The sequence below is a fragment of the Candidatus Pelagibacter sp. HIMB1483 genome, assembly GCF_052048135.1.
In the GTDB taxonomy this organism is placed as follows: domain Bacteria; phylum Pseudomonadota; class Alphaproteobacteria; order Pelagibacterales; family Pelagibacteraceae; genus Pelagibacter.
Map to the genome: position 1 here is coordinate 1 of NZ_JBNAIM010000001.1, position 56,868 is coordinate 56,868.

Below are 56,868 nucleotides of genomic sequence, written 5' to 3' on the forward strand. Positions count from 1 at the left end.
AATTAATTTTTTATTGTCAGCTAAAGTATAATTGTAGTTTCCAATCTTATAAAATCTTTTTTTATAAAAAATTTTTTTATTCATTAGTTTTTCAAATAATTTTATAATTGTATCCAAATAGATCAATTTTTTATTTCCAACATTCATTGCATGTAGACCTCTTATTTTTATCTTAGTCATTTTTAAGATAATATTTAAAAAATCTTGAATATGAACAAAATCTCTTGCAGGGTAAATCAATTTATTTTTTTTCTTAACTAAATTTATTTTTAGTGAAATTTTTTTTCTGGAAGCTTCAGTTATGATAGGCATAATTCGTCTAAATTTATTTTTAAATTCATAAAAATTATTTTTATCTTTATTAGTATAGCCTGCTATATTGAATAATCTTAAAATATAACAACTTGTAAATTTTTTTCTTAAATACTTTTCAATAACAAATTTTGTTTTTCCATAATAATTTTCAGGTTTTAATTTTTGAGTTTCTTTCGCTGGCTTAACTATCTTTTTATTAAAATTATAAACATTAGAACTCGATAAAAATATAAATTTTTTAATTTTTGCTATATAACAATTTTTTATAAATTTTTTTGTTTTATAAATATTATTTTTTAAATAAATTTTTCTATTATTTTCAGATTCCGGTGGAAAAGAAAAGGCTGCAGCATGAATAACAGTATGGATTTTTTTTGATTTTAGTATGATAGGAATTTTATTTGACTCAATATCAACTTTTAAGAATTTTTTTTTATTTATAATATTTTTGTGTCGAGATCTAGATAAGTTGTCGATACCAAAATATGGAATTTTTTTTGTTTCCAACATCTCGCAAATATGAAAACCTATATATCCAGTACATCCAGTAACAAGTATCATTTTGTTTTTAAAATTTTTTTTAATATAGTGATTATTATGTTTTTTTTAAAATTTAAATATTTACTTTATTATTATAAATCTAAAGTATTAAAAAAAAAATGCAAAAAAGACTATAAAGATGAAAAAATTCAATTTGAACAAAAAATAAATAAAAAAAACTTTTCTAACAAATGGTTTTTGAATAATTTTTCTATTTTTAATTATTTTTTACCAAAAGATAAAAATGCTAAATTTGATTATTTAGAAATTGGTTGCTTTGAAGGTTTATCATCATTTTATGTTTTGTCTAAATATAATGCTGTAAATGCATTTCTTATAGATGTATGGGATATGCCTAACTCGAATAGCAAAACTCTATCAAACGATTTTGATAAAGTAGAGAAAGCATTTGATGATAATTTATCTGAATATACTTTTACTAAAATAAAAGATGACTCAGTGGTATCAATGAGAAAATTATTAAAACAGGATAAGTCATTTGATTTTATTTATATTGATGGATCACATAATGGAGAAGATATCCTTTCTGATGCTATTGAAGCATTTAAGATACTTAAAAAAGATGGTTTGATTTTTTTTGATGATTTTCTACAATATGATAAAAACAGAGATTTACAGTCTTATGAAGGAATTGAAAAATTTTTAACACTGTATTCAAATTTTCTAAAAATTGAATATTTTCAAAATAATTTAGTGGTAAGAAAAAGGTAAAGCTTAATTGGAGAGATGGCCGAGTGGTTTAAGGCGCACGCTTGGAAAGTGTGTAAAGAGGTAACTCTTTCATGGGTTCGAATCCCATTCTCTCCGCCATAAATAACTGTTGTTTTATGCGGTGTATTTAACAATATTTAGTTCTTTGTTTAATTATAAAAAGAGCAATTTTATTTAAAAATGATATAATTAACTTTTCCAAAAAATAAAAATGACAAGCAATAATAAATATCAAGCAGACTCAATTAAAGTTCTAAAAGGTCTAGAAGCTGTAAGAAAAAGACCTGGAATGTATATCGGTGATACAGATGATGGAACTGGTTTACATCATATGGTTTATGAAGTTGTAGACAACTCTATAGATGAGGCATTAGCAGGATATTGTAAAAATATTGATGTTAAAATGAACAGCGATGGAACAGTAACTGTCAAAGATGATGGTAGAGGTATTCCAACAGACATCCATAAAGGTGAAAAAAAATCTGCAGCTGAAGTTATCATGACTCAACTACATGCTGGTGGTAAGTTTGATCATGACTCATATAAAGTTTCAGGTGGTTTGCATGGTGTTGGAGTGTCAGTTGTTAATGCGTTGTCAGAAAAGTTAAAATTAGAAATTTTTAGAGATGGTCAAAAATATTTTATTGAGTTTTTGAATGGTGATGCAAAAACTCCATTAAAAAAAATTGGTAAATCTAAAGAAAGAGGAACACAAATTACTTTTCTTCCCTCAAAAGAAATTTTTTCCTCAATAAAATTTAACCCAAGTATTCTTATAAAAAGGATGAGAGAACTAGCCTTTTTGAATAAAGGCATAAAGGTTTCATTTACTGACTTAACAGGAAAAAAAGAAAAAACGAATATTTTTAAATTTGATGGTGGTGTCTTAGAATTTGTAGAATTTTTAGACGAAAAAAGAGAAAAATTGCTCAACAAAAATGGAGGTAACTTATTTAAAAGACCAATTTATATTGAGGGAAAAAAAGATCAAATTGAACTAGAATGTTCCTTAATATGGAATGCTGGCTATTCAGAGGATATTTTCCCATACACTAATAATATTCATCAAAAAGATGGTGGAACGCATCTATTAGGTTTTAGAAGTGCTTTAACAAGAGTCATTAATAAATATGCAAATGAAAATAATCTTTTAAAAAAAAATAAACTTACAATTTCTGGAGATGATATAAAAGAAGGCCTTACTTGTGTATTATCAACTAAAATTCCAGATCCTAAATTCTCTTCTCAAACAAAAGATAAATTAGTTTCATCAGAAGTTAGAATGATAGTTGAGAATATAATAAATGAAAAGTTATCTATTTGGTTTGATCAAAATCCCTCTATAGCAAAAATAGTTTTAGCAAAAATAATTCAAGCAGCGTTGGCTAGGGATGTAGCAAGGAAAGCAAGAGAAAATGTAAGAAGAAAGGGCGCATTAGAATTAAGTGGCTTACCAGGAAAGCTTGCCGATTGTCAAATTGGAAAACAAGAAGGAACTGAATTATTTATAGTTGAGGGAGACTCAGCAGGTGGATCTGCAAAACAAGGTAGAAATAGATTAAATCAAGCCGTTTTACCTTTAAGAGGTAAAATACTAAATACATATGTAGATGGTGTTAATACAAATAAAAATGGAAATGGTTCTGATCAAAGAACAAAAGCCCTATCTAAAATGATATCTTCAAATGAGATATTAACTCTTATCAATGCGCTCGGACTTGATCCTAAGGCACAAGAAATAGATCTTAAGGATTTAAGATATGGAAAGATAATAATAATGACAGATGCTGATGTTGATGGATCACACATTAGAGCTTTATTGTTAACATTTTTTAATAACAAACCATTTAATAAGCTCATAGAGAACGGCCATGTTTATTTGGCTCAGCCACCATTATTTAAAATTAATAAAGGATCAAAGGGAATTTACATAAAAGACGAGAAAGAGTTAGAGCATCACATTGTAGCGAGTAATAAAGACTTAAGAAAAATTAAAAAGGGATCTAAGGATTATATTAAATTACTAGAAGCCGAAAAATCAAAAATGAACATACAAAGATTTAAAGGCTTAGGTGAAATGAACCCAGAAGAGTTATGGAGCACAACATTAAATCCAGAGACAAGAAATCTATTGCAAGTACAATATTCAAAAGATTTCAAAAAAGATCAAATTTTAATTCATACTTTAATGGGAAGTGATGTGAGCTTAAGAAAAGATTTTATCGTTTCAAATGCAATTAATGTTCAAAACTTAGATGTTTAAAAATGAAGTTTTTTGAAACTTCAAAACAATATTCATTAAAGAAATCAATATACATTAATCTAAGATGGATAGGCATTTTTGGTCAATTAATCTCTTTATATTTAGTATATTTTTATTTTAATTTTGATTTTGATTTTATTTTTTCTAATATTTTTATATCACTTGGGATAGTTAGTAATTTTTATCTAATTTTTGTTTATAAAAAAACTCAATTAACAGATAGATCTGCCTTTATTCATTTACTAATTGATATTATACAATTAAGTGGATTAATTTATTTAACAGGAGGAATTAAAAATCCATTTATAATTTTCTTAATTATTCCTAGTGTGTTTGCTTCATCAAATTTAGGTTTTAGAACAAATTCAGTGCTTGTTTTGACTACTACTTTATCAATCTTATTTTTGACCTTTTTTTCAAAAGACTTACCTGGGTCAATAGGTGAACATTTTCATGTAAATGCATATTATTTTTATTCAATTCCATTAGCTTTAATAATAGCATTATTTTTTCTAAATTATTTTGCGATAATATTCAATGTAGAATCCAAATTAAGAAAAGATGCACTTAATAAAATGGAAGAAATAATGGCTAAAGAACATGAAATGTTATCTCTTGGTGGACAAGCTGCAGCAGCAGCTCATTCTTTAGGCACTCCATTGTCAACAATAAAAATTATAACACAAGAACTTTCCAAACAGCTTAAAAATCAAAAAGATGTAAGTCAGGACATTGAACTGTTATCAAGTCAAGTTGAAAGATGTAATCAAATATTAAAAAGATTGACATTAAACCCTATTGAAGAGGATGAATTTATTGATGAAGACCTGTATATGAAAGACTTACTTAAAGAAATTATCTTATCTTTTAAAGAAACAAGTAAAAAGGATTTTATTTTAAACTTTAATAATGACTTGAATCCAAAAAAAATTTCAAAATCTATTGAAATTGTTTATGGATTAAGAAATTTTATTGGAAATGCAAATAAGTTCTGTAAAAATAAAGTTTATATTATTTTAAAAAGCAATAATGTTTCAACTGAAGTTACAATTGAGGATGATGGTGATGGATATCCTAATGACATATTATCCAAGATAGGTGAACCATATTTGAGATCTGTAAAATCTTTCGATAAAGATAAAATAGGATTAGGTCTTGGATTATTTATTGGTAAAACTTTGTTAGAAAAAAACTTTGCAGTTGTAAATTGTTGGAATTCTCAAACTAGAAGTGGTGCAGAAGTTACTATCAAATGGAAAAATAAAGATTTATTTAATCTTTAATGGAAACTTTTTTTATTTTCAAATAATTTACTAAGTTGTGAAACCATCACATCACCTAATTCATTTACATCGGTAATTTTAATAGCTCTACTGTAATATCTTGACACATCATGACCAATACCAATAGCTAATATTTCTGTTTCAGTTTTTTCTTCAATAAATTTGACCATTTTTTTAAGATGTTTTTCAAGAAAATCGCCAGAATTTACTGATAGTGTTGAATCATCTACTGGAGCACCATCTGAAATAACCATAAGTATTTTTCTTTCTTCTTTTCTTTTTTTGAGTCTATTAAATGCCCATGATATTGCTTCTCCATCAATATTTTCTTTTAGAAGTCCTTCTTTAAGCATTAAACCAAGATTATTTTTGCATTGTCTCCAATGTGTATCAGCTCCTTTATAAATTATATGTCTTAAATCATTTAATCTTCCAGGTGTTTTTGGTTTACCATTTTTATTCCAAAATTCTCTGCTTTTGCCACCTTTCCAATTTTTGGTTGTAAAACCAAGTATTTCAACTTTTACTGAACATCTTTCTAGTGTTCTTGATAAAATATCAGCACAAATTGCTGCAATTGTTATAGGTCTACCTCTCATAGATCCAGAATTATCAATTAAAAGTGTTACGACAGTATCCTTGAAATCTAAATCTTTTTCTTTTTTAAATGATAAAGAATTGTAAGGATCCATTATTATTCTTGGTAATTTTGAACTATCTAATAATCCTTCCTCTAAATCAAACTCCCAAGCTCTATTTTGCTTTGCTAATAATTGCCTTTGAAGTTTGTTAGCAAGTTTTGTAATGAGATCTTGAAACCCTATTAACTGTTGATCTAAAGTTTTTCTTAATTTTATGGCATCTTCTGAATTTTCTATATTTTCAGCTTTTGTTATTTCATCAAATTGATTTGTGAAAATTTTGTATTCTAAATTAACTTCATTAATATTTTTTTTTTGAATAACATGTTCTTTGCTTTGTTGATCTGAGTCAGTATCTACAAGTTGCTCATCAAGTTTATACTCATCAATATCATAATCAGAATCTAAATTTGCTTCTGTTTCTTCTTCCTTATTTTGTTCCTTTTTGTCCTCATTGTCATTCTCTTGATCATCATTCGAGGGATTATTTTGACCATCGTCATGATTTTCCTCTTTTGATTCCTCATTTTCCTCATTTTGAAAAATATCCATTTCTTGTAATATTTCAGAAAACTTTGAAGAATATTTATCTTGAGATTCAAGATTTTCTTTTAAAAAATCAATATGATTTTCAAGAGCTTTATCAAAATCCTTTTCCCAAAAATTCAACATATTGCTTGTTAATAAATTTAGTTTAATTCCATGAAATTTTTTTAACATATACAGCTCAAAGGCTTCAATCACAGTTACATCTTCTTTTGTTTTTAATTGATCTTTTCTTTTTAACCCAATCATTTGATTGTAATTATCACAAAGGTTTTTTTTTATACCTTTTAGCATTTGGAAGCCTAAAGATTCATATCTTATTTTTTCAGCAATAGAATAAAGAGTTTTACAAGATGAATTAGAAGGTAAATTTTTTTTATAGATCTTATCATTAGAAAATTTTTTTTTTAATGCCGAAGAATCAAACTCAGCTCTTGCCTTTATAAAATCATTTTTTGAATTTAAATTTTCTAAATTAAAGAAATCAAATTTTTTTGAGCTTTTGTTATCAATTTTTTCCTCATTGATAACTAAATCATCAGAAATTACTCTAGCAGTAGATGTTAGTGCTTGTTTAAGTTTTTCTTTGAGATTTTCTATTTTGTTATTATTTTTCATCTAAATCTGAATATTTGCAAGTGATTCTGGGAGTTCTTCCCCAAAACATCTTTGATAATATTCAGCAATAGTATTTTTTTCTAACTCATCACATTTGTTTAAAAATGTAACTCTAAATGCATAACCTACATCTTTAAAGATTTCCGAGTTTTCTGCCCAATGCAAAACCGTCCTTGGACTCATTACAGTTGAAATATCGCCTGCAATAAAACCTTTACGTGTTAAAGAGGCTACTTTAATCATATTTGAAACCTTTTCTTTCCCTTTTGGATTATTAAGAGATTTATTTTTCGCCAAAACAATGTCCATTTCTTTATCTAGATTTAGATAATTTAAAGTTGTTACAATATTCCACCTATCCATTTGACCTTGGTTTATTTGTTGTGTTCCATGGTAAAGACCTGTTGTATCACCCAAACCAACAGTATTTGATGTAGCAAATAATCTAAAAAATTTATTCTGTTTAATTACTTTGTTTTTATCTAATAATGTGAAATTTCCCTCAGCTTCCAGAACTCTTTGTATAACAAACATTACATCTGGTCTGCCTGCATCATATTCATCAAAAACTAAAGCAACTGGATTTTGAATAGACCATGGTAAAATTCCTTCATTAAATTGTGTTATTTGCTTTCCTTCTTTTAAAACAATAGCATCTTTACCAATAAGGTCGATTCTACTAACATGACTATCTAAATTTACTCTAATACAAGGCCAATTTAATCTTGCAGAAATTTGTTCTATGTGAGTTGATTTACCCGTACCATGATAGCCTTGCACCAAAACTCTTTTGTTATATGCAAACCCTGAAATAATAGCCAGTGTGGTGTCTCTATCAAATTTATAATTTTTATCAATTTCTGGCACATACTCACTTTTTTCTGAGAAAGCATTTACTTCCATATCTGAATCAATCCCAAAAGACTGTTTTAAAGAAACTTTTATATCTGGTTGAATATTTAAATTAGGTGTCAATTTTTTTCCTATATGTGTTTTTTAGCTGTGTGTAAGCTAAAGTTATTAATTTTAATTTTTCTTCATATTTTTTATTTCCAGAATTCATATCAGGGTGAAATTTTTTGACAAGTATTTTGAATTTTTCTTGAACTTTTTTCCATCTAAGACCCACAGAAATACCTAAAATACTAAAGGCTTTAATATCCTTATGATCAAATTTAAATTGACGCATATGATTAAAATCGCTCTTAAATTTATCATTGTCTAGTTCATCTTTTAAAGTGTTACTCCATAAAACTTTAAAAAAATTATCTGAGGAATTAAAGCTTTGAGTTGGCTTATGCCAAATCATGTCTGATTTTAAAAAATCAATTACTTGTTTATCATCCATTCCTGAAAAATAATTCCAATTTTTATTAAATTCTTTTACATGTTCCAAACATAACATTCTGAATTTTTTACTGTTATCTTTTTCAACTGGAGCTTTATATTCTCCAATTTCCTTACAATTATTCCAGTCACAAATATTTTTCATGATATATAGTAAATAATATTTATGAATATAAATGAGTTAATTGCAATCGTAAAAAAAAAATTACAAAGCCAAATTTTAATTGAAGATATAAAAATTGAAGATAAGTCATTTCTTCATAAAAATCATACTAGCAATCAACCTGATAAATATCATTTGAAAATCTCGATTAAGTCAAATCAATTGAAAAATATGAAAAGAATTGACAGTAATAAGAAAGTTTTTAAGATTTTAGATAAAGAAATAAAAAAATTTATACACTCTATACAAATTTTAATTCATTAGTTCATTTTTCAAGAAAAAACTTAAAATATTTTTTTTATATTTTTTATCTATTATTGGTTTCCCAATTTTCTTTAACAAAATTAAGTTTATTTTCTTAGAATTATTTTTTTTATCTATAAGCATAAAACTTAATATCTTGTTCAGATCTTTTAATGAAAAATATTTTTTTAAGTTGGAGGGTAGTCCAGATTTTTTAATATGATTTTCTAAAAAATTAAAGTCTTTTAAATTTAAAATGTTATTATTATAACTAAATCTAAGCGCTGTTTTAATTCCTAAAATAACTGCTTCGCCATGATTTAGTTTTTTTGAATAACCTAAAGAAGCTTCAAAAGCATGAGCGAAAGTATGACCAAAATTCAAAATTTTTCTTAGACCGGTTTCTTTTTCATCTTTCTCGACTACGATTTTTTTTATTTTACAACTTTCAAATATAGATTTTTCAATAAATGGAGATTTAAGCTCAATAATTCTTGAGAAATTTTTATTTAAATATTTACAAAATTTAACATTTGCAATTATAGCATGTTTTAATATTTCTCCATATCCAGAAATAATTTCTCTCTTATTAAGAGTTTTTAAAAAATTTATATCACTAATTACTAATTTAGGTTGATAAAAACTTCCAATAAGATTTTTGCCATGACTAGTATTAATTCCTGTTTTTCCACCAATAGATGAGTCAATTTGTGAAAGAAGTGTTGTAGGAATATTAATAAACTGAAGTCCTCTTTTGAAAGTGCTCGCTGCATATCCACTTACATCACCAGTTATACCACCTCCAACGGCGAATAAACAATCTTCTCTAGAAAAATTATTATTCAACAAAATTTTGAATATTTTGTTTATAGTATTTTGATTTTTATTTTTTTCACTTGCATTAAAAGTATATAGATAAATTTTTTTATTTTTTAAAGATTTTTTGATCTGAAAAATTAAATTTTTGGGAACATTTTTATCTACTACGAGTAAACATTTTTTAAATTTTATAGAATTGTTTTTGATTATTTTTGATATTTTTGAAACTAGCTTGTGACCAATATATATTGGATATTTTTGCTCTTTAGTTTTAATTATTAATTTTATAGTTTTCATAAATATTAAGAATTTTATTAATTATTTCCTCTTTTTTTTGTTTTCCACAATTAATTTTAAATAATGCTTTTGAGTAATATTTAGAGCGAATTTTATTCATTTTTTTTAAATCATTAACCGAAGTATTAAGAGTTAGTGGTCTTTTAACACTATTTTTGATTCGATTTAATAAAATATTGCTGTCCACTTTTAACCAGAAAGATAGGTGATTCTCTAAAACTTCTTTTCTTATATTTTTATTTATAAAAGCACCACCTCCTAGCGATATAACACCCTTTCGTTTTTTAAGAATATTTAAAGTTATTTTTTCTTCTTCTTTTCTAAAAAAAACTTCACCTTTATTTTTGAATATTTCTGAAATTTTCATATCTAGTTTTTTTTCAATATGATCATCAATATCATAAAAATCTAATTTAAGTTTTTTAGAAACTAAAAAACCAATAGAGGATTTTCCTGATCCCATCATTCCTAAAAAAACTATATTTTTACCTGATTCCATAAATTTTCTTTATTGAAAAAACACAATTATGTCTTATTTTGAAATTAACTAAATTTATATGCAATTTATTAAAAAAACAAGTTCAAGCAGAAGTATTGTCGGAATAATAACGAAACTAGCTTTTATTTCAGTTATTATTTTTTTAATTATCTTCTTATTAAATAAGATTGATTTCCCTGCACCAAAAAAAGAGATAGAAAAAATAATTTCGAATGAAAATTTTAGAATTGTTAAATAAAAAATATTTTTTAATTATTTTTTTTTTATTAATTGGATTATCTGTTCATGCAGAAGAACAACCTGCTGATATTTGGAATATTGAAAAAAAAAAAATTGAAGAAAAAATCTTAGAAAAAAAAATAGAGACATCCGAAAATAATAATAAAATTAAAAAAAACTTTGATTCAAGTGTTTATAATTTGCAGGCACAAGAACAAATTTCTACTATTAGTTTTGAAAATAATTTAGAAGCTCAAGAAATAAAAATTATTGGACTGTACGATCCTGAAGATTATGATCTTGATATAAATATGTGGACCAATTCAGATGGAGATCAATTAAAAACTTTAATTAAAAAATTAAACAAAATGAATCTTTCTAAAGATGCAATCGAAATTGTTAATATATCACTTTTGACAAATGCTTATTTGCCACAAAAAAATATTTCAGAAAAAGAATTTTTAAAATTCAAATCAGATTGGTTGATTAAAAATTCTAACCTAAGCTTAATTGAAGAATATTTAATACAGAATCAAGCTATTAACTTACATCCAGAATTAACTAGATATATTGTTGATGAGTATCTTTCAAACACTAACATTGATAAAGCTTGTGAAATTTTTATTAAAAACACAGAGATGCTTGATGACGAATATCTGTCAAAATTTAATATTTATTGTTTGATTAAAAATAATAAAAGAGAAGAAGCTCAACTAATTTTAGATTTAAAAAAAGAGTTAGGTTTTAAGGATGAATATTTTGAAAAAAAAATAGATTATTTGTTGGAATATTCTACAAAAATAGATGACACTGTTTCAGAAAAATCTATATTAGATTTTTACTTAGCCCATCAGACAAACCCTAATTTTAATTTTGAGCCAAATGACAAAACAAAAAAAATAATTTGGAAATATCTTTCATCGGCAAATTTATTAAATTCCTTTCAAGAAATCGATATTTCTGAAATAGAAAAAATATCAACTATCGAAAAAGCCGTACATAATAAAAACTATCCAGAGAAAGATTTATTTAATTTATACAAAAGATTTCAATTTAATTTTAATCAACTTTTAAATGCAAAAGAAGTATACAAAACATTGCCTAATATTGAAGGAAGAGCGTTAATTTATCAAAAAATTTTACTAGAATCTGAAATGGTTGAGAAACTAAAATTATTAAAAATATTAAAAACTTCCTTTGAAAATGAGGAATTAGATGAGGCTTTTGATGTTGAACTGAAAACTTTTTTAGAAAAAATCAATCCAACAGATATACCTGATAACTTAACTAGTTTTTATTATACGAATATTAAAATTCAAAAAGAAGAGGAAAAAAAAATAAAATTTAATAATGATATAATTCACCAATCTAAATTAATAAATTATTTTAACGGAGATTATGCAAAATCTAAAATATCCAAAGATACAAATAATTTATTAAAAAAGATTAAAAAAGATAAGAAATATTTTTTATCAAAAAAAGATATAATTTTTTTAGAGTCATTAAAGTATGATGGTGTTGAAATTTCGGAAAAATATAATGAATTGTATAAAACTAATGATGATGAAATTCCAACTGACATACAAATAATGATAAATAATAGTGAAACCGGTTTAGTTCTTTTAAGAATTGCTGAAGTTATTGGACAAGATAAAATTGAAAGAATTGACGATGATACTATTTATTTTATTATTACCGCCCTCAATAAATTAAATATTGATTGGATAAGAAATAAAATATTACTAAAAGTTCTACCTTTAAAAGTATAAAAAATATATTAAGATAACTATCTTATGGCAATTAAAACTATACTAACAGAACCTAATAAATTACTAAGACAGATTTCTCAACCAGTTGATAAAGTTGGTAAAGAAGAGCAGCAATTAATGGATGATATGTTGGAAACTATGTATGCTGCAAATGGTATAGGACTAGCTGCAATCCAAATCGGTATTCCAAAAAGAATTATTGTTATGGATATAAGTAAAGAGGAAAATAAAAGAGAACCAAGATATTTTGTAAATCCAATAATAATTAATAAAGATGAATTAAAATCAACTTACGAAGAGGGCTGTCTATCAGTGCCAAATCAATTTGCTGAAATCGATAGACCAAAAAATTGTGATGTTGAGTATCTCAATTATTATGGTGAAAAAAAATTATTAAAAGCAGAAGGTCTTTTGGCTACGTGCATTCAACATGAGATGGATCATTTAGAAGGTATACTTTTTATAGATTATTTATCAAAATTAAAAAAATCAATGATAATTAAAAAACTATCTAAAAATAAATCCAACAGGATAGTTGTTTGATTAATGTCAAAAAAAATAATTTTTATGGGTACACCTTTGTTTGCTGTACCTATTTTAAAATCATTATATCAAAATGGATACCCAATTTCTGTAGTGTATACTCAACCTCCACAAAAATCTAATAGGGGTCAAAAAATTAATAAATCTCCAGTACAAGGTATTTCTGAAACTCTTAATATAGATTATAGATGTCCAAGAACTTTGAAAGATAACGAGGAGGAATATAAATTTTTAAAAGAGTTGAATGCTGATCTTGCAATTGTTGTTGCGTACGGACAAATTATTCCAAAAAATTATCTAACTTTAACAAAAAAAGGTTTCATTAATATTCACGGATCAATACTTCCAAAATGGAGAGGAGCAGCACCAATCCAAAGGTCTATAATGAATTTAGATCCGAATGTAGGTATAAGCATCATGAGGATAGTTGAAGAGTTGGATAGTGGACCTGTAAGTAATATTTATAAAATAAAATTAGATCGTAATAATAATGCTCAAGAGATATCAGAAAAATTATCTTTGTTGGCTGCAGAAAAAATTTTAGATGATATTGATGATATTTTAGAGGATAAAATAAAATTTATTGAACAAGATCATTCCCAAGCCACCTATGCAAAAAAAATCAACAAAATAGAAGGACAACTTAACTGGAATGATAATGCTTCAAAAATTATTGGAAAAATAAATGGTTTGTTTCCTTCTCCTGGAGCTTTTTTCAATTTTAGAGGAGAGAGATATAAAATTCTTAAAGCAGAAATTGGGAACGGCCTAGGTAAACCAGGTGAAATATTGTCAGATAAATTAGAAATAGCTTGTAATGACAATCAATCAATCAAAGTTCTTGAAATTCAGAGACAAGGAAAAAAATCACAAAAAATTAGTGAATTTTTGCTTGGTTCTCATATTAAAAAAGGTTTAATTTTATCTAATGTTTAGATATCAAATACTAATTGAGTATATAGGTACTAATTTTAGAGGTTGGCAGGTACAAAAAAGAGGTAAAACTATTCAAGGTCTTATTCAAGATAAAATATCAAATCTTTTAAGAGAAAAAATAATTTTATTAGGATCAGGTAGAACAGATACAGGTGTTCACGCAATTGAACAATCTGCACATTTTGACAGTAAAAATCAAATTAAACATTCAGATAAATTCTTAAAATCTATGAATTTTTTTTTGAACAAAGATGGTGTTACAATTCTTAAAATAAAAAGAAGAAGTAAAAATTTTCATGCGAGATACTCAGCAAAAATGAGAGTTTATAAGTATATAATTTTAAACCGACTTGGTGAGCCAGTTCTAGAAAAAAATAAATGTTGGCATATTATGAAAGAACTTGATTTAGTTGCAATGAAAAGAGGTGCAAAAAAATTAGTTGGAACTAAGGATTTTTCAACTTTTAGAGCCTCTAGTTGTAGAGCAAAAAGTCCAGTTAAAACTATGAAACTAGTAAAGATCAAATCTTCAAGAAATAAAATAGAAATAGAGTTTAGATCTCAATCCTTTTTACAACAACAAGTTAGGTCAATGGTTGGTTGTTTGAAGTATCTTGGAGAAAAGAAATGGTCATTAGATAAATTTGAGAGTGTAATTAATTCCAAAAAAAGAACTTTATGTGCTCCACCTGCGCCACCAGAGGGACTTTTTTTAGCTAGAGTTTTTTATTAATTTTTTTTTATTAGCCATTGAGTATTTTTTGTTGATACGCCACCTAGACTCAGCTCTAACAATATAGCCACAACAATTTTTTGCTCTACATTTACAAGGAAATTGTTTATAATCCTCATCATATCCAAAACCGTAATCGCATGTAAATTCTTCACCCTTCTTTATATCTTTTATTGCGGTAACCCAAATTTTAAGACCTTTTCCTTCATAGTCACAATTGTTGTCACATGAATGATTTATCAAACCTGCTGTATTCCATGGAAAATCTCCATCTAATGTATATTTCTTATTTAATGTAAATAAATATATTGGTTTTTTATTATCAAATTTATCTGAGTCATCTACTTCTTTGTTGGTTATAATCTTTCCTACATAATCAATTATCTTAGTGCCAGACTTTATATCTTTTGCTGCATATAAGCCACGACCTTTATTATCAATTCTAGATTTTTTTATTTTATATAGTTTCATGGTGAGGTGTTTGTTTATAATGAATAAGATATATATCAATTGAATTCTAATAATGCATCAACATGTCTCTTAGTGCTATCCTGAAGTGCTTGCAAATCATATCCACCCTCAAGAATAGAAACAATTTTTCCATTACAAAATTTTTTTGAGATTTCTAATATTCTTTTTGTTATTTCATAATAATCTTCAGTAGTAAGCTTAAATTGTGCAAGAGGGTCTGCAACATGTCCATCAAATCCAGCACTAATAAGAATAAATTCAGGTTTAAATTCTTTCAGTTTATTTAAGGCAAACTCGAAAGCATTTAAATACTCTTCAGAGTTTGTGCCTGCAGGGAGTGGAATATTAAAAATATTATTAAATTTGCCTTTTTCTTTCTCTGAACCTGTTCCAGGATAATAAGGATATTGGTGAGTAGATATAAACAAAATATTTTGATTGTTGTAGAAGATATCTTGGGTACCGTTACCATGATGAACATCAAAGTCTATAATAGCAATACGTTTATATTTGTACTTATTGATTAAGTATTTTGCACCTATTGCTACATTATTAAGGATGCAAAATCCTGCAGCTTTATTTTGATTACAATGATGACCTGGAGGTCGGACAATACAAAATGCATTTTGAAATTCTTTCTTTTGAACACCATCTATTGCAGCAATAATAGATCCTGCTGCATCAAAAGTAGCTTGCTTGCTTCCAGGTGAGATAATAGTGTCACCGTCTAATGATGAAAAACCTTTAGTAGGAAAAGAATTTTTAACTAATTCTAAGTACTGGGCATCATGAACATCTTTGATAATGTCATCGGTGACAATTGATGGATTTTTCCATAAAATATTTTTATTGTTAAATTTTTTTAGGTTATCAATAATAACAGATACCCTCGCTATTTGTTCTGGATGACCAGGTCCTGTATCATGGTTTTGAAAAGTATTGGAAGTAATTAAACCAGTTTTCACTTAAAGTAATTTTGTAAAATATATTGATAAATTTTAGTTAAATTTTTTAGATCTTTTAAAGATACTGCTTCGTCAACTTTGTGCATAGTTTTTCCAACTAATCCAAATTCTAAACCAGGTGATATTTTTCTTATGAATCTTAAGTCTGAGGTTCCACCTGTGGTAGACAGTTTTGGTTTTATGTTTGTAACTTTTTTTATAATATCTTGAATCATAAAAGTTGTTTGATTTGGTTTCGTTAAAAAAGCCTCACCAGAAACTTTATAATCAATTTTAAATTTAGATTTATTTTTTTTACATATTCTATTAAAAATTCTATTAAGTTTTTTTTTTATAGAATTTGATGAATGTTTGTTGTTGAATCTTATATTAAAAGTTGCTTCAGCAATTGCAGGAATAATATTATCTGCTGTATTATCAATATTAATTTTTGTTACTTCCAAGTTAGTAGGTTGAAAGTTCACTGTACCTTTATCGAATTTAATTTCTTTTATTTCCTTTAGGATTTTAACTATTATTGTTGAGGGGTTATTAGCTCTCTGAGGATATGCCACATGTCCCTGTGAACCTAGTATTTTTAATTTTCCAGTTAAGCTTCCTCTACGACCAATTTTAATCATTTCACCTAATTTATTAGGATTAGTTGGTTCACCAACTAGGCAAAAATCTATATTTTCCTTCTTCTTTTTTAGATAATCTACAACTTTTTTTGTCCCATTAACTGCATCACCTTCCTCATCTCCTGTAATTAATAGACTGATTGATCCATTAAATTTTTTATTTTTTGATAAAAAAAAGCTAACTGCAGAAACAAAAGCTGCAATAGAACTTTTCATATCATTTGCACCTCTACCTATTAAATAACCTTTTTTAATTGATGCTTTGAAAGGATTCACAGTCCAATCTTTTAGATTTCCAGGTGGAACAACATCCAAATGTCCTGCGTAACAAAAGTTAGGGCTTTTTGATCCTAATCTTGCATATAAGTTTTTAACAGGCTTAAAGTTTTTTTCTTTAAATTCTAAAATTTTTGTTTTGAAACCTAACTTCTTTAATTTTTTTTCTAAAAATCTCATTATGCCAGCGTCTACTGGAGTAATAGAAGGAAATTTGATTAGCTCCTTAGCTAATTTTATTTCATTTAAATCTTTCATTTTTAATCTCTTAAAAGATCATTTATTGATGTTTTAGATCTAGTTTTTTCATCAACTTGTTTAATTATTACCGCACAATACAATGATGGTGCTGAAGGATTATTCTTATCTGGTAAAGAACCTGGAACAACAACCGAGTAGGGTGGAATCTTTCCAAAAGTAATTTTTCCAGTTTTTCGATCTACTATTTTTGTTGATTGGCCAATATACATACCCATACTTAAAACTGAACCTTCTCCTACAATTACACCTTCAACTACCTCTGACATAGCTCCTAAAAAAACATTGTCCTCAATTATTGTTGGTAAAGCTTGTGCTGGTTCTAAAACTCCTCCTACTCCTGATCCTGCAGAAATATGGCAATTTTTTCCTATTTGACAACAGCTACCCGCTCTAGCAAAAGTATCTATCATTGTTCCTTCATCAATGTATGCACCAATGTTTACATAACACGGCATTAAAACGGCATTTTTTCCAACAAATGATCCTTTTCTTACTGGTGAATTGGGAACCATTCTAAAACCAGCTTTTTCATGATCTTCTTTATTCCATCCTGCGGTTTTACCTTTTAATAAGTGAGCTTTGTCATACCAACTGCTATATGGGCCATTTAAATTTTCCATCGGATAAATTCTAAAACTTAGCATGATAGCTTTTTTGAGATGTTGATGTGTTACCCATTCTCCGCTAATTTTTTCAGCAACTCTTGACTTACCGCTATCTAAATCACTTATTACTTGATTGATAGCATCTTTGAGTCTTTGATCAGAATTTTGATTTACTTGATTTTTGTTTTCCCAAGCTTCATTGATAATTTTTTCTATAGACATAATTTATTTACTTTTTAATAGCCTTATTTCTTTTAGAAATAAAGACAGATTTTCAATTTTGTGAGAAATATAATCTTTATTTGAGTCCATCTTTCCAAAATGTTCATCATTTTTTAACCAAACAGTTGTACACCCACGTTTATGGCCAATACTTAAATTTTTAGCAATATCTTCGATATAAATAGTCTCTTTTGGATTAATATTAAATTTTTTGACCATTAAATCGAAGGTTTCTGCTTCAGGTTTGGGTTTGTATCCAGCATCTTTAATATCAAAAACTTTATCTCTTCCAAAAAGATCATATAGACCAAGGTGTGTTAAAATATTCTCTGCATGTTCAGCACTTCCATTAGTAAAAATAAATTTTTTCATATCTAATTTTTTTAATTCATCTCTCATAACTTTGTCTTCTTTCATAAAAGAAATATCTATATCATGTACAAATTTTAAAAATTCATCCCCGATGACATTATGATGTAACATAAGACCATTCAAAGATGTATTGTATTTGTAAAAATAATTAGTTTGAAGTTCTTTTGCTTCTTTTTCACTTACATTAAGTTTTTTTTGAATAAAAAGTGTCATTCGTTTTGAAACCATTCCAAACACTTTTTCCAAAGGATATCCGTTATGTGACCCATAACACACTCCATCTAAATCTAATAATAGATATTTTTTGTCTTTCAGACTCATTTTCTTATTAAAGTACCTGATCCTTTATCAGAAAATATTTCAAATAATATTGAATGTGGTTTTCTTCCATCAATTATTCCAACTGCGGTTACCCCATTTTTAACCGCATCTAAGCAAGTATTTATTTTAGGTATCATGCCTTCAGTTATTATCTCATCTTTAATCATCTTTATAACTTCTTGTGATGAAATTTCCTCAACTAATTTTTTCTCTTTATTCAATAAACCTTCTACATTAGTCATTAAAAGCAGTCTTCTTGATTTTAAAGATTTTGCTATAGCTCCAGCAGCTGTATCTCCGTTAATGTTGTATACTTGATTGTTATCATCCAAACCTAATGGTGAGACGATAGGAATTTTTTTTTGTTTTATTATATCTTTTAAAATATCCGTGTTAATTTTTTTTGGTATTCCTACAAATCCAAGTTCTTTAACTTCTGGAATTACATTAATAATATTATTTTTTTTTGTATTTATTGAAATTGCTTTTGTTTCTTTTTTTTTTAATGAGTCTACAATATCATTGTTGAAGTCAATTAAAACTGTCTCAACAATATTTATAATTTTTTCATCAGTTACTCTTAGACCTCTAATAAACTTTGATTGGATATTTGATTTCTCTAGCTCTTTTTTAATTCTTGGACCTCCACCATGAACAACTACAATCGATAAACCTAGTTTATTTAGTAAACTTATATCAGATATAAAATTATTGAATATTTCTCTATCAATAAAGACATTTCCACCATATTTTATGACAATTAATTCATTTCTATATTTTTCAATATATTTTGAAACTTCATTAATTGGTGGCCCGTTTTTAGGTAAAATTTTTTTTAAATCCATCAATTTTTTAAATTATACTTAATATTAGGTTGTAGTTTTAATAGTCGTTCTTTTCATGATGAATACTTGTTGTGCCATTGTTAAAATATTATTTACTGTCCAATAGATTACTAAGCCACTTGGAAAAGGTGCAAGTATTACTGTTAGAAATAGAGGAAAGAATGCAAAAATTTTAGCCTGCATTGCATCTGTCGGTGCTGGATTAAGTTTTTGTTGTATCCACATAGATACCCCCATTGCTACCGGCCAAGCACCTATAACTAAGAATGAGGGTACGTCATAAGGCAGTAAACCAAATAAATTAAACAAACTTGTTGGGTCACGTTCACTTAAATCATGTATCCATCCATAAAATGGCATCTGTCTCATTTCAATGGTTACAAATAAAACTTTATATAATGCAAAGAAAACTGGAATTTGAACAAGTATTGGTAAACACCCTGACATTGGGTTTACTTTTTCTTTTTTGTAAAGTGCCATCATTTCTTGTTGTAGTTTCATTTTATCGTTTTTATGAAGTTCTTTTAGTCTAACCATTTCAGGTTGAAGAGCTTTCATTTTAGCCATACTTCTAAAGGAAAAATTTGCTAATGGAAAAAAAGCTAATCTTATACAAATTGTTATAGCTATTATTGCTAAACCATAATTCCCAAGAAGTTTAAAGAAATAATCGATTCCAAAAAAAAGTGGTTTAGTAATAAAGTATAAAAAACCCCAGTCGATTACTAAATCAAATTTTTCAATATTTAATTCTTTTGCATAACCATCGATTACATCAACTCTTTTAGCAGCAACGATTATTTGCAATTTATCTTCAATTGAACCATTTTCATTTAATGTTAGCGGTTCAGTCATTATAAAATTTGCTCTAAATTTATTTTTATAATCAAAAGTTGTTTTGAATTCTTTATTTCTAGGGGGAATTAATGATGTTATCCAATACTTATCTCCAACTCCTAACCATCCTTTTTGAGCAACCTTTGTAAACTTTTTATCTTGTATGTCATCATAATCCTCTTCAATCAATTCATCATCTAAAGTTGCAACCAAACCTTCGTGAAGAATATAAAAATCAGTTATATCTGGTATCTGATTTCTAATAATCTGCCCATAAGAATAAAAATCATATCTTTTATTAGTTTTATTGATTATTTTTTGTTTAATTGTAAATAAATATTTATCATCTAAAGAAATTTGTTTTTCAAACGTAATTCCCTGAGCATTTGTCCAAGATAATTTAATAGGAGTTTGGTCTGTTAATTTATTATTTCCAATTAATGACCAGACTGTATCTGAGTTAGGAATATCAATATTTTTATCAGTGGTAACAAATCCACTCTCTACCAAATAACCTTCATTTATATTTCTTGGTCCAAGTAAAGTTACTTTTTTTTCATTCTTTAAATCAACTTTATAATTCTTAAAAGTTAAATCATCTATTGAAGCTCCTTTGAGTGAAATTGATCCAATAACGTTGTTATTTTCAAACTCAACTCTCTCACTTTTACTCAACGCTTCCTCCCTTGAAATTGTAACCAAAGTTGCTTTCTCTTCTAAACTTGGAGTATCACTATTTCGTTCTATTTTTTCTTTCTCAACTAAATTTTGATTTTTAGGATCTTGCTCTGGTATGAAAAATAAAGAATATAAAACAATAACTGCTGATGATAAGGCTATGGCTGCTATGACATTTTTTGAGTCCATTATTTTTTAACTTTCATAACTTTTTTAACTGGATCGTGTCCACCACTTCCCCATGGATGACATGATGCAATTCTTTTTAAACTGTAAAATAAGCCTTTAAAAAAACCATGTGTTTTTAACGCCTCAATACTATATTCAGAACAAGTTGGTAAATAACGACAAGAGTTACCAAGTAATGGACTTATAAAAAATTTGTAAATTTTAATTAATTTAATCAAAAGATATGTAAAAAAATTCATTATTTAATTCTTTCAAATATTTTAAATAGATTTTCTTTTATATTATTAAATTCATTGTTTAACATAGTTGGCTTAGCAATAACAAGATATGAATATTGAAGTTTTATTGATATTTTTTTAATGGCATCATTCATAATATTTCTAAGACGTCTTTTAATTTTATTTCTTTTAACAGCATTCCCAATTTTTCTTTTTACTACAAATGAGATATTCAAATTTTCACTATTTTTATTATCTAAAATGCCAAAAAAAATTGTAACATATTTGTTGGATATTTTTTTCTTTTTAAGAAGTCTTTTAAATTCTTCATTTTTTGAGAGAGAAACTATTTTGCTTCTCATTAATTTAACCAGAAACAGTTAATGACTTTCTTCCTCTTGCTCTTCTTCTTGCCAAAAGCTTTCTACCGCCCTTAGTTTTCATTTTTGATCTAAAACCATGTTTTCTTGCTCTTTTGATTTTAGATGGTTGATATGTTCTTTTCATAAATGTGGTAAAATTTATATAAAATTTCGCTCTTTATAGTAATTAAATATATAAATAGCAAATAGAAGATTTTATTAATATTTTAAACTATTATGGAAAAAGCTAAAAAAACTAAATTATTCATAGGTTTATCTTACTTACTATTAATTAGTATATTTTTATTTTTATTTTTTTCAAAATTTAGTCTTACAGAAATAACATCTTATGATTTCATAAAGGAAAATAGATCATATTTTGTAGATCTTAAGGATTCTAATTTATTATTAATCTTTATTATTTTCTTAATCTTCACAATTTTATGGGTATTTCCATTTCTTGGATTTGGATCTCCAATAGCATTAATAGGTGGATTTATTTTTGGCAAATGGATTGGTACGCTTGTTGTAGTTTTAGGTTTAAGTATTGGTGCAACTTTTTTATATATGTTTGGCAATTATTTTTTGAAAGATTTGATTAGAACAAAGTTTTTAGATAAATACAAAAATCTTGAAATTAAATTTAAAAAATCAGAGTTTTTTTATTTATTAATCTATCGATTTATTGGAGGTATACCATGGCAACTTAGTTGTATCTTGCCGACTATTTTTAATGTGAGAGTAATTAATTTTTTCTTTGCATCATTTATAGGTATTATTCCTCAAATCTTTTTAGCTGTTTCTATTGGAAGTGGTTTAGAAAAAGTAATAGAGCAAAATTCTGAAATTCCTAAAATAACTGACATAATTTTTTTACCAGAAGTTTATTTTCCAATTTTAGGTTTTTTTACTCTAGTTTTAATAACAATTTTTTTAAGAAGATTATTTTATAAAGATTAATGGTGCTCCTACCAAGAATCGAACTTGAAATTTATCCTTACCATGGACACGTTATACCATTTAACTATAGGAGCAATTGGATCAAATCTATTTTTATTGATAATAAAGCATTTTTTTCAAATTATTGCCTTAATTTTTTGGTCAATATGATTTATATCTTACCAAGGAAATTTTATGGGCATTCATTACGATTATAAGTCAACTAAAAGTGCTAAACTAATGGAAAAGCAGGCCAAGAGAGAAAGAAAGCTTGCTGAAAAAAAAGCAAAAAGATTAGCAAAAGAGGGTCATAAAAAAGATGAGAAAAAAGAAAAAGTTTTAGATGCGTCAAAACCGATAACTTTAGATTTTCTTACAAATCCAAATAAAGAATGAGCAAGAAAGATAAAAATGAGCGTTTAAGTTTGGCTCTTAGAAAAAATTTAAAGAAAAGAAAAATTTTTCAAAAAAAAAATAAAAAAAAAGATAAATAAACAAAATTATGTCTATTCAACCTGATTCTTGGATTAAAAAAATGTGTAAGGAACATAAAATGATAGATCCATTTTTAGACCATCAAGTATCGGAAGGGAAAATTTCTTATGGATTAAGTAGCATGGGCTATGATGTCAGAATATCTGATGAGTATAGAATATTTACCAATGTTAATAGCTCCTTAGTAGATCCAAAAAATTTTTCTGAAGACAACTTTATTGAAAGAAAAGGTCCTCATTGTATAATTCCGCCTAATTCTTTTGTCTTAGCGAAAACTGTTGAATATTTTAGAATACCCAAAGATGTTCTCTGCATATGTGTTGGAAAAAGTACTTATGCAAGAACAGGTATTATTTGTAATGTAACTCCAATAGAAAACGAATTTGAAGGTAATATTGTTATTGAATTAAGTAATACTACGCCTAACCCCGCTAAGGTTTATTCAAATGAAGGTATAGCGCAATTTTTGTTTTTTAAATCTGATGTAGAACCAGAAACAACATATAAATCTAAGAACGGCAAATATCAGGGACAAACTACTATTCAAGTTGCCAAAATTAAAAAGTGATTTATGGATAAATTTTTGATTGATGGTCCTTGTCGAGTCAAGGGCAAGGTTTTAATTTCTGGTTCAAAAAATGCTTCACTGCCAATATTGGCTGCAACTTTATTATTTGATCAACCAGTAATAATTAAAAACTTACCTAGAGTAAGAGATATAAATACCATGTTCAATTTGATTAAATCTCTTGGTTCGAAAGTCATATTATCCAAAGATAAAAAAACAGCAAAAATTATTAATAGTAAGAATATGAAAACTTTTGCGAGTTACTCCTTAGTAAAAACAATGAGAGGCTCTATTTTGGTTTTAGGACCTTTGGTTGCAAAATATTTTAAGTCCAAAACTTCTTTACCTGGAGGATGTTTGATAGGTGCGAGACCAGTAAATTATCATTTAGAAGCTTTAAAAAAATTAGGTATGAATTATGAGATAAAAGATGGATACATTATTGCAAAATCAAAAGGGAGACTTGACGGTAAAATTATAAAATTTCCAAAAATCAGTGTGGGAGCAACAGAAAATTCTATTATTGCGGGATGTATTGCAAAAGGGACTACAATTTTAAAAAATTGTGCAATTGAACCTGAAATCAAAGATCTTTCAAATTTTTTAAATTCTGCTGGTGCAAAAATAAAATGGTCTGGAAGAACATGTACAATAAAAGGTGTAAATTCATTAAATCAAACTGAATATTCAGTGATGCCAGATAGAATAGAAGCTGGTACTTTTTGTGTAGCTGCAACATTAGCTAGAGGAAATCTAGAAATTCAAAATCTTAATCCTAAAATAATTAAAACAGAATTAAATTTATTAAAAAAAGTTGGCGCTAAAATTAGAATTGAAAAAAATAAAATTTTTATTAAAGGACCAGACAAAATAAAATCTATTAAAAATATAAATACAAAAGCATTTCCTGGAATTCCCACAGATCTTCAAGCTCAATTGATGGTTTTAATGTGCAAAGCTGTTGGAAAAAGCTCTATAACTGAGAGCATTTTTGAAAATAGGTTTATGCATGTTGCAGAACTTCAAAGACTTGGAGCAAAAATAAAAATTAAAAATAATAGAGCTACAATTGAGGGAAATACAAAATTTATTGGCGCAGAATTAATGTCTAGTGATTTAAGAGCTTCTGTGGCTTTAGTTTTAGCAGCAATTGTTTCACATGGTAAATCTTATATTAATAGAATTTATCATTTAGACAGAGGATATGAGATGATAGAAAATAAGTTAAAAAAAATTGGTGTTAAAATAAAAAGATTAAAATAATGAGCAAATATCTTGCCAAAATAATTGCTAGTGATCAAGATGGATTACAAATGATTTCAGCCTGCACCTCAGGAGCAAAAGTTAAAGTTTCTAATATTAAATATCTTAAATCTAATAAAGTTTTTTTATTATCAATTGAAAGAACTAAAATTGAAACTAATCAGGAGGATAAAAAGGTTAATAGTATTTGTAGGTTTGATTTTGTTGATAGAGTGAAATCTAAGAATATCAATCAATCAAATAAAGAAGAGATTTTAGAGTTAATAGGAATAGATTATTTGAAAAATAGTGATGATTATGAAATAAATCTTATTTTTAATAATAACATCCATATCGTTTTGAATGTAGAGGCATTAGAAATTAGATTAGAAGATCAAAGTGAGATAAAGTAATTATGAATATATTAGATGGTCAAAAAAATACGTTTGAGAACAGATTAATTTTTTTACTTTCAGAAAGAAAAAAAAAAATTAGATCAAATTCAGCTTCTGTCACAAATATCATTAAAGATGTAAAAAAAAATGGTGATAAAGCAATAATAAAGTATGAGAAAAAATTTAATAAGAATAAAACAATTATTCCGAGTTCAAGCAAAATTAAAAAGTTAATAAAATCATTAAACCCAAAGGTTAAGCAAGCTATTGATATTGCTTATGATAGAATTTATAAATTTCATTCGCTACAAAAATTTAAGAATATTTCTTACACAGATAAATTAAAAAATAAGATAGAATATAGATATCTGCCATTAGAATCGGTTGCAATTTATGTTCCTGGTTCAACAGCTTCTTATCCATCTAGTGTTTTAATGAATGCTATCCCGGCAGTTATTGCTGGTGTAAAAAGAATAATTATGATTAATCCAGGTTATAAAGGATTACAAAATCCAGCAGTCCTTTACGCAGCAAAAAAATGTAAAATAAATGAAATTTATTCAATTGGTGGACCATCAGCAATTGCAGCTGTTGCTTATGGAACAAAAAAAATTCAAAAAGTAAATAAAATTGTTGGACCTGGTAATTCTTATGTTGCTGCTGCTAAAAAAGAAGTTTTTGGAGATGTTGGTATTGAAAGTATGACAGCAGGCCCTTCTGAAGTAACAATAGTTTGTGATAAATTTTCAAATCCAGAGTGGGTTGCAAGTGATCTTATTGGTCAAGCAGAACATGATTATCTTGCGCAATGCATACTTATTTCAAAAGATAAAAAATTCATTGAAAATGTTAAAAAAGAAATTTCAATTCAGCTTAATCAAATACCTAGATCTTCAATTGCAAGAAAAAGTTTAAATGATAATGGAATTTTAATTCACTTAAATTCAGATAAAAAAATTATAGATTTAATTAATAGGATTGCACCAGAACATTTGGAGCTAAATATTAAGAATTATAAATCATTTATTCCCAAAATTAATAACGCTGGCTCCATCTGTCTTGGTAAATATGCTGTGATGGCAATGACAGATTACAATGTTGGATCAAACCATGTTTTGCCAACAAATGGTTCTGCAAAATATTCGAGTGGAATTAGTGTTAATGAATTTTATAAAAGAATTTCATATATAAACTTATCAAAAAAGGGTATTGAAAGTCTCGGGCCATCAGTTATAACTCTTGCAAATTATGAAGGTTTAGTAGGACATGCTCAATCTGTAAAAAAAAGAATTAGGAGAAAATAAATTTGTCAAAACAAGATTTACTTGAATTCAAAGGCAAAGTTACAGACTTATTGCCTAACGCTATGTTTAGAGTTCAATTAGAAAATGGTCATATTGTAACAGCCCATACAGCTGGCAAATTAAGAAAAAATAGAATTAGAGTACTACAAGGTGATAATGTAACAGTAGAAATGACACCATACGACCTCACAAAAGGTAGAATAATCTTTAGGGGTTGATCATTTTGCCTCGGTAGCTCAGGAGTAGAGCAGAGCCCTGAAAAGGCTTGTGTCGGAGGTGCGAATCCTTCCCGAGGCACCATCAAAACAACTTGAAATTAATGAAAAAGAAATTAACTTTGTTCTATAATAAATAACAAAAGGACTAAAAAAAAAAATGAGTACAATACAAGGAAAAGTAAAGTGGTTTAATGGTAAAAAAGGCTATGGTTTCATTGAAAGAGATGACAAAGAAAAAGATGCCTTTGTTCATGCAAGTGCTGTCAAAGCTGCAGGAATGAGATTTTTAAATGAGGGTGATAAAATTGAGTTTACCCTTGAAGATGGTCCAAAAGGCCCTTCAGCAGTAAATTTAAAAAAATTAGATTAATTTAAAAAATTATTAAAAGGACACAATATCTACAAAAGTAGAGATGTGTCCTTTTGTTTTAGGGGTTGCATAATATTATTTTTTGTCTAAAAAGCACTCAATGATTAAAAATATAAATACCTATTTTATTTGCCTGTGTACTTTAGGAATTACTCTTAAAGGAACAAACAGAGGTGTGCATAATCATTTCCATGCTGGCTAAAGCTAGCATTAAATCTTTTATATTATAATTTTAAATCCACTAAAAATAAGATAATAACAATATAAGGAGCCTTGGTGGTGAAATAGTATCACGTCGGTTTGTGGATCCGAAATCGTAGGGGCAGAACCTACCCAAGGTACCAAAAAATGGATAAAGAAAATAAATTAATTCCTGGATTACCTTCAGGATTTGAAGATCGTTGGGATAAAAAACTACTTCTCAAAAAAAAGCTTTTAAAAGCTATTGAGAAAAATTTTATAAAATTCGGAGCAGTAGCTCTGGAAACCCCTTCGTTTGAAATCAGTGAGAATATAGGTTCTTTTTTGGCAGAAGATGAAGCTAATCCTATGTCTGATGTATTTTCATTTCAAGATGGAGAAAAAAATATCACTCTTAGGTATGATCTTTCAAGTCCATTAGCTAGATTTGTTGCTCAAAATAATCAAGAACTTCCATCAATTTTTAAAAGATATGCTATTCAAAATGTTTTTAGAAATGAGAAGGCTGGTAATGGAAGGTATAGAGAATTTATGCAAGCAGATTTTGATATAGTGGGAAATGTTAATCCTGCTCAAGCAAACGCAGAGCTTTGTAATTTAATATCGAGTACCTTGTTAGATTGTGGTCTAAAAAAAGATCAATTTTCAATTAACATAAGTAATAGAAAAATAGTTCAAGGATTAATTGATGATTTAGAAATATCAGAAGATAAACAATTAAAAGTGATTAGGGCAATTGATAAATTAGATAAACCAGGTTTTAGTTTAAAAGGTGTTGAAGATCTTCTTAAAAAAGAGAGAAAAGATAAAAGTGGTGCAATCACTAAGGGTGCAGATTTAAATGATGAACAAGTTTCTCAAATACTTAATTTTCTTAAAATTAAAGATTTAAAAGAATTAAAAGAAACTTTAAAAAATCCTTTATCTCAAGAAGGCATAAACGAATTAGAGCAAGTATTTGAAGTATTGGGTTACGGTTCAAATTTAAATCAGGTCAAATCTAATTTTACAATTGTTAGAGGATTAGCCTATTATTCAGATTTCATTGTTGAAACAAATCTAAATTTTAAAGTTACAAATAACAAAGGTAAAGAAGTTGATATAGGCAGTGTTTGTTCTGGAGGAGCTTATGCAAAATTAATCTCGAGATTTAAAGGTGTAGATATTCCAGGTACCGGAATTAGTTTCGGAGTTGATCGGTTGTTATTTGCTTTAATACAATTGGATCAAATAAAAGTGGATAGTCAAAAACCAGTTTTAGTTTGTGTAATGGATGAAAAGTATCTAAAAAATTATTATGAAATTTTAGACCTTTTAAGAAATAACAATATAAATGCTGAAATTTTTTTAGATACAAAGAAAAATTTAGGCAAGCAATTAACTTTAGCAAATAAACGTGAGTTAGATATAGCAATAATATGTGGTGAAAATGAATTCAAAGAAAATACAGTTACTATAAAAAATCTTAAAGGTGTTAAGGGTGAAAACAACAAAACATTTCCAAAAGCAAATTTAATTGATGAAGTCAAAAAACTTATCTGAAAAAATCCTTAGGTCCGTAAAATCTAATGGTTTTAAATATATTGATTTACCCTCTGTAGTTGAGGCAAATCATATCGTTCAAAGATCAGGAGAAAATTTTAGAAAGTTTATCTTCTCTTTCAATGATCAGAATGGAAGTGAGTTATGTCTTAGGCCAGATTTAACAATTGTATCTTGTTTAAGATATTTAGAAAATAATTTAAAAGGTAAAGAAAAAATTTTTTATAGTGGTCAAGCTTATAGAAAGTCCCAAAATAAAAAAGACTCTATAATTAGAGATCAAGTTGGCTTTGAGATCATAGGGTCACAAGATGAAAAAAATGATGATAAAGAAATAGTAAACACTTCTTTAAAATCACTAAAAAATTTTAAATATTCATCAGGTACCCTTACCGTTGGCAATGTAGAAATTTTTAATCTTCTAATTTCCAAATTAGATATACCAAAGAGATGGAAACTAAGGCTTTCAAGACATTTTTGGAGAGAAGATTATTTTAATGATTTACTTAAAAGATTAGAAACAAATTCTGATGTAGACCCAACAATTGTTGAGGTTGATAAAAGACGTTATCTAAAAATGTTAAAAGATGATCAATTATCTATCGTTGCAGGGAGAACAATAAAAGAAATTTTAGAACGATTTGATAAAAAGATTAAAGATCCAAGAAAGACAAGTAAGGGTAGAAATGTTTCAAAAATTATTAAGGAATTTTTAAGAATTAAATGTCCAATAAATAAAGCTGCAAATGAACTGAATAAATTTTTTAAGAAATATAAAATTAATCTTGTTGTTGATCAAAAATATTTTCCAATCTCAAAAAATAAAGTTTCTAAACTCAATGTAATTTTCTCAAGTGCATTTGGTAGACAATTAGAATATTACACTGGAATGGTTTTTAAGATAGACATCAAATCAAAGTCAAAAATAATTAATTGTTGTAATGGAGGTCGTTATGACAAATTAATTTCTGATCTTGGATCAAAAAAACAAATCCCAGCAGTAGGAGCTGCACTTAATCTAAATAATTAATTATGAAAAATATTATAAACATAGGAATACCTAGCAAAGGGAGATTAAGAAAAGATGTTTTAAAAATTTTTAGTGAAAAAAAATTAAATCTTATTTCTGAACGTGGAGAGAGGGATTTAATAGGATCAATACAAAATAAATCAAATATTAAAATTTTATATTTACATGCAAGAGAAATAATTGAGAGATTAGGGGACGGTTCTTTAGATATCGGTTTTTCTGGTTTTGATTTATTAAAAGAAAGTGAAATTAATATTCAGAATAAGATAAGTGTCGTAAAAAAACTTAATTTCGGAAATGCTAATCTAGTAGTGGCTATTCCAGATCCTTGGATCGATGTTCAAACGATAGCTGATCTTGAAGAAATTGCTTTTGAATTTAGAGATAAAAAGAAAAAAAGATTAAGAGTTGCAACGAAGTATCCCAATTTAACTAGAGAATTTTTGTTTTCAAAAGGTGTTACTCAATTTAGATTAGTGGATAGTTTGGGAGCGACTGAAGCATATCCTTTTACTGGTTCATCTGAATTAATTACAGATATTTCATCTTCTGGTGAAACACTTAGGGCAAATAATTTACGTATTTTGAAAGATGGAGAAATCTTAAAGTCTCAAGCATGTATTTTTATTTCAAAGAAAAATAGTAAGAAAAAGGGATTAAAAAACTTGATAGGACTACTTTCTAACTAATTTATCTTTATAATATAAGTTACGAATCATGGACACAATTTTACTAATAATTTTAATTTTAATGTTTATAGCAACATTAGCTATTTTATATCTAAATATTAAATCTAAAACTAAAGAAGCGGACAGAGATAATAACGAAATAGCAAATTTAAATACTGAAATAGTGAGGTTAAAAGATAGTCTTAATTCTACAATCAATACATCCTTAAGCTCGATGTCCACTTCATTTAACTCTTTATCAACCGGGGTTACAAAAGATATGACTGAGGCTTTAACAAAAGTAGATGAGAAGGTTGGTAACTTTAATGAACAAGTAAAATTGTTAAATCAAAGCCAGGAGGGGATTACTAAAATTTTAGCTGGGGTTAAAAAGTATGGAACTTTGGCTGAATATTCTTTGGATGCTTTAATTAAAGATTTGTTACCAGCATCTCAATTTATGACCAATGTTAAAATGAAAGAGGATACCAGCGAGAACGTAGAATTTGCAATCAAGCTCCAAGGAGATGTCTTGGTTCCAGTAGACTCTCATTTTCCAGTTGAAAAATTTAAAGCTATCACTGATGCATATGATGCAGATGATAAAAAAACTGTTGCTGATGCTAGAACAAAATTAGCAAGTGCATTTAAGGCTAAAGCAAAAAGTGTCATGGAGAAATATATTGTTCCACCTAAAACCTCAAATTTTGCAATAGTGTACGCTCCTACAGAAAGTCTTTATAAAGAATTAACTGAGTATCAAGACCCAAGTACTAAGGAGTTGTTAACCCAAGAATTAATGAAAAAATATAAAATAGTAATTTGTGGCCCAAATACTCTGTCGGCTTATTTACAGTCTTTACACATGGGCTTTCAGTCTCTTAAAATTTCAAAACACGCAACAGAGATTTATGATCATTTAAAAACTATAAGTACGAGATTTTCTAGTCATTTTGATAATATTTATAAATTAAGAAAAAAACTTGAAGAGGCCATGACGGTTGTTGATAGTTTTGGAAAAGATGCAAGATCAATAACTAGAACTTTAGAAAATATAAAAGATCCCGAGCAAGTTGAAAAAGCTGTACTGACAGAGAACGTTGAGAAATTTGTTGAAAGAAATAAACAGCTTAAAAAATAATTTCTTTTTTAAGATAATACCGACTATAAGAAATCAAATGCGTTGGAATAAGAAATACAATTACCCTACATCATCAAGAGCTACAGAAGATGGAATAAGAAGATATGTTTTAGGAGAAAAAAAATTACCAAGTGTAACTTCAATACTTGATGCAACAAAATCTGAAGAGGATAAGGCTGCTTTAGCAAATTGGCGAGAACGGACAGGATTTAAAGAAAGTGAAGCAATAGTAAAAGCTGCAAGCAGTAGAGGTTCAAAAATGCATAGCTATCTAGAGTCATTTTTATTAGGAAGAGAAAACTTAAGTTTCTTTAATGATAATGAACAATACAAGATGATGGCTAAAGAAATTATCGAAAAAGGCTTGAAGGATAGGTTAGAAGAAATATTTGGTGTAGAATCCGTTGTATATATGCCTGATAAATTCGCTGGCACTGCTGACTGTATTGGATTGTATGAGGGGAAAGAAACAATAATTGATTTCAAACAATCTAATAAACCAAAAAAAGCTGAATACATAGACTCATGGTTTTTACAAACTGCAGCTTATTCTTTAGCACATAATGTTGTTTACAATTCAAATATCACAGCTTGTGTAATTCTTGTTTGTACAGTAGATAATTTATTTCAAGAATTTAAAATTCAAGGCCCTGAATTAATTACTTATCAAAATTTATTTTTAGGTAGATTAAAAAAATTTAATGAAATGAATAACTTGGGTTAAAAAAAATGGATAAAATTGTAATTTATGACACTGAAACAACCAATAGTACTATTTGGGGTTCTATAATTGAGGTTGGGGCAGTAGTTGTAGACAAGAATTTAAAAGAAATTGGAAAATTAAATATCAGGGGGCGTATGCCGGAAGGGGAAGTTCCTTCAGCCAAAGCGTTACTTGTTAACTCAACAAGCATAGATTTGTTAACTAAGGGTAATTATTCACATTATGATTTCTTAGGTGCAGTTGAGAATTTTTTTACAAAATGTGCTCCGGCCATGTTTATGGGTTGGTCAAATTTGAATTTTGATAGAAGGATGTTTCATTTCAATTTTTTCAAAGGAAATCGATACCCATATGCTACCCATTCATCACCAAATAAAGAACATGATGGTTTACATATTGCAAGAGCAGCTCAAACTTTAAATCCTGAAACTTTGAAAACAGAATTAACGGAGGCTGGAAATCCAAGTCTAGCTTTAGAAGCATTAGCTAGAATGCAAGGATTTGATACTTCTCAACAACACACAGCTTACCATGATGCATACACTGCTTTAAAGGTTTTAAGGATAATCAAAGATAAACATAAAGAAAATTGGGAAGAATTTTTAAAGACATCAACAAAATCAAGTGTAGAAACACTTTTAACTAATGAGGGGATTTACTCTATTTTTGAAAACGTAAAGGGAAGAAATATGATGTATCTTGGTTGCTCATTACACCCCAAGCATTCCTTTCATCCGTCCTATGCTTCCTGGGGATATTTGTGGGACTGTCGTAGAGATCCAGAACCTTTATTAAATTTACCTGTTAATCAACTTAGGGATGTTTTAAAAAAAATGAGTCCAAAAGCTTTAAGAGTTTTGAAAACCAATAAAGCCCCAGTAGTTTTAGATAAACAGTTCGCATTAAAACAAAAGCCATATTCAGATCTAGATTTAGAAACAATTGAAAAGAGAGCACATTTAGTGAGAAATAGTGAAAATTTTTGTAAAAATATTCAAACTATTCACAGAGAAGCAGCAGAGGAAAAAGAACAAACTAAAACCCAAGAAGATTTATTACCAGAGGAAACTTTATATGAAAAATTTATACCTAATAAAGATACTGCTTTATTTAAAACATGGCACAGTTCATCATGGGAGGATAAGTTGAGATTATTAGATAAGTTTCAAGACAAAAGATGTAGTTGGTTTGGTCAAAAAATTATCTACCAAGAAGCTCCACAAATTTTACCACCAGATTTGTATAAAAACATTAAAAGTGAAATTGCTAGAAGAATTTTAAGCAAGAATAAAGAAAAATGGCAAACAGTTAATATGGCTTATACGGAAATAGATTACTTAAGAGACCAAGCTTCAAATAGAGATGATGAAGAAGAATTAAAAAAACTAGATGAAATTAACCAATTTATTATGTCGATTGAAAAAAAATACGAAATAGCATAGTTGACTTTAATGATAATAATTATAGATAGACTATATGCTTACAGATTTTAAAGACGAAGATTTTGATAGTAAAATCAAAAATGAAGATGTTTCAGTAATCCAATTTAGTGCAGCTTGGTGTGGCCCTTGTAAAGCTTTAAAGCCGATTATGGATAAATTAGCCGATGAGTACAAAGGTAAGGCAGGCTTCTATTATGCTGACATTGAAGATGGTGGAATAAATACTGGAAGTGCAGCTGGGATAAGAGGTGTTCCAACAGTAATTATTTATAAAAAGGGTGTTGAAGTAGATAGAAAAGTTGGTGGAGTTCCAGAGAGTAATATGAAAGAGTTTTTGGAGAAAAACATCTAATTCAAATTTAACATCTCACCTGCTAAATACAAAGATCCAGTAATAATTATTAGATCATTTTCTTTTAATGGTATTGATTTAACAGCTTGTTCAATATTTCTCTTATATTTAACATTTTGAATGTTCTTTAATTTTTCTTTTAATTCTTCTCCATTTATTGCATTAGGTTGATTTGGTATATCAATTGTCGTTAAAGAGGAAATATCTTTAAAATGACTTATATATTTTTCATGATTTTTATTAGCCATCATCCCTAAAATTACATGTTTTCTACAATCTAAAGTTTGGAGATATTCATTCAAAACTCTTGCCCCGTCTTCATTGTGACTCCCGTCAATTATTAATTGATTGTTTTTTACCAGTGTTTTTAATTTTCCAGATTTTATTTCTTGAAGTCTACCTAAGCTTTTAATTTTTGTTAATCCATTTTTAATATCATCATCTTTGATATTGAAATCCAACAGTCTAACCGTTGCAATTGCAGTTGATATATTTTCAAGCTGAAACTGTCCTAGAATACTAGGGGTTGGAAGTTTTAAACCACCAAATTTGTCTTCATAATAAAAGAAATCATTTTCTCCATCGGAAAAGCTAAAATCTTCATTAAAATATAATTTTTTAGATGAATTTTTCTTAATTGTTTTTTTAATAAGATCTGTCGTTTCTATCGAGTTCTGTTTAGATATAATTATATTCGAATTTAGTAGTGATGATGTTTTTTCAAATACAATTTTTTCAATTGTTTGCTGACCTTTTGGCAACCAATCGAGGTGGTCTTTACTTATTGAACAAACAATACTTGCCAAATTATTTTTAAGTATATTTGTAGCATCAAATCTATGAAACAAGCCTGCTTCGATTAAATTAATGTTGTTTGGGTATTTAGCTGCTTTATAAAAATAACAAGCTGACAAAATCTCAAAAAATGTAATTTCTTGATTATCATTAATTTTTTCAACTTCTTCAAAAAGATTAGCTAATTTTTCATCGTTTAATTCTTGATTATTAAAAACAAATCTTTCATTTATTCTTTGAATATGAGGACTTGTGTAAACATTACATTTTATTTTTGCTTCTTTTAGAATCGAAAAAATTGCATTTATTGTAGAATGTTTGCCATTAGTGCCTACTACAGATATTGCTTTAATTTGATCTTGAGGATTACCTAATTTTTCACAAAGAACTTTTATTCGATCTAAACTAAGGTCGATTTCCTTAGGATGCAACTTTAGAAAGCGACTGAGTATTTTCTGTAATTTCATTTTCTTCAGTGCTTATAGCAGAATTTTTCTTTAACAATATTGATAATAAAGTTCCAATTTTTTGAGCAAGATTTTTTCTCTCAACTATCAAGTCAACAAAACCAGTTTTTTCAACATATTCGCTTTTTTGGAAGCCTTCAGGTAATTCTTCTTTAACTGTTCCCTGTATTACTCTTGCTCCTGCAAATGCAATTAGTGCTCCGGGTTCAGCTATATGAATATCACCTAGCATAGCATAGGATGCTGTTATACCCCCAGCTGTTGGATCTGTTAAGCAAACTAAATAAGGAAGATTATTCTTTTTAAGTTCATTTATAGCTAAAGTTGTTCTGGTCATTTGAGATAATGAAATCAAACTTTCCATCATTCTCATCCCCCCTCCAGCACTTATACATAAAAAAGCGGTTTGGTTTTCTATTGCATGTTGAATACCATATAAAAAAGCCTCACCCTCTGCTGCAGCCATCGAGGCCCCTAAAAAATCAAAGTCAGATGCTACTGCAGTAATTTTAATATCATTAATTGATCCACTAACAACCATCATTCCACATTCTAACCCAGTTTTTTTTCTAGCTGCCTTTAATCTATCTTTATATGATTTTGAATCCGTCCAATTTAAAGGGTCATCTTTTGGTATTGGGGTTTTAAAAATTTCATAATTATTTTTTCCAAATAATATATCGAATCTTTGTTTTGGTTTAATTCTATGATGTTTATTACAGTCAGGACAAACCCATAAATTTTCTTCTAAATCTTTTTTTAAAATTGGACCTTTACAACATGAAGTCCAATCACTATTAGCAATATCTTCCTTTGTTGCTCTTTTGTGAATAGCTGATTTTATCTTTTCGCCTGCTTTGATTATTTTTGTAATCCAGTTCATTTAATTTTATTTTTTAATCTTTTAACCAGATTAGTAACATTTGTGACAGCATTTTGTCTTCTTTTTATAGAATTAGTTATTTCCTTGCAAATTGAACTACCAACCACCAAACCATCAGCTTTTTTAAGAGATTTGATTGTTTTTTCTGTAATGCCAAAGCCAATTACAACATTTTTTGATTTATTTTGTTTTTTTATTTCATTGTATTTTTCTAATATTTTTTTAGGAGACACTTTAAGTTTTCCACCTGTGGTAGATAACATACTTATGTAATAAATCATATCGTGGGAATCTTTTATGATTTTTTTTAATCTTATATTAGAAGTTGTTGGTGAAACTAACTGAATAAAAGTAATTCCTTTCTTTTTACATTTTGATGCGAAATTTTTGTTTTCAGGATATGGCAAATCAACAACTATTAAACCATCAACTTTTGTTTTTTTGCATTTTTCTAAAAATTTATTTTCATTATATTGATAAATCATATTGTAATAACCCATCAATATAATTGGTTTATCTTTTTTAATTTTTTTGAAATTTTTTACAATTAAAAATACATCGTTAATTTTGATACCATTTTTAATTGCTCTATAGGCGCTAGTTTGTATCTGTCCTCCATCAGCTATGGGAGTGTTATGTGGAAAACCTAATTCACAAATATCTGCATAATTCGAAATTGATTTTAATATTTTTAAAGATTTTTTTTTAGTATTATCTCCAGCAACAGTATATGTCAGTAAAGCTGGTCTATTTTCTTTTTTTACAGCTGAGAAAGTTTTGCTGATTAATGAATTCATTAATTGTTACCCAACCTTTCTCTTAAGATATCTCTATCTTTTTTAGCATCACCACAAGAGTTAACGATTATAATTGTATCTTTACTTAATTTTGGAGCAATTTTAATTGCTTCTGCAAATGCATGACTAGGTTCTAAACTTGGATTCAGTTTTTCAAATTTAGTTACAATCACATGAGCTTTTAGTGCTTCTTCATCAGTTGCATAAGTGTATCTAGCTCGTTTTGTATCTTTTAAAAAACAATGTATTGGACTGACCCCAGGGTAATCTAATCCAGCACTAATTGACTCAGTATCATTAATTTGACCTTCATTATTTTGACAAACATAAGAAGCTGCACCATGTAAAATTCCAATTTTAGCATTTCTACTTAAAGGAGCAGCATGGAGTTTTGATTTTTTTGGACCTCCAGCTTCTACACCAATTAACTCTATTTGTGATTTATTAAAATCTATAAATTCACTCCAAAAACCATATGCTGAACTTCCACCACCTACGCAATTAATTAATTTAATTTTTTTTGGGATTTTTTTGAATTCTTGTTTAATTTGTATTTTTAATTCTCTTGAAATTTGTGCTGTACTCCATCCACAAATTTTTACAAATATATTTGGACCAACTGTACTTCCAACGCACATATGTGTAGTGTCACAATTTGATACCCAATATCTCATACACTCACTGACTGCATCTACTAAGGTTTGACTGCCTGAATATACAGGAACTATTTCAGCACCATTTTTTCTCATAGCATCACAATTTGGTTTTTGCCTCTTGATGTCTTTTGCACCCATGAAGATTTTACATTTGAGACCAAATTTTTTTGCGGCCATACTTAACATTTTGCCAGCATAACCAGCACCAGTGTCACCAACTATATATTTTTTTCCCATAGCTTTGCAAATTAAGGCATGAACAGTTGCATTGTATATTTTGTGAGCACCACCATTAGCCTCTGATACAACTTTTGCCCATATTTGAGCACCACCCAAATGATTAGATAAATTATCTAATTTTACAAATGGTGTGGGCGATCCTATATAATTCTTAAAATAATAATCTCTTTTTTTTAAAAATTTCTTATCATTTCTTAATTTTGAAAACTCCTGCGTTAGATCTTCTACAGGTTTTTTTAAAGTTTCAGGAATAAAACTTCCTCCAAATTTACCACCCCAAAAACCATTACGATCATGCTGGTCAATTAGAGGAATTTTTTTTTTAAGTTTCATTTTTTAATTTATTCAAATTGTTCAAAAAAATATTTATTTTGGATGTATCTTTTAATCCAGAAGTTTCCAAGCCTCCAGATAAATCTAAATAATTAGAAATTTTCTCATAATTTTTTAGATTATCATCGAATTTTATATTACCAGCTAGCATTAATTCCCTGTTTAATTTGATATTTTTAATCAAGTTATGGTCAAAGCCCTGACTTTTTTCATAACCTTTACTATCAAATAAATAAATATCAGTTACGTCAGCAAATGACTTATACCTAAGAACATCAGATCTATCTTTTATTGTTAAAGCTGAAATAATCTTTTTTTGATATTTTTGTTTTATAATTTTAATTTCATCTGGAGAGCAGTCATATAATTGGTAATAATCAAAAGGTAAACTTTTTATTTCTTCTAAAATCTTACTTTTAGGTTTTACTAAAACAGCAACAAACTCACTTTTGTTTTTTTTAACATTTAATAATTTTCTTAGAGATTTAAGCTCCACATATCTTGAGCTTTTTGGGTAATTACAAATGAAGCCAATAAATTTTGGAGGGTAGGGATGATTTATTATATAATTTAAAGTATCAGAATCTTTTATTCCACAAATCTTACAACCCTTGATCATTTGTTTAAATGATCAGCAAGTTTTTTGGTATTATTTTTTATATTACCTTTTGTAAGAGATCTTCCAATAACAATACCAGAAACTTTATTTTTGAAAGCTTGTTTAGGTGTCATAATTCTCATTTGATCATTTGAACTATCACCAGGCAATCTTATTCCCGGAGTTATGATTAGTAAATTTTTGTATCTTTTACGAACCATCATGGCCTCTTGAGCAGAACAAACTATACCATCACATCCTGTTTTTTTAATTAATGCTGCTTGTTTTAATACTAATTGTTTTACATTTTTTGTATGACCTATCTCTTTAAGAGACTTATTGTTTAAACTTGTTAAAATTGTAACTCCTAAAACTTTTAAATTTTTATTTATTTTCTTTGCCTTTTTTTTTATTGATTCAAGCATTTCCAGACCACCATTCGCATGGACTGTTATATATTTGCATTTTTTTAAATCTTTTAAGCTGTCAATAGCAGATAATGCAGTTTGGGGGATATCATTTATTTTTAAATCTAACCAAAAATCTTTTTTAAATTTTTCTAAAAATTTTCGTCCATTCTTCGAATAAAAGAATTGAAGGCCAAATTTAGGGATTATTTTTAATTTTTTTGAATTAGTTTGATTAATTATTTTTTTTATTTCATTTAAATTTGAAGTATCACAAGCAACAAAAATTTTATTCTTTTTCATTATTTAACTTTTTAAACAAGTCTTTAGACATTTTCCATTTGATTGTTTGTTTTTTTGGTACACTTACTTTTTCTCCAGTTTTCGGATTTCTTCTTATTGAAGCCTTTTGGATATTTGTTCGAAAAGTGCCGAAACCTCTAAGCTCCACTCCTTCGTTTCTTTTAAGACTGACTTTTATTTCTTTTATTACTATATCTATGATTTTAGTCAGATCTCGAGTTAAAAAATTTGGATAAGATTTCTTAAGTTGTTTGATAAGCTCTGATTTTACAATAGCCAATTTACTATCTATTTAATCTTTCTTTTTTTCTTTATTTTTTAGATCCTCTGATAAAGATGAAAAGGGTAGATTTTTGCCTGATCCCTCAGCCCCATATTTTTCCAAAGCTTCTTTTTTTTCTATTTCTTCTAAAAGTTTTATACTCAAAGTCACTTTTCTTTTATCTAGATCTAAATCTAAAATCGCGCAATCAATTCTTTCCCCACCAGTAAATCTTGAAGGTCTTGTATCTGCAGCGTTAATCGCAATATTGGATTTTTTAATAGGCAGATCCATCTCACACCCCTCTGGTCTTACAATTAAACCCTTGTTATCTGTGGAAACAATTTTAACAGTAATTATTTGTTTTACTTTTTTGTCACTAAACCAATCAAATGGATCTGGCTGTGTCTGTTTTAGTCCAACTCTAACTTTTTGTTCTGTTGTTTTAATCTCTAAAATTTTTACTTTAATTTTATCACCTTTTTTATATTTATTTAGTTCTTGTTCACCATCATTAGTGTAAGTTAGATCATTACTGTGTAAGAAAGTGTCTATTTCTAAATCTCCAATTTTAACAAATAAAGAGTATTCATTTTTATTTACAACTTCACCCTCAGCAATTGTTCCTACAGGGTATTTTTTTTCAAAAACTTCAAATGGATTTTCAAATGTTAATCTATGAGATATTGCGACTCTTCTCTTTTCTTTATCTATTTCAGTAATAACACAATCTATTTCATCATTTACTTTAAACATTTTTTTCGCTGAGTTATTCTTTTTATTCCAACTCAATTCACTTGAATGTAGCAAAGTAGTTAGTCCGGGCAGTTCAGAAAGTTCGCAGAATGCACCAAATTCCATCAGCTTGATTACTTTAAACTTGTAAGTTTTATTTAATTCATAATTGTCGATTTTTTCAAATGGATCAGGTAACAATTGTTTTACTGAACATCCAACTTGTAATTTTTCTTTATCTACTGAAATGACTTTAAGGTCATGTTTCTCACCAATATTAAATACTTCATCAGGATGATTCACTCTTGAATAGGAAATTTCTTGTAAATGAACCAACACATCCAATTCACCATTAACATTGAAGAAGCATCCAAACGTACTGTAGCCTTTCACTTCAGCACCTTTAATAATATCTCCAACTTTGTATTTCTCAATTATTTTTGCTTTATCCTCTTTTTTAAAAGACGAAATAATTTCTCTTCTAGAAACACAAGCGTTCCCTCTGACCTTATCCAGTTTGATTAAAGCAAATTTTTGAGGCTCATTCATTAAATGACTAATATCTTTTAAAGGCTTGTCACTTATTTGTGAGCCTGGTAAAAACATCAGAGAACCTGTTTCTATATGTTCCACGATACATCCACCTTTACATTTCGATGTAATTTTACCCATAATGGGTTCATTCTTCTCGTAGGCTTCAACAAGTTTGTCCCATCCTTTAATTTTTTGAGCTTTATTAGCTGAAACTAAAACTTCACCATTTTTATCCTCAATTTTTTCCAATAGAACTGGAATAGTTTCACCAATTTTTATTTTTTCAGATAAACCCATACTTTTTAATTCATTAATATCTAGAACTGGCTCAGATTTAAGTCCTTCACAGTGAAGAAATACATATTTATCTGTAATTTTATTAATTTTACCTTCAATAATTTTACCTTCTTCAATTTGTGTTTTAGAGAGTTTAGAATTTAATAATTTTTCGAATTCTTTAGTGGCAGGATCTGAAAGACTTTTATAAATTTCCATTAATTCTTAATTTTTTTGTCTATAATTTTTTTTATTTTTAAAAAACACGCTCTTTTAGATAAATTTGTTGTGTTAATCAATACTGAATCTTTAGTTTTCTTTAGAGGCGCTATTTTTCTTGTATAGTCTCTTTTATCACGTAATTTAATACTTTTTAGTACCTCTTTAAAGGAAATCTTCATTTTTAACTTTTTTAACTCCTTATATCTTCTTAGAGCTCTAGTCCTAACATTTGCGTTTATAAAAAATTTAAAATCAGCATCTGGCACAATGTTGTAAGTTATATCTCTTCCATCAAGACAGGATCCGGAATATCGTTTTGGTGGACTGTAAGCAAATTTTAATTGAAATTCATGCACTAAATTTCTAATAGATTTATTTTTGGCAATTATTGAAGCTTCAGTTCCAACTTCATTAGATAGTAAATTTTTTTTGTTCAGATCTTTAATTCTAAGTTTATTTATTTTTTTTTTCACAAAAGTAAGATTAAATTTTTTTGGATTATTAATTTTTTCTCTGGCTAGTACTCTGTAAGTCTTGCCAGTATCTACATATAAAAGATTATAATGTTTTGAAATAGCTTTTGCCAACGTACCTGCACCAGCAGCAGCAGGTGAGTCAATTGCAATTTTTATAATATTTTTTCTACGTTTCATATTTTAATTTATTTATAGTTTTTAAAAATGTAGGAAATGATGTTTTAATAGAATCTTTATCGTGAATATGCCATTCACCACCAAAAGTTAAAGCTGCTATTGCACTTGTCATGAAAACTCTATGATCTTTGAGATAGTTTTTAATTATAATTTTTTTTTTTACCTCTAGATTTGGATTTCCAAATATTTTAATGGTATTTTTTGTAGCAATAACTTTTACGCCCATTAATTTTAAAATTTTTGAACCCCATTTAAGCCTTGGACTTTCTTTTTTATTTAACTCATCTAAGTTTTTAAAATATGAAATTCCTTTCGCTTTTGCTGCAATTAAAAAAATAACTAAAAACTCATCAATTGCACTGCTATTTAAACTAGCTGGACAATTTATTGATTTTAAAAATTTTGGACTTTTAATTACTAGGTCAGCGATCTGCTCTCCTTTATAAAACTTTTTATTATTTAATGAAACTATTGCTCCCATTTTTTTTAGAATGGTAAGTATTCCTATACGTGTAGGATTTACGTTTATATTTTTAATTGTTAATTTCGATTTTTTTGAAAGAATTGTAAGGGCAATAAAAAAAGCACAAGAACTTATATCTGAGGGGATATTATAATTAATCGGTTTTATTTCTTTTACTCTTTTTATTTCAATTAGATCTAAATTTTTATTTTTTTTAACTTTAATTGGTAATTTTAAATACTTAAATAAAAGTTCTGTATGATTTCTAGACTTTTTTGCCTTTATTATTGTTTTACCTTGAGCTTTAATACCCGCAAAGATGAGACTACTTTTACATTGAGCGGAACCTTTTTTTTCGAAAAATTTGATTGGTTTTAATTTCTGTGAACCTTTTATAGTTAAAGGTAAACCATGGCCATTTTTCAGAACAAAATCAACACCAAATTTACTTAATGGATCTGCAACTCTTTTAAAATCTCTTTTTGATAAACTTTTGTCACCTATTAACTTAATTTTTTCTGGGGTATCAACTAGAAGTCCAAGAATTAATCTTCCTAGGGTTCCTGAATTTTCTGCATTTATAATAATTCCTTTTTTATATTTGTAACCATTTACACCGGCACCATAAATTTTACATTTTTTACTGTTATATACAACTTTCACTCCAAGTGTTTTTATAGCTTTTAAGGCTGCCATAACATCTTCTGACATTAAAAGATTTTGGGCTTTTGAAACACCTTTAGAGAGTGATGAAATTAATACCCATCTGATACTCAAGCTTTTATCTCCAGGAATGAAAATTTTTTTATTAAAATTATTTATCTTCTTTCTAATAATAATTTTATTGGGCATTTAAAGTTAATTAAATTTAAAACTATTTCCAAAGTAGGCATTTTTTGCATCAATATCTTTAACAAGGTTAGATGGTGTGTCTTGAGCAATTACTTTACAATTGCTCAATATCATTGCCACATCAACACATGCTAATAAATCTCTAGCTTGATGATCGCAAATACAAATGGTTATTTGGTTTTCTTGCTGCAAATTAACGATAATCTCTTGCAACATTTTAATTGTCAATACATCTAAAGCTGCGAAACACTCATCTAGAAGTAATACTTTGGGATTTCCTAAAAGGGATAGTGAAATAACCAATTTCTTTTTTTGTCCTCCAGATAAAAATTTTGACTTAATGTTTTTGATATTTTCCATTTCAAATTTTGCAAGCAAATAATTTATTCTTTCTTGTCTCAAATTTTTATCTTTTATTACTATTTCACTTATGGCTTTAAGGTTGTCATGAAGCGTTAAATCATTAAAAAATCCACCATATTGAGGTACATATCCAACTTTGAATTTTTGTGTTCTTAAATAAACAGGATATTTCGATACATCTTCTCCGTTTATTTTTATTTTTCCATGCTTTGGAGTGATCAACCCCGTTATAAGATTAAAAATTGTTGATTTTCCTACACCATTAGGACCCAACATTCCAAAAATTTGCCCTTCATTTATTTTAAAACTTATATTGTCCAAAATTAGTCTGTTCCCATAAGCAAGAGAAACATTTTGAAATTCAATAATTGTGTTTACTTTTTTAAATGATTTTATTCTAAATTTTTTAATTATTGCCATTTTTAATTTAAAGATTTGATATTTACTTTTTTGTCTTCCTCATACATAAAAATTTTTACTTCTTTTGTTTTAATATTTAATTCAATTACATCAGCTTTAAGTGAGGTGTTATCATTTTTTAAAGTAACGTTTTTTGAAATAATCATTAAATTATTATCCCATGAAAAATCAAGATACTCTCCTATTATTTTATTGTCTAAATATGTAATTAATACATTTTTTGAAAAAATAGTATCATAATTTTTAATATTATACTTACCAAAGTCTGAAGATATTTCTATTAAATTGTAATTTACTAAACTTATAACTCCTTTTAAGTCTGTTAAAAAAATATAATTATTTTCTTTCTGATCTATTACACCTTCTGCTGCCTGTAACCTATATTCATTTCCTCTGGAGTCTTTAGAAATATAACTTACATCTTTAATTATATTTGAGTTTTCTATATCTTCCTCAATATTTTTTGTATCTTGATCATTAATTGTTGGTTTTTCACTTTTATCTTTAAAAAAAATAATTAATAAGAAAAAAAAAATTATAACGATAATAAATATTCTTAAAACAAAATTTTTTTTCATTTAAGATATATTTGATTGTAATATATTATGAATATGCAATACACCTATTGTTTTAAGTTTGTTTTCCTTATTATACACACATAGTGATGTGATTTTTTTATTGTTCATTAGTGAAAGAGCTTTAGCTGCAAGTTCATTTTTATCAATCCCAATCGGGTTTCTTGTCATAACTTCTTTTGCTGAAAGATTATATAAATTTTCTTTTCTTTGACTAATTCTTCTTAATTCACCATCAGTTATTATACCTTTTGTTAATTTTTTTTTATCTATAACAAGTAAAAAACCAAGTTTTTTTTTATTTAAAATTTTTAATGCCTCTTTCATTTTTAAATTTTCATTAACAAATGGAATAGCCTTATTTCTCAACATAATATCCTCAACAGTTTTGAGTTGAGCACCCAAACTTCCAGCAGGATGAATCTTTTTAAAATCTACTTTGTTAAATTTTTTTTGTTTCATTGTTGCAATAGCCAGTGCATCACCTAAAGCTAATTGAGATGTTGTGCTTGATGTTGGAATTATATTACCTGCTTCCGTTACTTTCGGTATTAATAATTTAATATCAGAAGATCTGTAAAGAACTGAATCTTTTTTTGAAACTATTCCAATTAGCAAAATTTTATTTCTATTAGCGTATTGGATTATGTTTTTTAATTCATTTGTTTCCCCAGAATTACTGATCAAAATAAGTATATCTTTTCTAGAAATACTTCCTAAATCTCCATGAGATGAATCACTTGCTGATAAATAAAAAGAAGGTGTGCCAACTGATGATAAAGTTGCAGATATTTTGTTTGCAATAAGACCACTTTTTCCAACTCCACACAAAATAACTTTAGATTGACATTTTACAATTTGTTCAACAGCTAAATTAAATGAATTATTTAGATTTTTTTTTAAAATATTTAATGCTTGAATTTCTAAATTAATTACATTTTTACCAATTTTTATAAAATTTTTTTTTTTCATTTAATGGGACCAAATATCGTCTTTAAATAATGCCAAATCAAGTTCAACTCTTGTTTTTAAAAATTTAAGACAATCTTTATATAAATCAATTCTTTTTTCTCTTTCTAAAATATTGCTCAACTCTTCATGAATTTTATGGAGATAAATAACATCGTTTGCACAATATTTCATTTGAGCGGGTGTTAATTCACCTCCAAAATCTGAACTTTGAAATTGTTTATTAATATCTATGTTTATAAATTCCTTAATTAATGTTTTTAAAGAATGGTTATCAGAATATGATCTAGCTAATTTAGAGGCAATCTTAGTATCAAGAATATTGTTAGTATCAGTTTTAAGATAATATTTAATATGTGCAATATCAGCTCTACCATAATGAAAAATTTTTGAAATATTATTATTGTTCAATAATTTAACTAAGTTTGGTGCATTATAATTTGATCTATCTAGTTGAATTATATGCGCGTCAGAATTACCTGTAGAAACCTGTATTAAACATAAAGGATCACGTCTCACGTTAAGACCCATGAATTCTCCATCGATAGCTATTACATTGCCTAAATCCAAATCATCTGGTAAATCACCTTTGTGAAGTTTGATATCAATATTCATTTTTAAGTCATATATATATGAAAGCAAAAAATTGTCTAATTTTTGGTGGTAGTGGTCAAATAGGACGACATCTTTTAAGAAAGCTAACTAAAAATAACTATAAGGTTACTGTAGTAACAAGAAATATTCATCAAAAAGGTCACATAATCAAAACTCAAGGAAATGCTGGTTATATTGATATTGTTGAGTTAAATATTTTTGAAGAAGCAAAAATAAGAAAACTTTTTGAAAAAGCCGATATTTGTATAAATTTAATTGGTATTTTGTATGAAAAAAGAGGAAGCACATTTAAGAATATACACACTTTATTTCCCAGTATATTAGCTAAACTTTGCAAACAATATAATTTAAAACATTTTATTCATTTATCTGCATTAGGAATTAATCAAGCTCTGGATTCTGAATATGCAAAAAGTAAACTTGCTGGTGAAAAAGAAATATTGAAAAATTTTCCATTATCAACAATTTTAAGACCATCAGTAGTTTATTCAGTGGACGATAATTTTACTACTAGTTTTATGACCTTATTAAGCAGGTTACCAATATTTCCACTATATTATTCTGGAAAAACTAAGTTTATGCCTATTCATAGCTCTGATTTAGTAGATGTAATTTTTAATATTATTTCAAATAATATTTACTCCCAGATAATAGAATGTGTGGGCTCTGAAATTATAACGTTAAGAGAAATTTTACAAAAATTAATTTACTTAATTGATAAAAAAAGACTTTTGTTACCTGTACCATTATTTTTTGGAAAAATATCCGCAAAAATATTGCAATTATTTCCAGAACCCTTAATTACTGAGGATCAACTTAAACTTTTACAATATGATAATATTGTGAGTGGAAATTATAAAACTAATTTTGATATTGGCAATCCTGCAAAATGTTTATTTGAACAAGAGGTTTATAAATATAGTCATATGTGGAGAGAAGGTGGTCAGTTTTCAAAAAAAAATATTTAATCTATAATATTTTTTATAAATCATAACAGGTTTAAAATTAAGCAGATTTTATTTTCTTTTCAATAAATTCAGGAACTTCATTTTTGTCTGTAACATCATCTTTTTTACCTTTAGGCTGATAAGCATAAAGTAAGTGCAATTTACAATATGAAAAATCTTTAAGTGATGATCTTCCACAAAAATAGAACCCTTTTTCGTCTGGATGTCCTATTGGCCATTTACATGAATTTTCATCCAATTCTTCAAGAGACTTAGGATTTTCTGGTTCAAAATCTTTTTCAATTATTAGAGATTTAAACTTACTTCTTCGTCCTTTTTTTGTTGTAATATTTTTATCAACTACTGAATTTTTAAAACTTTCATTTGATGTAGCTGTTCTAGTTTTGATTTTTGCAGATAGATTTAGTCTATGCGCTTTGCCAATTACTGCGTTTCTACTAATTCCACCAATAATTTCTGCAATTTGACTTGCAGTGTTGCCTTTACCCCACAATTCTTTTAATTTTGATACTTTTTCGTCGGTCCAACTCATTTTAACTATATTTTGTGTTAATATTTATAAAATACACAATATACTGATATTATAAAAAAATAAACAAGTACTTAATTCAAGTTATGCACAGATATAAAAAACGGTAAACTTAAGTTACAATCATAACTTGTATTTAACTATTTTATAAATAGAAAGCTTAAAAAATAAATTATGAGCTACTTAGCTAAAAATTATAATAGAAAAAAAATTTCTTTTAAATTTGGAAAAGGTTCTTATCTCTATTCTACAAATGGAAAAAAATATTTAGATTTTGTCCAGGGAATTGCTGTAAATTCTTTGGGTCATGCACACCCAAAATTAATAAAAACTATTAGAAATCAATCAAAAAAACTTTGGCATGTTTCAAATGCTTTTCAAATTCCAGAAGGAGAAAAATTAGCTAAAAAATTGTGTCATAAAACATTTGCTGATTACGTCATTTTTCAAAATAGTGGTACCGAAGCAACCGAAGCAGCTATAAAAGTCGCTAGAAGATACTTTTACTCTATAGGAAAACCACATAAAAATAGAATTTTATGTGTAAAAAATTCATTTCATGGAAGAACAATCGCAGCAATTTTTGCTAGTGGTTCGAATAAAATGATTGAGGGATTTGGCCCTAAAGTCCCAGGGTTTGATCATTTTATATTTGGAAATCACAAGTCTTTAAAAAGAAGCATTACCAAGAATACAGCAGCAATTATGGTTGAAACAATAATGGGTGAGGGAGGTATAAAAGTAATACCAGATTGGTGCTTAAAAGAATTAAGAAAATTATGTAATAAGAAAAAAATACTATTAATTTTGGATGAAGTACAATGTGGTATTTCAAGATCTGGAGACTTTCTTGCTTTTGAAAAATCTAAAGTGAAACCAGATATTGTTCCAATAGCTAAGGGAATTGGTGGTGGATTTCCAATTGGTGCGGTTTTAATGAATAAAAAAGTTGCTGCAGGGATGACGCCAGGAACCCATGGTTCTACATTTGGAGGAAACCCTTTGGCCATGGCTGTTGGAAATACAGTAATAGATATAGTGTCAAGTAAAAAATTTTTGAATAATGTTAAAACATTATCAAAATATTTTTATTTAAGATTAAATAAATTGAAAGAAAAATATCCTAAAATTATCAAAGAGATCAGGGGGAGAGGTCTATTAATTGGATTACAATTGCATAAAGATCAATCTAAGTTCATTAAAAAATTGATGGAAAATAAACTCTTAACTATTCGTGCTGCAGAAAATGTTGTTCGAATTTTACCACCGCTGAATGTTAAAAAAAATGAAATTAATGAATCTTTAAGAATTATTACTAATGTTTGCGAAAAACTTAAATAAAATGAGACATTTTATTAATTTAAAAGATATTTCAGCGAAAGATCTAAGAAAAATTATAACTGATGCAAAAAAAAGAAAAAATTTAAGAAAAAAATTAAATACGCTTGAAACAGATAAGGGTGCTCCACTTAAAGGCAAAATTTTAATTCAAATGTTTGAAAAGCCAAGCTCAAGAACAAGAATAAGTTTTTACTTAGCAATCAAACAGCTGGGTGGAGGAACTTTGACACTTAGATCTAACGAACTACATCTTGGACAAGGTGGAGAAAGTATAGAAGATACAGCCAAAATTTTATCTACTTATGGTGATGGTTTTATGCTGAGAACAGATAGTGATAAAAAAATTGAAAATTTTAAAAAACATTTGTCAATTCCAATTATTAATGGTTTAAGTCCTTCGTCACATCCAACACAAGTATTATCAGATATTTTCACTGTCGAAGAAATAAAAAAAAAATCTATCTCAAAACTAAACATTTGCTGGATAGGTGACTCAAACAATGTTTTAGATAGTTTAATTGCTGCTTCAGTAAAATTTTCATTTAAATTAAGTATTGGTTGCCCCAAAAAATATGAACCCGGAAAAAAAGTAAGAGACTGGTTAAAAAAAGAAAGTAAAAAGATTTATGTTTATAACGATCCAAAAAAAGCTGTTACAGGTGCTGATGTGATATTTTGTGATAAAGTTATATCTTTAAATGACAAAGGCAATAAAAAGAAAAAAATAAAAACATTTAAAAATTTTAAAATTGATAAAAAATTAATTAGTTTTGCAAAGAAGGATTTTATATTTCTTCATTGCCTTCCAAGAGGTGATGAGGTTTCTGAAGATGTTTTTTTAGGAAAACATTCGCATGTATGGCAGCAAGCTTTGAACAGAGTACATGTTCAAAAGAGCATTTTATTATATTGTTTTGGAAAACTAAGGTAGTGGTAATGGATTATCAGAGTTTTGATTTAAATATAAAATTACCGAAGCTCTATCTTTTTCTTTTCTTAAACCAGCAAATGCCATCTTGGTACCTTTGATCCACTTTGCAGGTTTTATTAAATAACCATTTAATTCCTCAAAAGTCCATTCCTTGCCATATTCAGAAAGTGCTTTAGAATATTTATAATCACTTACTACTCCAATCTTTCTTCCAACTACATTATAAAGCGCAGGTCCAATATTATTTTTTCCATCTTTTGTAATTGAATGACAAGCTGCACATTTTTTGAAAACATTTTCTCCAGTAGTAAGATCTCCCATAGCCATTAAGGCAGCTATATCAATTATTTCTTTAGTTTTTCCTGTGTCTGTTTCAGCACTAGTAGCAACCACTTGCTCTACTTCAACTGAATACCCAGGTGTTTTGGGTTTTTCAACATGAAAAATTACGCTGGATAGCTTACCGATACCAATTATTAGGAGTGCAACCATTAATATAGCAGCTACTATTTTATTTATTTCAAAAGAATCCATTTTATAAAAAATTGTTTTGAACATATAACATTATAAATAAAAAATTGCTTATATATTTTGATGTACTATTTTGCCTCTGTTTATATTGTTTTGATAAATAAGAAAATCAATGAAAACTATAATCATAATTCCATCTAGGTTGTCAGCTACAAGGCTACCAGGTAAACCACTACTTAAAATAAATGGTTTATCAGTAATTTCTCACGTTTTTAAGAAAGCCGAAGAGGCAAATATTGGAGAAGTGTTTGTTGCTACTGAGGATAAAGAGATTGTTGAAGATGTAAAAAGTAATGGTGGTCAGATAATATTGACTACAAAAAAACATAAAACCGGGACAGATAGAATCAATGAAGCTCTTGAAAAAATTGATAGCTCAAGTGTTGATTTTGTTATGAATTTACAAGGTGATGAGCCTTTGATGAATATAGATGATATTAAAAATTTAAATAATCAAATGATTAAAAATAACAATGAACTTGGAACGTTAGCTTGTAAAATTTTAGATAAAGGATTTTTTGAAAATCAAAATATTGTAAAAGTAATTACAAAAGAAAGTTTAAACGTTTCAAATTTTCCAGAGGTAACAAATTTTACTCGAAAAATATCACAACGAAGTGAAAATACTTATCATCATCTAGGCATTTATTGCTACAAAAAAGAAATACTAAAAAAATTTGCATCTTTAGGTCAATCTCAAAATGAAATTAAAAATAGTCTAGAACAACTTAGGGCGATAGATAACAATATAAGAATTAAAGTTGCTCTTGCCAAAGAATCTTCAATAGGTGTAGATACAGAAGAGGATTTTGTAGCTATAAAAAAAATAATGGAATATAAACAGAAATGAATAAAATTTATTTTCAAGGTACCTTTGGTGCTTATTCTCACCTTGCTGCTTTATCAATTGATAATAAGGCTGAGATTATACCTTGTAAAACTTTTGATGAGTGTTTTGTAAAAGCTTCTAAAGACGTTAATTCAAAAATTATAATTCCAGAATCAAATAGAATTACTGGAAATATCGGTATTGAATATTTAATTTTTAAACACAGATTAAATATTTATGCAGAATATTTTCAAAAAATTGAACATAACTTACTAGGTTTACCTGGAGTAAAGATTTCTGAAATCAAAGATGTTTATTCTCATGGTCAAGCATTATCGCAATGTTCTAAATTTATTAAATCTTATAACCTTGTTGAACATGTTAGAGCTGATACAGCTGGTTCAGCAGAAATGATTTCAAAAAATAAAGATAAGTCAAAAGCTGCAATAGCTTCTTCGTTAAGTGCAAAAACTTACAATTTAGAAATAATTAAAAAAAATATTGAAAATGAAAAAGGTAATTTAACGAGATTCTTAGTAATGGGAAAAAATATTTCTCAACCACAATTTGGTAAAAAAAAATATATCACATCATTTTTATTTAAATTAAAAAGCAAACCAGCTGCCCTTTATCAATCTTTAAGCGGTTTTGCTATTAATGGAGTGAATTTAACAAAATTACAAAGCTATCCAGAAAAAAACTCATTTGATTCTTTCTTTTTTTTATGTGACTTAGATGGTCACATCGAGGATAAAAAAGTACAAAAATCTTTAGAAGAATTAGGATTACATTGTCAAGATTTTCACGTCCTAGGTGTTTTTGAAGCTGACAAACTGAGAGAAAAATAAATTATAAACTTTTCTTGTAGATTAGAAATCATTACTGCTATAATAGTTTTGGAGGCTAGGGCGTTTGCTTCATGAACCCGGTCAGGGAGGAAACTCAGCAGCCGAACTAAAAGTGGAACGGGTCTAGTCTCCTTAGGATTTAAATGAACAGAAATTCAAAAATACTCGCATTAAAATACAGGCCACAAACTTTTAATCAGTTGATTGGTCAAAAAGTCATTACAGAAACAATTATTAATTCAATTAAACTAAACAAAGTACCGAATGCTTATCTTTTTACAGGTATCCGGGGTATTGGAAAAACTACGGTTGCTAGAATTGTTGCAAAGTCCTTAAATTGCTTAAATGGTATAGAGAATATATGCAAGGATAACTTGTGTGATAATTGTGATGCAATAACTAACTCAAGTCATATTGATGTTTTAGAAATAGATGCTGCTAGCAAAACAGGTGTAGATGACGTTAGAGATTTAATTGAGTTTTCAAGATATGGACCGACTTCAGCAAAATATAAAATTTTTATTATTGATGAAGTGCACATGTTAAGTAAACAGGCGTTTAATGCTCTGTTAAAAACTTTGGAAGAACCTCCTGAATATCTTAAGTTTATTTTTGCAACGACAGAAATAAAAAAAATTCCTATAACTGTTGTATCAAGATGCCAAAGATTTGATTTATCAAGAATAAAATCAATAGAATTATTGGAATATTTAAAAAAAATTAAAGATAAAGAAAAAGGCAACGTCTCAGATGATGCATTAAAGTTAATAGTAAAAATTTCTGAAGGATCAGTGAGAGATGCATTGTCATTGCTAGATAGAGCTTTGCTGAGTTTGGAAAGTAATGAAGAACTAAATTTAAATGTTGCTCAGAAAATTTTTGGATATTTTGATAAATCTCAATTAATTGATTTATTTGAGTTAATTTTGAAAGGTGAAGAAAATAAAGTTGTCGAGATATATAGAAAAATATATGACCAAGGTGTTGAACCAAAAGTTTTTATTAATGATTTTTTAGAATTAGTTTATTATTTTAAAAATATTAATTCTTTAAATTTAGAGAGCACAAATTTTTCTCTTAATGATGAAGAATTTTCCAAGATAAAAAAAATATCTAGTAATATAGAAAGTGAAACCTTACTATTATTTTGGCAATTAACTTTAAGAACACTTGAAGAGTTAGATATAGTAAGTGATCAAAATTTATCAATTGAAATGTTCTTAATTAGATTGATGTATCTTAAATCTTTAAAAATTAATGATTATCTTTCAGTTGATAAAGACAAGATTAAATCTTTAGAGAATAATAAAGAAGATGAAAATATAGAAAATGAAATTAAATCTGAAACAATTAATCAAATTAAGAATGTTGCTCAAGAAAAAAAAGTCAAGCTTGAAATAGAAAAAGAAATTAAAAATGAAGATAAATCCTCGATAAATACATTTAATCAACTTCTCGATGTTTGTACAAAAAAAAAAGAAATTAAACTTAAATATGAATTAGAAAATAATGTAAATCTTGTTCGTTTTGAAAATAATAGAATAGAAATATCTTTTAATGATAATTTAGATAAGAATTTTGTAAAAGATTTATCTTTGAAACTTTTTGAATGGACAGGTGTGAGATGGATAATCACTTTTAGTAAATTAAAAGGTGATTTATCAATAAAAGATAAGGAAAAAAATAAAAAAGTTGAACTTTTAAATAAGGCAAAGAAAACCCAATTATATAAAAGTGTGATTGAAAAATTCCCAGATGCCGATTTAATTGAAATTGACTCTTCAAAAAAGAATTGAATGACCGATTTTACAAAAATAATAGATAAGGCTAAAGAACTTGAAACTAAAATGAGAGAAAGTCAGGAAAATATAAAAAAAATAAGAGTAGAAGGTGTTTCAGGAGCTAACTCAGTAAAAATTATTTTAGATGGTGAGGGTAATATTCAAAAGATAGAAATCTCAGATGAAATTTTGAAGGAAGATAAATCTATTTTAGAGGACTTGATTGTTGCTGCACACAATAATGCAAAAACAAATCTTAAATCAAAAACTAATGAAGAAATTTCAAAAGCAACTGGTGGTTTTGGAATACCTGGATTTAAGTGGCCACTATAAGAAATAATGCATAATATAAACGAGATTGATAATTTAATTAAGTTAATTTCTAAACTTCCTGGTTTAGGACCAAAATCTGCAAAGAGAATAGTGCTCAAATTAATTAATAATAAGGATGAAATTGTAAAACCTTTAGCTAATACTTTAGCTCAAGTTTATAAAAATGTTTTGAGATGTAATTCGTGTGGAACTTTAAAATCTTCTGTAGCTAAGTGTATAAATTGCGAAAATACAAAAGGAAATTTTAACAAAATTTGTGTGGTTGAGGATATTGCAGACCAATGGTCTATTGAAAACTCAAGTATTTTTCAAGGCTATTTCCATATTTTAGGTGGAACGATTTCTTCATCAGGTCAAAGAAAAGAGGATTTGTTGATCAATTCTTTAGTAGAAAGAGTTAAAAGAGATAAAATTGATGAAGTAATATTGGCTACTAGTGCGACTGTAGAGGGACAAACAACAGCATATTATATTCAAGATAGTCTTAAGAAAACAAATGCAAAAGTTACGAAACTTGCGCAAGGGTTGCCAGTCGGTGGAGAAATTGAAAGTTTAGATGATGGAACATTATATTCTGCATTTAAAAATCGATCAAAATTGAATTCTAATTCTGATTAGCCTTTTTTTCCAATCTATTTAAATGAAGGAGGGGCTCAGTATATCCAGATGGCTGCTCTTTACCTTTAAAAATTAAATCACAAGCAGTTTTAAAAGCAATTGAATTTTCAAAATCATCTGACATTTTTATATATCCACTTCTCCCACTTCGATAATGAGCAGGATCATTTTCATTTTGTTTATCTACTATTTTAGCCATTTCTTTCATTATTTCAGTGACCTGTATTTTGGTTGTAATTCCATGATGAATCCAATTTGCAATATGTTGAGATGAAATTCTAAGAGTTGCTCTGTCTTCCATTAATCCTATGTTGTTAATATCTGGAACTTTGGAACAACCTACGCCTTGATCAATCCATCTTACCACATAGCCTAGTAAAGTTTGTGCAGAATTTGAAATTTCTTTATTTATCTCCTCTACTGACCAATTAGGTCTATTAGCAATAGGAATGGTTAAAAGATCATCTAATTTGGCTTGAGGTCTAGATTTTAATTTTTTTTGTATATCAAAAACATCTACCTGATGATAGTGGAGGGCATGTAAAGAAGCAGCTGTTGGGGATGGGACCCATGCACAGTTAGCTCCTGCTTTTAGGTGGCTTATTTTTTCCTCTATCATTTTTTTCATTTCGTCTGGGGCAGCCCACATCCCTTTACCAATTTGAGCTTTACCTGAAAATCCACATTTTAAACCTAAATCTACGTTGTTGTTTTCATAAGCTTCTATCCATTTTGAAGACTTCATATCTCCCTTTTTAATCATTGGTCCAGCTTCCATAGATGTATGCATTTCATCACCTGTGCGATCAAGGAAGCCAGTATTTTGAAAAACAATACGTTTGGAAAGAACTCTAATACATTCTTTGAGATTTGCAGAAGTTCTTCTTTCTTCATCCATCAGACCTACTTTAATTGTGTTAGGTTTTAATTTTAGTGTCTCTTCAACTTTAGAAAAAATTAAGTCAGTAAAAACACATTCATCTGGACCATGCATCTTTGGTTTTACAATATAAATAGATCCAGTTCTTGAGTTTTTTTTTCTTTTTAAATCATGCAGTGCAGCAGCAGTAGTAATAAATGCATCCATAATTCCTTCAGGAACTTCACTACCATCTTTTAATAGTATAGATGAATTTGTCATAAGATGTCCTACATTTCTAATAAGCAACAAACTTCTTCCATGTAATTTCAAACCTTTACCATCTTTTGAAATATAACTTCTGTCAGGATTTAATTTTCTCTCTAAATTTTTACCATTTTTTTCAAATTGAATTTTAAGATCACCTTTCATTAAGCCTAACCAGTTTCTATAACAAACAATTTTATCTTCAGCATCAACTGCAGCAACACTATCTTCATTAT

Annotated in this window: 64 protein-coding genes, 3 tRNA genes and 1 other RNA gene (1 of these 68 only partly in view); 34 read left to right on the plus strand and 34 right to left on the minus strand. The window is 27.6% G+C overall.

The genetic code is table 11. From position 1 onward, the window contains the following. Nucleotides 1-876 (minus strand): NAD-dependent epimerase/dehydratase family protein (locus ACTTAV_RS00005; protein WP_440669363.1); only part of this gene is annotated, 876 nt, incomplete at its 3' end. A gap of 36 nt (nt 877-912) precedes the next feature. Here ACTTAV_RS00005 and ACTTAV_RS00010 point away from each other — a divergent pair. The 4 genes from ACTTAV_RS00010 (at nt 913) to ACTTAV_RS00025 (ending at nt 5,133) form a co-directional block, all read left to right on the plus strand. After that, complete coding sequence (locus ACTTAV_RS00010; RefSeq protein WP_440669364.1) at nt 913-1,587, plus strand: class I SAM-dependent methyltransferase; 675 nt, start codon at nt 913-915, stop codon at nt 1,585-1,587. 9 nt (nt 1,588-1,596) lie between these two features. Further along, nucleotides 1,597-1,686, plus strand: a tRNA-Ser gene (locus ACTTAV_RS00015). Nucleotides 1,687-1,798: 112 nt separating this feature from the next. After that, nucleotides 1,799-3,850, plus strand: a complete 2,052-nt coding sequence (locus ACTTAV_RS00020; RefSeq protein WP_440669365.1) for a DNA gyrase subunit B — start codon at nt 1,799-1,801, stop codon at nt 3,848-3,850. A 2-nt stretch (nt 3,851-3,852) separates the two neighbouring features. Next, nucleotides 3,853-5,133, plus strand: coding sequence for an ActS/PrrB/RegB family redox-sensitive histidine kinase (locus ACTTAV_RS00025; RefSeq protein ID WP_440669366.1), 1,281 nt, complete (start codon nt 3,853-3,855; stop codon nt 5,131-5,133). On the opposite strand, the gene ACTTAV_RS00030 is transcribed toward ACTTAV_RS00025, so the two are convergent. From ACTTAV_RS00030 to ACTTAV_RS00040, 3 genes are read right to left on the minus strand one after another with little or no spacing between them, the layout of a single operon-like run. Beyond that, nucleotides 5,130-6,938 (minus strand): cobaltochelatase CobT-related protein, encoded by a 1,809-nt coding sequence (locus tag ACTTAV_RS00030; RefSeq protein WP_440669367.1) that lies wholly within the window; start codon nt 6,936-6,938, stop codon nt 5,130-5,132. The two genes, ACTTAV_RS00025 and ACTTAV_RS00030, sit on opposite strands and share 4 nt — an antisense overlap. After that, complete coding sequence (gene cobS / locus ACTTAV_RS00035) at nt 6,939-7,913, minus strand: cobaltochelatase subunit CobS (RefSeq protein WP_440669368.1); 975 nt, start codon at nt 7,911-7,913, stop codon at nt 6,939-6,941. It lies immediately after the preceding gene. Further along, a complete protein-coding gene (locus ACTTAV_RS00040; protein WP_440669369.1) occupies nt 7,903-8,430 on the minus strand; it encodes a J domain-containing protein in 528 nt (175 codons plus the stop codon). Before ACTTAV_RS00040 ends, cobS begins: the two co-directional genes overlap by 11 nt. 21 nt (nt 8,431-8,451) lie before the next feature. On the opposite strand from ACTTAV_RS00040, the gene ACTTAV_RS00045 reads away from it, so the two are divergent. Beyond that, nucleotides 8,452-8,712, plus strand: coding sequence for a BolA/IbaG family iron-sulfur metabolism protein (locus ACTTAV_RS00045; protein ID WP_440669370.1), 261 nt, complete (start codon nt 8,452-8,454; stop codon nt 8,710-8,712). Here the strand turns inward: ACTTAV_RS00045 and aroB are convergent. Both aroB and ACTTAV_RS00055 read right to left on the minus strand, forming a co-directional pair. Next, nucleotides 8,701-9,807 (minus strand): 3-dehydroquinate synthase, encoded by a 1,107-nt coding sequence (gene aroB, locus ACTTAV_RS00050; protein WP_440669371.1) that lies wholly within the window; start codon nt 9,805-9,807, stop codon nt 8,701-8,703. The genes ACTTAV_RS00045 and aroB overlap by 12 nt on opposite strands. After that, on the minus strand, nt 9,782-10,306 hold the full coding sequence (locus tag ACTTAV_RS00055; RefSeq protein WP_440669372.1) for a shikimate kinase: 525 nt from the start codon (nt 10,304-10,306) through the stop codon (nt 9,782-9,784). Before ACTTAV_RS00055 ends, aroB begins: the two co-directional genes overlap by 26 nt. Before the next feature lie 212 nt (nt 10,307-10,518). On the opposite strand from ACTTAV_RS00055, the gene ACTTAV_RS00060 reads away from it, so the two are divergent. Genes ACTTAV_RS00060 through truA form a run of 4 tightly spaced genes read left to right on the plus strand, consistent with a single transcriptional unit; the run spans nt 10,519 to nt 14,506 of the window. Continuing rightward, nucleotides 10,519-12,294, plus strand: a complete 1,776-nt coding sequence (locus ACTTAV_RS00060) for a hypothetical protein (RefSeq protein ID WP_440669373.1) — start codon at nt 10,519-10,521, stop codon at nt 12,292-12,294. Between the two features lie 24 nt (nt 12,295-12,318). Beyond that, on the plus strand, nt 12,319-12,837 hold the full coding sequence (gene def, locus ACTTAV_RS00065) for a peptide deformylase (RefSeq protein ID WP_440669374.1): 519 nt from the start codon (nt 12,319-12,321) through the stop codon (nt 12,835-12,837). 3 nt (nt 12,838-12,840) lie between these two features. Continuing rightward, nucleotides 12,841-13,773, plus strand: coding sequence for a methionyl-tRNA formyltransferase (fmt, locus tag ACTTAV_RS00070; RefSeq protein WP_440669375.1), 933 nt, complete (start codon nt 12,841-12,843; stop codon nt 13,771-13,773). Next, a complete protein-coding gene (gene truA / locus ACTTAV_RS00075; RefSeq protein WP_440669376.1) occupies nt 13,766-14,506 on the plus strand; it encodes a tRNA pseudouridine(38-40) synthase TruA in 741 nt (246 codons plus the stop codon). Before fmt ends, truA begins: the two co-directional genes overlap by 8 nt. Here the strand turns inward: truA and ACTTAV_RS00080 are convergent. From ACTTAV_RS00080 to rpmH, 10 genes are read right to left on the minus strand one after another with little or no spacing between them, the layout of a single operon-like run. Continuing rightward, nucleotides 14,486-14,977, minus strand: coding sequence for an SET domain-containing protein (locus tag ACTTAV_RS00080; protein WP_440669377.1), 492 nt, complete (start codon nt 14,975-14,977; stop codon nt 14,486-14,488). The genes truA and ACTTAV_RS00080 overlap by 21 nt on opposite strands. Before the next feature lie 35 nt (nt 14,978-15,012). Then, nucleotides 15,013-15,942, minus strand: coding sequence for a histone deacetylase family protein (locus ACTTAV_RS00085; RefSeq protein WP_440669378.1), 930 nt, complete (start codon nt 15,940-15,942; stop codon nt 15,013-15,015). After that, nucleotides 15,939-17,096: a succinyl-diaminopimelate desuccinylase gene (gene dapE, locus ACTTAV_RS00090; RefSeq protein WP_440669379.1), complete on the minus strand. Its 1,158-nt coding sequence runs from the start codon at nt 17,094-17,096 to the stop codon at nt 15,939-15,941. The genes ACTTAV_RS00085 and dapE overlap by 4 nt, the downstream gene beginning before the upstream one ends. Before the next feature lie 2 nt (nt 17,097-17,098). Then, on the minus strand, nt 17,099-17,926 hold the full coding sequence (gene dapD, locus ACTTAV_RS00095) for a 2,3,4,5-tetrahydropyridine-2,6-dicarboxylate N-succinyltransferase (RefSeq protein ID WP_440669381.1): 828 nt from the start codon (nt 17,924-17,926) through the stop codon (nt 17,099-17,101). Between the two features lie 3 nt (nt 17,927-17,929). Next, the gene (locus ACTTAV_RS00100) at nt 17,930-18,619 is read right to left on the minus strand and encodes a pyrimidine 5'-nucleotidase (protein WP_440669382.1); all 690 of its coding nucleotides are present in this window, start codon (nt 18,617-18,619) and stop codon (nt 17,930-17,932) included. Then, nucleotides 18,616-19,464 carry an acetylglutamate kinase gene (gene argB, locus ACTTAV_RS00105; RefSeq protein ID WP_440669383.1) on the minus strand — a complete coding sequence of 283 codons (849 nt, stop codon included), beginning with the start codon at nt 19,462-19,464 and terminating at the stop codon, nt 18,616-18,618. Before argB ends, ACTTAV_RS00100 begins: the two co-directional genes overlap by 4 nt. 24 nt (nt 19,465-19,488) lie before the next feature. After that, nucleotides 19,489-21,168 carry a membrane protein insertase YidC gene (gene yidC / locus ACTTAV_RS00110; RefSeq protein WP_440669385.1) on the minus strand — a complete coding sequence of 560 codons (1,680 nt, stop codon included), beginning with the start codon at nt 21,166-21,168 and terminating at the stop codon, nt 19,489-19,491. Next, the gene (gene yidD / locus ACTTAV_RS00115; RefSeq protein WP_440669386.1) at nt 21,168-21,407 is read right to left on the minus strand and encodes a membrane protein insertion efficiency factor YidD; all 240 of its coding nucleotides are present in this window, start codon (nt 21,405-21,407) and stop codon (nt 21,168-21,170) included. Before yidD ends, yidC begins: the two co-directional genes overlap by 1 nt. Then, nucleotides 21,407-21,748, minus strand: coding sequence for a ribonuclease P protein component (gene rnpA, locus ACTTAV_RS00120; RefSeq protein ID WP_440669387.1), 342 nt, complete (start codon nt 21,746-21,748; stop codon nt 21,407-21,409). Before rnpA ends, yidD begins: the two co-directional genes overlap by 1 nt. 4 nt (nt 21,749-21,752) lie before the next feature. Then, nucleotides 21,753-21,893 carry a 50S ribosomal protein L34 gene (gene rpmH / locus ACTTAV_RS00125; RefSeq protein WP_440669389.1) on the minus strand — a complete coding sequence of 47 codons (141 nt, stop codon included), beginning with the start codon at nt 21,891-21,893 and terminating at the stop codon, nt 21,753-21,755. A gap of 92 nt (nt 21,894-21,985) precedes the next feature. Here rpmH and ACTTAV_RS00130 point away from each other — a divergent pair, with 92 nt between their 5' ends. Beyond that, a complete protein-coding gene (locus ACTTAV_RS00130; RefSeq protein ID WP_440669390.1) occupies nt 21,986-22,708 on the plus strand; it encodes a TVP38/TMEM64 family protein in 723 nt (240 codons plus the stop codon). Here ACTTAV_RS00130 and ACTTAV_RS00135 read toward each other — a convergent pair. After that, nucleotides 22,709-22,782, minus strand: a tRNA-Thr gene (locus ACTTAV_RS00135). A gap of 100 nt (nt 22,783-22,882) precedes the next feature. Here ACTTAV_RS00135 and ACTTAV_RS00140 point away from each other — a divergent pair. The 15 genes from ACTTAV_RS00140 to ACTTAV_RS00210 all read left to right on the plus strand — a co-directional run bounded on the left by ACTTAV_RS00140 (nt 22,883) and on the right by ACTTAV_RS00210 (nt 34,379). Next, nucleotides 22,883-23,083 (plus strand): hypothetical protein, encoded by a 201-nt coding sequence (locus ACTTAV_RS00140; protein ID WP_440669391.1) that lies wholly within the window; start codon nt 22,883-22,885, stop codon nt 23,081-23,083. A 106-nt stretch (nt 23,084-23,189) separates the two neighbouring features. Next, nucleotides 23,190-23,750: a dCTP deaminase gene (gene dcd, locus ACTTAV_RS00145; RefSeq protein WP_440669392.1), complete on the plus strand. Its 561-nt coding sequence runs from the start codon at nt 23,190-23,192 to the stop codon at nt 23,748-23,750. Between the two features lie 3 nt (nt 23,751-23,753). Continuing rightward, the gene (murA, locus tag ACTTAV_RS00150; protein WP_440669393.1) at nt 23,754-25,013 is read left to right on the plus strand and encodes a UDP-N-acetylglucosamine 1-carboxyvinyltransferase; all 1,260 of its coding nucleotides are present in this window, start codon (nt 23,754-23,756) and stop codon (nt 25,011-25,013) included. Then, nucleotides 25,013-25,405 carry a DUF2948 family protein gene (locus tag ACTTAV_RS00155; protein ID WP_440669394.1) on the plus strand — a complete coding sequence of 131 codons (393 nt, stop codon included), beginning with the start codon at nt 25,013-25,015 and terminating at the stop codon, nt 25,403-25,405. Before murA ends, ACTTAV_RS00155 begins: the two co-directional genes overlap by 1 nt. 2 nt (nt 25,406-25,407) lie before the next feature. Beyond that, nucleotides 25,408-26,691 (plus strand): histidinol dehydrogenase, encoded by a 1,284-nt coding sequence (gene hisD, locus ACTTAV_RS00160; RefSeq protein WP_440669395.1) that lies wholly within the window; start codon nt 25,408-25,410, stop codon nt 26,689-26,691. A gap of 2 nt (nt 26,692-26,693) precedes the next feature. Continuing rightward, nucleotides 26,694-26,909, plus strand: a complete 216-nt coding sequence (gene infA / locus ACTTAV_RS00165) for a translation initiation factor IF-1 (protein WP_075519823.1) — start codon at nt 26,694-26,696, stop codon at nt 26,907-26,909. Nucleotides 26,910-26,916: 7 nt separating this feature from the next. After that, nucleotides 26,917-26,991: transfer RNA gene (locus tag ACTTAV_RS00170), tRNA-Phe, on the plus strand. Between the two features lie 75 nt (nt 26,992-27,066). Then, nucleotides 27,067-27,279, plus strand: coding sequence for a cold-shock protein (locus ACTTAV_RS00175; RefSeq protein WP_440669397.1), 213 nt, complete (start codon nt 27,067-27,069; stop codon nt 27,277-27,279). A gap of 348 nt (nt 27,280-27,627) precedes the next feature. Further along, nucleotides 27,628-29,022, plus strand: coding sequence for a histidine--tRNA ligase (hisS, locus tag ACTTAV_RS00180; RefSeq protein WP_440669398.1), 1,395 nt, complete (start codon nt 27,628-27,630; stop codon nt 29,020-29,022). Next, nucleotides 29,000-30,052, plus strand: a complete 1,053-nt coding sequence (locus tag ACTTAV_RS00185) for an ATP phosphoribosyltransferase regulatory subunit (RefSeq protein WP_440669400.1) — start codon at nt 29,000-29,002, stop codon at nt 30,050-30,052. The genes hisS and ACTTAV_RS00185 overlap by 23 nt, the downstream gene beginning before the upstream one ends. Further along, nucleotides 30,052-30,741: an ATP phosphoribosyltransferase gene (hisG, locus tag ACTTAV_RS00190; protein ID WP_440669514.1), complete on the plus strand. Its 690-nt coding sequence runs from the start codon at nt 30,052-30,054 to the stop codon at nt 30,739-30,741. Before ACTTAV_RS00185 ends, hisG begins: the two co-directional genes overlap by 1 nt. A gap of 28 nt (nt 30,742-30,769) precedes the next feature. Beyond that, nucleotides 30,770-31,861, plus strand: coding sequence for a DNA recombination protein RmuC (locus ACTTAV_RS00195; protein ID WP_440669401.1), 1,092 nt, complete (start codon nt 30,770-30,772; stop codon nt 31,859-31,861). Between the two features lie 37 nt (nt 31,862-31,898). After that, complete coding sequence (locus tag ACTTAV_RS00200; protein WP_440669402.1) at nt 31,899-32,585, plus strand: hypothetical protein; 687 nt, start codon at nt 31,899-31,901, stop codon at nt 32,583-32,585. 5 nt (nt 32,586-32,590) lie between these two features. Next, nucleotides 32,591-34,027 (plus strand): exonuclease domain-containing protein, encoded by a 1,437-nt coding sequence (locus ACTTAV_RS00205; RefSeq protein ID WP_440669403.1) that lies wholly within the window; start codon nt 32,591-32,593, stop codon nt 34,025-34,027. Nucleotides 34,028-34,061: 34 nt separating this feature from the next. Continuing rightward, nucleotides 34,062-34,379, plus strand: coding sequence for a thioredoxin family protein (locus ACTTAV_RS00210; RefSeq protein WP_440669404.1), 318 nt, complete (start codon nt 34,062-34,064; stop codon nt 34,377-34,379). Here the strand turns inward: ACTTAV_RS00210 and ACTTAV_RS00215 are convergent. The 14 genes from ACTTAV_RS00215 to ACTTAV_RS00280 are packed head-to-tail and all read right to left on the minus strand — an operon-like array spanning nt 34,376 to nt 46,797. Continuing rightward, complete coding sequence (locus tag ACTTAV_RS00215; RefSeq protein WP_440669406.1) at nt 34,376-35,641, minus strand: bifunctional folylpolyglutamate synthase/dihydrofolate synthase; 1,266 nt, start codon at nt 35,639-35,641, stop codon at nt 34,376-34,378. The two genes, ACTTAV_RS00210 and ACTTAV_RS00215, sit on opposite strands and share 4 nt — an antisense overlap. Next, nucleotides 35,595-36,524, minus strand: a complete 930-nt coding sequence (locus ACTTAV_RS00220) for an acetyl-CoA carboxylase carboxyltransferase subunit beta (protein ID WP_440669408.1) — start codon at nt 36,522-36,524, stop codon at nt 35,595-35,597. Before ACTTAV_RS00220 ends, ACTTAV_RS00215 begins: the two co-directional genes overlap by 47 nt. Beyond that, nucleotides 36,521-37,321, minus strand: coding sequence for a tryptophan synthase subunit alpha (gene trpA / locus ACTTAV_RS00225; protein ID WP_440669409.1), 801 nt, complete (start codon nt 37,319-37,321; stop codon nt 36,521-36,523). Before trpA ends, ACTTAV_RS00220 begins: the two co-directional genes overlap by 4 nt. After that, nucleotides 37,321-38,550, minus strand: a complete 1,230-nt coding sequence (gene trpB / locus ACTTAV_RS00230; RefSeq protein ID WP_440669411.1) for a tryptophan synthase subunit beta — start codon at nt 38,548-38,550, stop codon at nt 37,321-37,323. The genes trpA and trpB overlap by 1 nt, the downstream gene beginning before the upstream one ends. Further along, nucleotides 38,540-39,169, minus strand: coding sequence for a phosphoribosylanthranilate isomerase (locus ACTTAV_RS00235; protein ID WP_440669413.1), 630 nt, complete (start codon nt 39,167-39,169; stop codon nt 38,540-38,542). The genes trpB and ACTTAV_RS00235 overlap by 11 nt, the downstream gene beginning before the upstream one ends. Next, nucleotides 39,166-39,858: an orotidine-5'-phosphate decarboxylase gene (gene pyrF, locus ACTTAV_RS00240; RefSeq protein ID WP_440669414.1), complete on the minus strand. Its 693-nt coding sequence runs from the start codon at nt 39,856-39,858 to the stop codon at nt 39,166-39,168. Before pyrF ends, ACTTAV_RS00235 begins: the two co-directional genes overlap by 4 nt. Beyond that, nucleotides 39,845-40,138 carry an HU family DNA-binding protein gene (locus ACTTAV_RS00245; protein ID WP_440669416.1) on the minus strand — a complete coding sequence of 98 codons (294 nt, stop codon included), beginning with the start codon at nt 40,136-40,138 and terminating at the stop codon, nt 39,845-39,847. Before ACTTAV_RS00245 ends, pyrF begins: the two co-directional genes overlap by 14 nt. 12 nt (nt 40,139-40,150) lie before the next feature. Further along, entirely contained in the window at nt 40,151-41,884 is a 1,734-nt protein-coding gene (locus tag ACTTAV_RS00250; protein ID WP_440669417.1) for a S1 RNA-binding domain-containing protein, read from the minus strand. Further along, entirely contained in the window at nt 41,884-42,540 is a 657-nt protein-coding gene (locus tag ACTTAV_RS00255) for a (d)CMP kinase (RefSeq protein WP_440669419.1), read from the minus strand. The genes ACTTAV_RS00250 and ACTTAV_RS00255 overlap by 1 nt, the downstream gene beginning before the upstream one ends. Continuing rightward, nucleotides 42,530-43,855, minus strand: a complete 1,326-nt coding sequence (gene aroA, locus ACTTAV_RS00260; protein ID WP_440669421.1) for a 3-phosphoshikimate 1-carboxyvinyltransferase — start codon at nt 43,853-43,855, stop codon at nt 42,530-42,532. The genes ACTTAV_RS00255 and aroA overlap by 11 nt, the downstream gene beginning before the upstream one ends. A gap of 6 nt (nt 43,856-43,861) precedes the next feature. Then, nucleotides 43,862-44,638, minus strand: coding sequence for an ATP-binding cassette domain-containing protein (locus ACTTAV_RS00265; RefSeq protein WP_440669422.1), 777 nt, complete (start codon nt 44,636-44,638; stop codon nt 43,862-43,864). A gap of 2 nt (nt 44,639-44,640) precedes the next feature. Then, entirely contained in the window at nt 44,641-45,216 is a 576-nt protein-coding gene (gene lptC, locus ACTTAV_RS00270; protein WP_440669423.1) for an LPS export ABC transporter periplasmic protein LptC, read from the minus strand. Continuing rightward, on the minus strand, nt 45,217-46,185 hold the full coding sequence (locus tag ACTTAV_RS00275; protein ID WP_440669424.1) for a KpsF/GutQ family sugar-phosphate isomerase: 969 nt from the start codon (nt 46,183-46,185) through the stop codon (nt 45,217-45,219). It lies immediately after the preceding gene. Then, on the minus strand, nt 46,186-46,797 hold the full coding sequence (locus ACTTAV_RS00280; protein WP_440669425.1) for a ribonuclease D: 612 nt from the start codon (nt 46,795-46,797) through the stop codon (nt 46,186-46,188). It lies immediately after the preceding gene. Nucleotides 46,798-46,814: 17 nt separating this feature from the next. Between ACTTAV_RS00280 and ACTTAV_RS00285 the strand changes: the two genes are divergently transcribed. Beyond that, a complete protein-coding gene (locus ACTTAV_RS00285) occupies nt 46,815-47,765 on the plus strand; it encodes a complex I NDUFA9 subunit family protein (protein WP_440669427.1) in 951 nt (316 codons plus the stop codon). A gap of 37 nt (nt 47,766-47,802) precedes the next feature. On the opposite strand, the gene ACTTAV_RS00290 is transcribed toward ACTTAV_RS00285, so the two are convergent. After that, complete coding sequence (locus ACTTAV_RS00290; RefSeq protein WP_440669428.1) at nt 47,803-48,297, minus strand: GcrA family cell cycle regulator; 495 nt, start codon at nt 48,295-48,297, stop codon at nt 47,803-47,805. Between the two features lie 171 nt (nt 48,298-48,468). Here ACTTAV_RS00290 and ACTTAV_RS00295 point away from each other — a divergent pair, with 171 nt between their 5' ends. Continuing rightward, entirely contained in the window at nt 48,469-49,635 is a 1,167-nt protein-coding gene (locus ACTTAV_RS00295; RefSeq protein WP_440669430.1) for an aspartate aminotransferase family protein, read from the plus strand. 1 nt (nt 49,636) lies between these two features. Then, nucleotides 49,637-50,566: an ornithine carbamoyltransferase gene (gene argF / locus ACTTAV_RS00300; RefSeq protein WP_440669515.1), complete on the plus strand. Its 930-nt coding sequence runs from the start codon at nt 49,637-49,639 to the stop codon at nt 50,564-50,566. Here the strand turns inward: argF and ACTTAV_RS00305 are convergent. Continuing rightward, nucleotides 50,558-51,100, minus strand: a complete 543-nt coding sequence (locus tag ACTTAV_RS00305; protein ID WP_440669431.1) for a c-type cytochrome — start codon at nt 51,098-51,100, stop codon at nt 50,558-50,560. The two genes, argF and ACTTAV_RS00305, sit on opposite strands and share 9 nt — an antisense overlap. A gap of 109 nt (nt 51,101-51,209) precedes the next feature. Between ACTTAV_RS00305 and kdsB the strand changes: the two genes are divergently transcribed. The 6 genes from kdsB (at nt 51,210) to recR (ending at nt 55,506) form a co-directional block, all read left to right on the plus strand. Further along, nucleotides 51,210-51,947 (plus strand): 3-deoxy-manno-octulosonate cytidylyltransferase, encoded by a 738-nt coding sequence (gene kdsB / locus ACTTAV_RS00310; protein ID WP_440669432.1) that lies wholly within the window; start codon nt 51,210-51,212, stop codon nt 51,945-51,947. Then, entirely contained in the window at nt 51,944-52,774 is an 831-nt protein-coding gene (locus ACTTAV_RS00315) for a prephenate dehydratase (protein ID WP_440669433.1), read from the plus strand. The genes kdsB and ACTTAV_RS00315 overlap by 4 nt, the downstream gene beginning before the upstream one ends. A gap of 47 nt (nt 52,775-52,821) precedes the next feature. Next, nucleotides 52,822-52,912: signal recognition particle sRNA small type (gene ffs, locus ACTTAV_RS00320), an RNA gene on the plus strand. A 5-nt stretch (nt 52,913-52,917) separates the two neighbouring features. Beyond that, nucleotides 52,918-54,570 (plus strand): DNA polymerase III subunit gamma/tau, encoded by a 1,653-nt coding sequence (dnaX, locus tag ACTTAV_RS00325; protein WP_440669434.1) that lies wholly within the window; start codon nt 52,918-52,920, stop codon nt 54,568-54,570. Further along, nucleotides 54,571-54,888 (plus strand): YbaB/EbfC family nucleoid-associated protein, encoded by a 318-nt coding sequence (locus ACTTAV_RS00330; RefSeq protein WP_440669436.1) that lies wholly within the window; start codon nt 54,571-54,573, stop codon nt 54,886-54,888. It abuts the gene before it with no gap. Between the two features lie 6 nt (nt 54,889-54,894). Continuing rightward, a complete protein-coding gene (gene recR / locus ACTTAV_RS00335; RefSeq protein WP_440669437.1) occupies nt 54,895-55,506 on the plus strand; it encodes a recombination mediator RecR in 612 nt (203 codons plus the stop codon). Here recR and ACTTAV_RS00340 read toward each other — a convergent pair. Beyond that, nucleotides 55,493-56,868 carry the 3' portion of a malate synthase G gene (locus ACTTAV_RS00340; protein ID WP_440669438.1) on the minus strand. Its footprint extends 808 nt past the window's final position, so 1,376 of the gene's 2,184 nt are visible here — the last part of the coding sequence; its start codon lies off the right edge, out of view — the gene reads right to left on this strand; its stop codon occupies nt 55,493-55,495. The genes recR and ACTTAV_RS00340 overlap by 14 nt on opposite strands.

Excerpts from the sequence above, each read along its gene's own strand:
- def (WP_440669374.1), top strand. The coding sequence starts at position 12,319 with ATGGCAATTAAAACTATACTAACAGAACCTAATAAATTACTAAGACAG.
- ACTTAV_RS00235 (WP_440669413.1), bottom strand. The coding sequence starts at position 39,169 with ATGATCAAGGGTTGTAAGATTTGTGGAATAAAAGATTCTGATACTTTA.
- ACTTAV_RS00210 (WP_440669404.1), top strand. The coding sequence starts at position 34,062 with ATGCTTACAGATTTTAAAGACGAAGATTTTGATAGTAAAATCAAAAAT.
- ACTTAV_RS00315 (WP_440669433.1), top strand. The coding sequence starts at position 51,944 with ATGAATAAAATTTATTTTCAAGGTACCTTTGGTGCTTATTCTCACCTT.
- aroA (WP_440669421.1), bottom strand. The coding sequence starts at position 43,855 with ATGCCCAATAAAATTATTATTAGAAAGAAGATAAATAATTTTAATAAA.
- rnpA (WP_440669387.1), bottom strand. The coding sequence starts at position 21,748 with ATGAGAAGCAAAATAGTTTCTCTCTCAAAAAATGAAGAATTTAAAAGA.
- hisD (WP_440669395.1), top strand. The coding sequence starts at position 25,408 with ATGAATATATTAGATGGTCAAAAAAATACGTTTGAGAACAGATTAATT.
- yidC (WP_440669385.1), bottom strand. The coding sequence starts at position 21,168 with ATGGACTCAAAAAATGTCATAGCAGCCATAGCCTTATCATCAGCAGTT.
- ACTTAV_RS00025 (WP_440669366.1), top strand. The coding sequence starts at position 3,853 with ATGAAGTTTTTTGAAACTTCAAAACAATATTCATTAAAGAAATCAATA.
- ACTTAV_RS00010 (WP_440669364.1), top strand. The coding sequence starts at position 913 with ATGTTTTTTTTAAAATTTAAATATTTACTTTATTATTATAAATCTAAA.
- ACTTAV_RS00205 (WP_440669403.1), top strand. The coding sequence starts at position 32,591 with ATGGATAAAATTGTAATTTATGACACTGAAACAACCAATAGTACTATT.
- argF (WP_440669515.1), top strand. The coding sequence starts at position 49,637 with ATGAGACATTTTATTAATTTAAAAGATATTTCAGCGAAAGATCTAAGA.
- ACTTAV_RS00250 (WP_440669417.1), bottom strand. The coding sequence starts at position 41,884 with ATGGAAATTTATAAAAGTCTTTCAGATCCTGCCACTAAAGAATTCGAA.
- ACTTAV_RS00055 (WP_440669372.1), bottom strand. The coding sequence starts at position 10,306 with ATGGAATCAGGTAAAAATATAGTTTTTTTAGGAATGATGGGATCAGGA.
- ACTTAV_RS00200 (WP_440669402.1), top strand. The coding sequence starts at position 31,899 with ATGCGTTGGAATAAGAAATACAATTACCCTACATCATCAAGAGCTACA.
- trpA (WP_440669409.1), bottom strand. The coding sequence starts at position 37,321 with ATGAATTCATTAATCAGCAAAACTTTCTCAGCTGTAAAAAAAGAAAAT.
- truA (WP_440669376.1), top strand. The coding sequence starts at position 13,766 with ATGTTTAGATATCAAATACTAATTGAGTATATAGGTACTAATTTTAGA.
- ACTTAV_RS00130 (WP_440669390.1), top strand. The coding sequence starts at position 21,986 with ATGGAAAAAGCTAAAAAAACTAAATTATTCATAGGTTTATCTTACTTA.
- ACTTAV_RS00280 (WP_440669425.1), bottom strand. The coding sequence starts at position 46,797 with ATGAATATTGATATCAAACTTCACAAAGGTGATTTACCAGATGATTTG.
- recR (WP_440669437.1), top strand. The coding sequence starts at position 54,895 with ATGCATAATATAAACGAGATTGATAATTTAATTAAGTTAATTTCTAAA.
- ACTTAV_RS00330 (WP_440669436.1), top strand. The coding sequence starts at position 54,571 with ATGACCGATTTTACAAAAATAATAGATAAGGCTAAAGAACTTGAAACT.
- ACTTAV_RS00290 (WP_440669428.1), bottom strand. The coding sequence starts at position 48,297 with ATGAGTTGGACCGACGAAAAAGTATCAAAATTAAAAGAATTGTGGGGT.
- murA (WP_440669393.1), top strand. The coding sequence starts at position 23,754 with ATGGATAAATTTTTGATTGATGGTCCTTGTCGAGTCAAGGGCAAGGTT.
- ACTTAV_RS00045 (WP_440669370.1), top strand. The coding sequence starts at position 8,452 with ATGAATATAAATGAGTTAATTGCAATCGTAAAAAAAAAATTACAAAGC.
- dnaX (WP_440669434.1), top strand. The coding sequence starts at position 52,918 with ATGAACAGAAATTCAAAAATACTCGCATTAAAATACAGGCCACAAACT.
- ACTTAV_RS00305 (WP_440669431.1), bottom strand. The coding sequence starts at position 51,100 with ATGGATTCTTTTGAAATAAATAAAATAGTAGCTGCTATATTAATGGTT.
- ACTTAV_RS00215 (WP_440669406.1), bottom strand. The coding sequence starts at position 35,641 with ATGAAATTACAGAAAATACTCAGTCGCTTTCTAAAGTTGCATCCTAAG.
- dcd (WP_440669392.1), top strand. The coding sequence starts at position 23,190 with ATGTCTATTCAACCTGATTCTTGGATTAAAAAAATGTGTAAGGAACAT.
- ACTTAV_RS00255 (WP_440669419.1), bottom strand. The coding sequence starts at position 42,540 with ATGAAACGTAGAAAAAATATTATAAAAATTGCAATTGACTCACCTGCT.
- ACTTAV_RS00295 (WP_440669430.1), top strand. The coding sequence starts at position 48,469 with ATGAGCTACTTAGCTAAAAATTATAATAGAAAAAAAATTTCTTTTAAA.
- ACTTAV_RS00285 (WP_440669427.1), top strand. The coding sequence starts at position 46,815 with ATGAAAGCAAAAAATTGTCTAATTTTTGGTGGTAGTGGTCAAATAGGA.
- ACTTAV_RS00100 (WP_440669382.1), bottom strand. The coding sequence starts at position 18,619 with ATGAGTCTGAAAGACAAAAAATATCTATTATTAGATTTAGATGGAGTG.
- ACTTAV_RS00020 (WP_440669365.1), top strand. The coding sequence starts at position 1,799 with ATGACAAGCAATAATAAATATCAAGCAGACTCAATTAAAGTTCTAAAA.
- ACTTAV_RS00060 (WP_440669373.1), top strand. The coding sequence starts at position 10,519 with ATGAAAATTTTAGAATTGTTAAATAAAAAATATTTTTTAATTATTTTT.
- rpmH (WP_440669389.1), bottom strand. The coding sequence starts at position 21,893 with ATGAAAAGAACATATCAACCATCTAAAATCAAAAGAGCAAGAAAACAT.
- ACTTAV_RS00195 (WP_440669401.1), top strand. The coding sequence starts at position 30,770 with ATGGACACAATTTTACTAATAATTTTAATTTTAATGTTTATAGCAACA.
- dapD (WP_440669381.1), bottom strand. The coding sequence starts at position 17,926 with ATGTCTATAGAAAAAATTATCAATGAAGCTTGGGAAAACAAAAATCAA.
- ACTTAV_RS00185 (WP_440669400.1), top strand. The coding sequence starts at position 29,000 with ATGAAGTCAAAAAACTTATCTGAAAAAATCCTTAGGTCCGTAAAATCT.
- pyrF (WP_440669414.1), bottom strand. The coding sequence starts at position 39,858 with ATGAAAAAGAATAAAATTTTTGTTGCTTGTGATACTTCAAATTTAAAT.
- trpB (WP_440669411.1), bottom strand. The coding sequence starts at position 38,550 with ATGAAACTTAAAAAAAAAATTCCTCTAATTGACCAGCATGATCGTAAT.
- aroB (WP_440669371.1), bottom strand. The coding sequence starts at position 9,807 with ATGAAAACTATAAAATTAATAATTAAAACTAAAGAGCAAAAATATCCA.
- argB (WP_440669383.1), bottom strand. The coding sequence starts at position 19,464 with ATGGATTTAAAAAAAATTTTACCTAAAAACGGGCCACCAATTAATGAA.
- lptC (WP_440669423.1), bottom strand. The coding sequence starts at position 45,216 with ATGAAAAAAAATTTTGTTTTAAGAATATTTATTATCGTTATAATTTTT.
- yidD (WP_440669386.1), bottom strand. The coding sequence starts at position 21,407 with ATGAATTTTTTTACATATCTTTTGATTAAATTAATTAAAATTTACAAA.
- ACTTAV_RS00080 (WP_440669377.1), bottom strand. The coding sequence starts at position 14,977 with ATGAAACTATATAAAATAAAAAAATCTAGAATTGATAATAAAGGTCGT.
- dapE (WP_440669379.1), bottom strand. The coding sequence starts at position 17,096 with ATGAAAGATTTAAATGAAATAAAATTAGCTAAGGAGCTAATCAAATTT.
- ACTTAV_RS00220 (WP_440669408.1), bottom strand. The coding sequence starts at position 36,524 with ATGAACTGGATTACAAAAATAATCAAAGCAGGCGAAAAGATAAAATCA.
- ACTTAV_RS00155 (WP_440669394.1), top strand. The coding sequence starts at position 25,013 with ATGAGCAAATATCTTGCCAAAATAATTGCTAGTGATCAAGATGGATTA.
- ACTTAV_RS00275 (WP_440669424.1), bottom strand. The coding sequence starts at position 46,185 with ATGAAAAAAAAAAATTTTATAAAAATTGGTAAAAATGTAATTAATTTA.
- kdsB (WP_440669432.1), top strand. The coding sequence starts at position 51,210 with ATGAAAACTATAATCATAATTCCATCTAGGTTGTCAGCTACAAGGCTA.
- fmt (WP_440669375.1), top strand. The coding sequence starts at position 12,841 with ATGTCAAAAAAAATAATTTTTATGGGTACACCTTTGTTTGCTGTACCT.
- ACTTAV_RS00265 (WP_440669422.1), bottom strand. The coding sequence starts at position 44,638 with ATGGCAATAATTAAAAAATTTAGAATAAAATCATTTAAAAAAGTAAAC.
- hisS (WP_440669398.1), top strand. The coding sequence starts at position 27,628 with ATGGATAAAGAAAATAAATTAATTCCTGGATTACCTTCAGGATTTGAA.
- ACTTAV_RS00040 (WP_440669369.1), bottom strand. The coding sequence starts at position 8,430 with ATGAAAAATATTTGTGACTGGAATAATTGTAAGGAAATTGGAGAATAT.
- ACTTAV_RS00175 (WP_440669397.1), top strand. The coding sequence starts at position 27,067 with ATGAGTACAATACAAGGAAAAGTAAAGTGGTTTAATGGTAAAAAAGGC.
- ACTTAV_RS00140 (WP_440669391.1), top strand. The coding sequence starts at position 22,883 with ATGGGCATTCATTACGATTATAAGTCAACTAAAAGTGCTAAACTAATG.
- ACTTAV_RS00030 (WP_440669367.1), bottom strand. The coding sequence starts at position 6,938 with ATGAAAAATAATAACAAAATAGAAAATCTCAAAGAAAAACTTAAACAA.